The organism is Nocardioides caeni (assembly GCF_004912195.1).
GTDB lineage: Bacteria > Actinomycetota > Actinomycetes > Propionibacteriales > Nocardioidaceae > Nocardioides > Nocardioides caeni.
In genome coordinates this window covers 300,251-341,157 of the sequence record NZ_STGW01000002.1, presented here as the reverse complement: position 1 = coordinate 341,157, position 40,907 = coordinate 300,251, and the positions used below count along the sequence as shown (strand labels likewise).

General features: G+C 72.1%; 41 protein-coding genes. 30 read left to right on the top strand and 11 right to left on the bottom strand.

The window, feature by feature from the left end; all coding sequences use genetic code 11:
- Positions 1–8 precede the first annotated feature (8 nt).
- From E9934_RS05385 to E9934_RS05370, 4 genes are read left to right on the top strand one after another with little or no spacing between them, the layout of a single operon-like run.
- The gene (locus tag E9934_RS05385) at positions 9–176 is read left to right on the top strand and encodes a winged helix-turn-helix domain-containing protein (protein ID WP_275106615.1); all 168 of its coding nucleotides are present in this window, start codon (positions 9–11) and stop codon (positions 174–176) included.
- 30 nt (positions 177–206) lie between these two features.
- The gene (locus tag E9934_RS05380; RefSeq protein ID WP_136561825.1) at positions 207–1,403 is read left to right on the top strand and encodes a 5-(carboxyamino)imidazole ribonucleotide synthase; all 1,197 of its coding nucleotides are present in this window, start codon (positions 207–209) and stop codon (positions 1,401–1,403) included.
- Positions 1,404–1,433: 30 nt separating this feature from the next.
- The gene (gene purE / locus E9934_RS05375) at positions 1,434–1,943 is read left to right on the top strand and encodes a 5-(carboxyamino)imidazole ribonucleotide mutase (protein WP_136561824.1); all 510 of its coding nucleotides are present in this window, start codon (positions 1,434–1,436) and stop codon (positions 1,941–1,943) included.
- Positions 1,944–1,958: 15 nt separating this feature from the next.
- A complete protein-coding gene (locus E9934_RS05370) occupies positions 1,959–3,122 on the top strand; it encodes a heparan-alpha-glucosaminide N-acetyltransferase domain-containing protein (RefSeq protein WP_136561823.1) in 1,164 nt (387 codons plus the stop codon).
- Here E9934_RS05370 and E9934_RS05365 read toward each other — a convergent pair.
- Positions 3,111–3,530, bottom strand: coding sequence for a CoA-binding protein (locus E9934_RS05365; RefSeq protein WP_136561822.1), 420 nt, complete (start codon positions 3,528–3,530; stop codon positions 3,111–3,113). The two genes, E9934_RS05370 and E9934_RS05365, sit on opposite strands and share 12 nt — an antisense overlap.
- A gap of 60 nt (positions 3,531–3,590) precedes the next feature.
- The gene (locus tag E9934_RS05360; protein ID WP_136561821.1) at positions 3,591–4,256 is read right to left on the bottom strand and encodes a TetR/AcrR family transcriptional regulator; all 666 of its coding nucleotides are present in this window, start codon (positions 4,254–4,256) and stop codon (positions 3,591–3,593) included.
- 118 nt (positions 4,257–4,374) lie between these two features.
- Between E9934_RS05360 and E9934_RS05355 the strand changes: the two genes are divergently transcribed.
- The 5 genes from E9934_RS05355 (at position 4,375) to E9934_RS05335 (ending at position 8,057) form a co-directional block, all read left to right on the top strand.
- Entirely contained in the window at positions 4,375–5,529 is a 1,155-nt protein-coding gene (locus E9934_RS05355; RefSeq protein WP_136561962.1) for an acyl-CoA dehydrogenase family protein, read from the top strand.
- A gap of 138 nt (positions 5,530–5,667) precedes the next feature.
- A complete protein-coding gene (locus tag E9934_RS05350) occupies positions 5,668–6,243 on the top strand; it encodes an LPXTG cell wall anchor domain-containing protein (RefSeq protein WP_136561820.1) in 576 nt (191 codons plus the stop codon).
- 97 nt (positions 6,244–6,340) lie between these two features.
- Positions 6,341–7,102: a class E sortase gene (locus E9934_RS05345; RefSeq protein WP_136561819.1), complete on the top strand. Its 762-nt coding sequence runs from the start codon at positions 6,341–6,343 to the stop codon at positions 7,100–7,102.
- A gap of 82 nt (positions 7,103–7,184) precedes the next feature.
- On the top strand, positions 7,185–7,751 hold the full coding sequence (locus E9934_RS05340) for an LPXTG cell wall anchor domain-containing protein (RefSeq protein ID WP_136561818.1): 567 nt from the start codon (positions 7,185–7,187) through the stop codon (positions 7,749–7,751).
- A 162-nt stretch (positions 7,752–7,913) separates the two neighbouring features.
- A complete protein-coding gene (locus E9934_RS05335; protein WP_136561817.1) occupies positions 7,914–8,057 on the top strand; it encodes a DUF1059 domain-containing protein in 144 nt (47 codons plus the stop codon).
- Positions 8,058–8,082: 25 nt separating this feature from the next.
- Here the strand turns inward: E9934_RS05335 and E9934_RS05330 are convergent, their stop codons facing one another.
- Positions 8,083–8,949, bottom strand: a complete 867-nt coding sequence (locus E9934_RS05330) for a crotonase/enoyl-CoA hydratase family protein (RefSeq protein ID WP_136561816.1) — start codon at positions 8,947–8,949, stop codon at positions 8,083–8,085.
- A 39-nt stretch (positions 8,950–8,988) separates the two neighbouring features.
- Positions 8,989–10,197: an LCP family protein gene (locus tag E9934_RS05325; protein ID WP_136561815.1), complete on the bottom strand. Its 1,209-nt coding sequence runs from the start codon at positions 10,195–10,197 to the stop codon at positions 8,989–8,991.
- A gap of 24 nt (positions 10,198–10,221) precedes the next feature.
- On the opposite strand from E9934_RS05325, the gene E9934_RS05320 reads away from it, so the two are divergent.
- Positions 10,222–10,728, top strand: coding sequence for an acyl-CoA thioesterase (locus E9934_RS05320; protein WP_136561814.1), 507 nt, complete (start codon positions 10,222–10,224; stop codon positions 10,726–10,728).
- Here E9934_RS05320 and E9934_RS05315 read toward each other — a convergent pair.
- Positions 10,718–11,602, bottom strand: a complete 885-nt coding sequence (locus E9934_RS05315; RefSeq protein WP_136561813.1) for a LysR family transcriptional regulator — start codon at positions 11,600–11,602, stop codon at positions 10,718–10,720. The genes E9934_RS05320 and E9934_RS05315 overlap by 11 nt on opposite strands.
- 93 nt (positions 11,603–11,695) lie before the next feature.
- Between E9934_RS05315 and E9934_RS05310 the strand changes: the two genes are divergently transcribed.
- Both E9934_RS05310 and E9934_RS05305 read left to right on the top strand, forming a co-directional pair.
- Positions 11,696–12,670 carry a threonine ammonia-lyase gene (locus tag E9934_RS05310; protein WP_202977200.1) on the top strand — a complete coding sequence of 325 codons (975 nt, stop codon included), beginning with the start codon at positions 11,696–11,698 and terminating at the stop codon, positions 12,668–12,670.
- Between the two features lie 104 nt (positions 12,671–12,774).
- Positions 12,775–14,196 (top strand): LCP family protein, encoded by a 1,422-nt coding sequence (locus E9934_RS05305; RefSeq protein WP_238694781.1) that lies wholly within the window; start codon positions 12,775–12,777, stop codon positions 14,194–14,196.
- Positions 14,197–14,230: 34 nt separating this feature from the next.
- Here E9934_RS05305 and E9934_RS05300 read toward each other — a convergent pair whose 3' ends face one another.
- The gene (locus E9934_RS05300; protein WP_136561811.1) at positions 14,231–15,085 is read right to left on the bottom strand and encodes an inositol monophosphatase family protein; all 855 of its coding nucleotides are present in this window, start codon (positions 15,083–15,085) and stop codon (positions 14,231–14,233) included.
- A gap of 86 nt (positions 15,086–15,171) precedes the next feature.
- Between E9934_RS05300 and E9934_RS05295 the strand changes: the two genes are divergently transcribed.
- From E9934_RS05295 to E9934_RS05260, 8 genes are all read left to right on the top strand, one after another.
- Positions 15,172–15,570 (top strand): hypothetical protein, encoded by a 399-nt coding sequence (locus tag E9934_RS05295; RefSeq protein WP_136561810.1) that lies wholly within the window; start codon positions 15,172–15,174, stop codon positions 15,568–15,570.
- A gap of 28 nt (positions 15,571–15,598) precedes the next feature.
- Positions 15,599–16,498, top strand: coding sequence for a glycosyltransferase family 2 protein (locus tag E9934_RS05290; RefSeq protein WP_238694780.1), 900 nt, complete (start codon positions 15,599–15,601; stop codon positions 16,496–16,498).
- Positions 16,495–17,397 carry a glycosyltransferase family 2 protein gene (locus E9934_RS05285; RefSeq protein WP_136561809.1) on the top strand — a complete coding sequence of 301 codons (903 nt, stop codon included), beginning with the start codon at positions 16,495–16,497 and terminating at the stop codon, positions 17,395–17,397. The genes E9934_RS05290 and E9934_RS05285 overlap by 4 nt, the downstream gene beginning before the upstream one ends.
- Before the next feature lie 6 nt (positions 17,398–17,403).
- Positions 17,404–18,609 (top strand): UDP-galactopyranose mutase, encoded by a 1,206-nt coding sequence (glf, locus tag E9934_RS05280; protein WP_136561808.1) that lies wholly within the window; start codon positions 17,404–17,406, stop codon positions 18,607–18,609.
- Positions 18,602–20,602: a glycosyltransferase gene (locus E9934_RS05275; protein WP_238694779.1), complete on the top strand. Its 2,001-nt coding sequence runs from the start codon at positions 18,602–18,604 to the stop codon at positions 20,600–20,602. Before glf ends, E9934_RS05275 begins: the two co-directional genes overlap by 8 nt.
- On the top strand, positions 20,595–21,500 hold the full coding sequence (locus tag E9934_RS05270) for an ABC transporter permease (RefSeq protein ID WP_136561807.1): 906 nt from the start codon (positions 20,595–20,597) through the stop codon (positions 21,498–21,500). The genes E9934_RS05275 and E9934_RS05270 overlap by 8 nt, the downstream gene beginning before the upstream one ends.
- A gap of 1 nt (position 21,501) precedes the next feature.
- Positions 21,502–22,278, top strand: a complete 777-nt coding sequence (locus tag E9934_RS05265; RefSeq protein ID WP_136561806.1) for an ABC transporter ATP-binding protein — start codon at positions 21,502–21,504, stop codon at positions 22,276–22,278.
- A 684-nt stretch (positions 22,279–22,962) separates the two neighbouring features.
- Positions 22,963–25,161 (top strand): N-acetylmuramoyl-L-alanine amidase, encoded by a 2,199-nt coding sequence (locus tag E9934_RS05260; protein ID WP_136561805.1) that lies wholly within the window; start codon positions 22,963–22,965, stop codon positions 25,159–25,161.
- Positions 25,162–25,190: 29 nt separating this feature from the next.
- Here the strand turns inward: E9934_RS05260 and E9934_RS05255 are convergent, their stop codons facing one another.
- A complete protein-coding gene (locus tag E9934_RS05255; RefSeq protein WP_136561804.1) occupies positions 25,191–25,940 on the bottom strand; it encodes a TIGR03089 family protein in 750 nt (249 codons plus the stop codon).
- Positions 25,941–25,964: 24 nt separating this feature from the next.
- Here E9934_RS05255 and E9934_RS05250 point away from each other — a divergent pair, with 24 nt between their 5' ends.
- Positions 25,965–27,074: a mannose-1-phosphate guanylyltransferase gene (locus tag E9934_RS05250; RefSeq protein WP_136561803.1), complete on the top strand. Its 1,110-nt coding sequence runs from the start codon at positions 25,965–25,967 to the stop codon at positions 27,072–27,074.
- A gap of 30 nt (positions 27,075–27,104) precedes the next feature.
- On the opposite strand, the gene E9934_RS05245 is transcribed toward E9934_RS05250, so the two are convergent.
- The 3 genes from E9934_RS05245 to cofD form a co-directional block, all read right to left on the bottom strand.
- On the bottom strand, positions 27,105–27,941 hold the full coding sequence (locus E9934_RS05245; protein ID WP_136561802.1) for a DUF3105 domain-containing protein: 837 nt from the start codon (positions 27,939–27,941) through the stop codon (positions 27,105–27,107).
- 76 nt (positions 27,942–28,017) lie between these two features.
- Entirely contained in the window at positions 28,018–28,962 is a 945-nt protein-coding gene (cofE, locus tag E9934_RS05240) for a coenzyme F420-0:L-glutamate ligase (protein ID WP_136561801.1), read from the bottom strand.
- Positions 28,962–30,044, bottom strand: coding sequence for a 2-phospho-L-lactate transferase (cofD, locus tag E9934_RS05235; protein WP_238694778.1), 1,083 nt, complete (start codon positions 30,042–30,044; stop codon positions 28,962–28,964). The genes cofE and cofD overlap by 1 nt, the downstream gene beginning before the upstream one ends.
- A 154-nt stretch (positions 30,045–30,198) precedes the next feature.
- On the opposite strand from cofD, the gene E9934_RS05230 reads away from it, so the two are divergent.
- The 3 genes from E9934_RS05230 (at position 30,199) to E9934_RS05220 (ending at position 35,018) form a co-directional block, all read left to right on the top strand.
- Complete coding sequence (locus E9934_RS05230; RefSeq protein WP_136561800.1) at positions 30,199–30,453, top strand: WhiB family transcriptional regulator; 255 nt, start codon at positions 30,199–30,201, stop codon at positions 30,451–30,453.
- Positions 30,454–30,658: 205 nt separating this feature from the next.
- Positions 30,659–33,559, top strand: a complete 2,901-nt coding sequence (locus E9934_RS05225; RefSeq protein ID WP_136561799.1) for a glycosyltransferase family 2 protein — start codon at positions 30,659–30,661, stop codon at positions 33,557–33,559.
- Complete coding sequence (locus E9934_RS05220) at positions 33,552–35,018, top strand: DUF5719 family protein (protein ID WP_136561798.1); 1,467 nt, start codon at positions 33,552–33,554, stop codon at positions 35,016–35,018. The genes E9934_RS05225 and E9934_RS05220 overlap by 8 nt, the downstream gene beginning before the upstream one ends.
- Positions 35,019–35,054: 36 nt before the next feature.
- On the opposite strand, the gene E9934_RS05215 is transcribed toward E9934_RS05220, so the two are convergent.
- Positions 35,055–35,528 (bottom strand): metallopeptidase family protein, encoded by a 474-nt coding sequence (locus E9934_RS05215; RefSeq protein WP_136561797.1) that lies wholly within the window; start codon positions 35,526–35,528, stop codon positions 35,055–35,057.
- A gap of 60 nt (positions 35,529–35,588) precedes the next feature.
- On the opposite strand from E9934_RS05215, the gene E9934_RS05210 reads away from it, so the two are divergent.
- From E9934_RS05210 to E9934_RS05185, 6 genes are all read left to right on the top strand, one after another.
- A complete protein-coding gene (locus E9934_RS05210) occupies positions 35,589–35,957 on the top strand; it encodes a DUF3499 domain-containing protein (RefSeq protein WP_338036685.1) in 369 nt (122 codons plus the stop codon).
- Positions 35,958–36,021: 64 nt separating this feature from the next.
- Positions 36,022–37,401 (top strand): phosphomannomutase/phosphoglucomutase, encoded by a 1,380-nt coding sequence (locus tag E9934_RS05205; RefSeq protein WP_136561795.1) that lies wholly within the window; start codon positions 36,022–36,024, stop codon positions 37,399–37,401.
- Complete coding sequence (locus tag E9934_RS05200; RefSeq protein WP_136561794.1) at positions 37,398–37,592, top strand: Trm112 family protein; 195 nt, start codon at positions 37,398–37,400, stop codon at positions 37,590–37,592. The genes E9934_RS05205 and E9934_RS05200 overlap by 4 nt, the downstream gene beginning before the upstream one ends.
- 9 nt (positions 37,593–37,601) lie before the next feature.
- A complete protein-coding gene (locus tag E9934_RS05195; protein ID WP_136561793.1) occupies positions 37,602–38,627 on the top strand; it encodes an SIS domain-containing protein in 1,026 nt (341 codons plus the stop codon).
- Positions 38,628–38,693: 66 nt separating this feature from the next.
- On the top strand, positions 38,694–39,773 hold the full coding sequence (locus tag E9934_RS05190; protein ID WP_136561792.1) for an acyltransferase family protein: 1,080 nt from the start codon (positions 38,694–38,696) through the stop codon (positions 39,771–39,773).
- Positions 39,774–39,829: 56 nt separating this feature from the next.
- On the top strand, positions 39,830–40,786 hold the full coding sequence (locus tag E9934_RS05185; RefSeq protein WP_136561791.1) for a DUF808 domain-containing protein: 957 nt from the start codon (positions 39,830–39,832) through the stop codon (positions 40,784–40,786).
- Positions 40,787–40,907 lie beyond the last annotated feature (121 nt).

The window sequence follows — 40,907 nt, the reverse complement described above, 5'->3', positions numbered from 1 at the left end:
TGCGCGACGTGTGGGGCGTCACCTTCTGGACGTCCTCCAAGACCATCGACGTGCACCTCGGGTGGGTCCGGCGCAAGCTGGGCGACGACACCCGGCATCCGCAACTGATCACGACGATCCGCGGTCAGGGGCTCCGGTTCGAGACCGGTCTCTCCATCGCCGACACCGGCAGCTGAACCCCGACGCGTTCCGCGTAGGGTTTCGCCGTGTCCACGAGCGAACCAGCGCCCGAGCGCGCGCCCCGCATCGCCGTCATCGGAGGCGGCCAGCTCGCCCGGATGATGGCGCAGCCGGCCATCGCGATGGGTGTCCCGTTGCGCTTGCTGGCCGAGGCCGAGGGCGTCAGCGCCGCGCAGGTGATCCCCGACCAGCAGGTCGGTGACTATCGCGACCTCGCGACGCTGCGCGCGGTGACGGCCGGATGCTCCGTCGTCACCTTCGACCACGAGCACGTGCCGACCGAGCACCTGCGGGCGCTGGCCGCCGACGGCGTCATCGCCCACCCGGGCCCGGAGGCGCTGGTCCATGCCCAGGACAAGATCGTGATGCGCGAGGCGATGGCGCGCCTGGAGGCCCCGCAGCCGCGCTGGGCCGTCGTCGAGTCGTTGGCCGACGTGGAGGCGTTCGGACTGCCCTGCGTCCTCAAGGTCAGCCGGGGCGGCTACGACGGCAAGGGCGTGTGGGTCGTGCGGACGTCCGCCGACGCGGCCGAGCCACTGGCGGCGGCCGAGCGCACCGGTGTGCGGCTGCTGGCCGAGGAGCTGGTCGAGTTCCGGCGCGAGCTCTCCGCGCTCGTCGCCCGTGCGCCGAGCGGTCAGGCGGCGGCGTACCCGGTCGTCGCGACGCTGCAGGTCGACGGGGTGTGCCGCGAGGTGATCGCGCCGGCGCCCGATCTCGACGAGTCGGTGGCCGCGGGCGCACAGCAGCTCGCGCTGCGGATCGCCGGCGAGCTCGGCGTCACCGGGATCCTCGCCGTCGAGCTGTTCGAGGCGACCACGCCCGACGGCGAGACCTGCGTGCTGATCAACGAGCTCGCGATGCGCCCCCACAACACCGGCCACTGGACCCAGGACGGCGCGGTCACCAGCCAGTTCGAGAACCACCTGCGCGCCGCGCTCGACCTGCCGCTCGGCTCGCCCGCACCGCGGGCCAGGTGGTCGGTCATGGTCAACATCCTCGGCGGGGACGACGACCTCGGTGAGGTCGCACGGCTCTACGACGGCTATCCGCACGCCCTGGCGCGCGACCCGCAACTGCGCGTCCACCTCTATGGCAAGGACCTGCGCCCGGGCCGCAAGGTCGGCCACGTCAACGTCTTCGGCGACGACCTCGAGGACTGCCTTGAGCGTGGCCGCCACGCCGCGGCCTGGTTCCGGGGGGACCTCGGCAACCACAGCGAATGACCAGCAGGTGCCGCCAGTAGGGTCATGCCCATGACGGCACGCGTGGGCATCGTGATGGGCTCGGACTCCGACTGGCCGGTGATGCAGCTGGCGGCCGAGGCGCTCGAGGAGTTCGGGATCGCCTTCGAGGCCGATGTCGTCTCGGCGCACCGGATGCCCCACGAGATGCTGCAGTACGGCGCCGACGCCGCCGGGCGCGGGCTGTCGGTGATCATCGCCGGTGCCGGGGGAGCCGCCCACCTGCCAGGGATGCTGGCCTCCGTCACCCCGCTGCCCGTGATCGGGGTTCCGGTGCCATTGAAGTATCTCGACGGCATGGACTCCCTGCTGTCCATCGTGCAGATGCCGGCGGGCGTGCCGGTCGCGACCGTCGCGGTCGGCGGAGCCCGCAATGCGGGCCTGCTGGCGGTGCGGATCCTGGCTGCGACCGATCCGGCACTGCAGCAGCGGATGACCGCCTTCCAGGCCGAGCTCAAGGACGCGGCGCACGCCAAGGGCGCGGTCGTGCGCGAGCGCAGCGCCGGCGGGCCCCCCGCGTGAGTCTGGCCTGAACCGGTGTCCGCTTGGGCGAGGATCGCCCGCCCCGGCCGCCTGATCGGCGTCGACCTGGCGCGCACGGTCGCGCTGGTCGGGATGATCGCCACGCACGTGCTCGACGGCCGCACCGCCTCGGGCGAGCTCACCGTCGTCCAGGAGCTGGCCGGCGGTCGGGCCTCCGCACTCTTCGCCGTCCTCGCCGGCCTCAGCATGGCGCTGCTGTCGGGAGGATCGACCCCGTTGCGCGGCGTGCCGCTGGGACGTGCGACCGGCGGCCTGGCGGCGCGCGCGGTCCTCATCGGCGCCCTCGGCCTGCTGCTCGGCGAGCTCGACACCGGCCTCGCCATCATCCTGACCTACTACGCCGTGCTGTTCTGCCTGGGTCTGCCGTTCCTCGCGCTGCGGGCCTCGCACCTGGCGGCACTGGCGGCCGGGTGGGTCGTCGCGGCTCCCGTCCTGTCGCACCTCGTGCGGCCCGATCTGCCGGAGCGGGGCTGGGAGAGTCCGGACCTCGGTGCGCTCACCGAGCCGGGCCAGCTCGTCAGCGAGCTCCTGCTCACCGGCTACTACCCGGCCGTCCCGTGGCTGGCCTACCTGCTCGCCGGGATGGCGCTGGGCCGGATCGACCTGCGTCGGCGTGAGGTGCCGCGGCAGCTGATCGGCGGCGGCGCGGTGCTCGTGGTCCTCGCCATCGCCGTCTCCCAGCTGTGCCTGTCCACCGGCTCGGTCCGCGCCGCCCTGATTCCGGGCCGGGTGCTGACCGGTGACGAGGTGCGGCGGCTCCTGCAGGACAGCCAGCACGGGACCACGCCCACCGGGGCGGCCTGGCAGTGGCTGCTGACGGCGGCGCCCCACTCGGCCACCCCGTTCGACCTGGCCCAGACGATCGGCAGCGCGCTCATCGCGATCGGGCTCTGCCTGGCGGTCGTCGCGGTGCTGCCGGGTGCCCTGCGTCCTGCGGCGGCCCTGGTCGCGGGGGCCGGCGCCATGCCGCTGTCCCTCTACTCGCTGCACGTGGCGATGCGCTCACCGGACGTCTGGCCCGCCGAGCAGACCGGGACCTTCGGGTGGCACGTCGCTGTCGTGCTCGGCATCGGCGCGGCGTTCACGCTGTTCGGCCGGCGCGGCCCGCTGGAGTGGGTCGTCGGCTGGCCGGGGCGCAGGCTGACGTCAGCTCGATGACCGCCTGCGCCACTCGATCGCCGGGCAGGTGTCCATGACCATGGGCACCCCCGCCGCACGAGTGCGCTCGAAGGCGGCCTCGTCGATGACCCCGAGCTGGAACCACACGCCGCGGGCGCCGATCGCGACCGCCTCGTCGGCGAACCGGCCGGCGTCCTCGGAGCGGCGGAACACGTCGACCACGTCGACGGGGAAGGGGATGTCGGCGAGCGTGGCATAGCCCTGCTCGCCGAGCACGGTCGGCGCCGAGGGATGCACCGGCACGATCCGCTTGCCCTGCTGCTGCAACAGGGCCGCGATCCGGTAGGCGGTGCGGCTCGGGTCCCCGGAGAGCCCCACGACCGCCCAGGTCTCGAGGTCATCGAGCATCAGGTCGATCGCGGCCGGGTCGAGGTGTGCAGGGGTCATGCCGCTCCAACATCCCGCGGTGCCCGGCTCTTCCCGGTCCGCCGCATGTTCAGCGCATCCTCAGCGCGGCGCGTTGAGCGCCGCGCGCACCTGCTCGAGCACCTGCTCGACGTCCGGGTCCGGACCGGAGATGACGATCGTCGCGCCGCCGGCGCTGGGGTCGGCGCGCAGGGCCAGCAGCGCGCGGTCGAGGGCGCGGTCGAGGCCGGCGCGGGTCGTGGGCTCGTCCTGCTCGCCGCGCAGCCAGCGGCGCAGCACGTGGTTGTGCGCGATCACGATCGAGGAGGCGACCAGCTCCGCCCGCAGCGGACCGTCGGTGTCGTCCTCGAGCCAGCCGTGCACGTGCTGGGCGAAGAGCCGGACGTAGCGCTGCACGCTGGCGATCTCGCGGTCGCGGATCGAGGGGATGGTGCTGGCGAGGCGATAGCGCGCCATCGCCGTGGGCCCCTCGGCGAGGTAGTGGTCGAGGGGCACCCGGGCGCCCTCGCGCAGCGCGATGGCGCGGCTGCCCGGTGCCGACATCGACAGCCGCTCGCCCACCCGCGCCAGCAACGCGTCGTGGTCGGGCAGCACCACGTCGTCCTTGCCCCGGAAGTGGCGGAAGAACGTGCTGCGACTCGTGTCGGCCCGGGCGGCGATGTCGTCGATGGTCGTGGCGTCGTACCCCTGCTGCTCGAAGAGCTCGAAGGCGGCGTCGACGAGGCGGTCGCGAACGGTGGTGGGCACGTGCCTAGGCTAACTGGACGAAACTCAGTCTCGACTTTAAGATACTGAGTACCGATTCGAACGTCGCCGGTCCACCACAGCCGGCCCTGAGGGAGGAAACGCCGTGAGCGAGAGCCCGATGTATGCCCTGACCGAGGAGCAGCAGGCGATCCGCGAGGCCGTCCGCGCCGTGTGCGACAACAAGATCGCGCCCTACGCCGCCGAGGTCGACGAGCAGGCCCGCTATCCGCGGGAGGCGCACGACGCCCTCGTCGCCTCCGACTTCCACGCGCCCCACGTCCCCGAGGCCTACGGCGGCGCGGGAGCCGACGCCCTCGCGACGGTGATCGTGATCGAGGAGATCGCCCGGGCCGACGTCTCCGCGTCCCTCATCCCCGCGGTCAACAAGCTCGGGTCGTTGCCGGTGATGATCGCTGGCAGCGACGCGCTCAAGCAGAAGTACCTGCCGCGCCTCGCCAGCGGGGAGGGCGGCTTCTCCTACTGCCTGTCCGAGCCCGACGCCGGCTCCGACGCCGCGAACCAGCGCACCCGTGCGGTCCGCGACGGCGACCACTGGGTGCTCGACGGCACCAAGCGCTGGATCTCCAACGCGGGGGAGTCGGAGTTCTACACCGTCCTCGCGACCACCGACCCTGACGCGCGGTCGAGGGGCATCTCGGCCTTCGTCGTCGAGAAGTCGGACCCGGGCGTCTCGTTCGGCGCACCCGAGAAGAAGCTCGGCATCAAGGGCTCACCGACGCGCGAGGTCTACCTGGACAACGTCACGATCCCCGCCGACCGGATCATCGGCGAGGAGGGCCTCGGATTCGAGTACGCCATGCGCACCCTCGACCACACCCGCGTCACCATCGCGGCCCAGGCAGTCGGCGTCGCCCAGGGCGCGCTCGACTACGCCCTGGACTACGCCCGTGAGCGCCAGCAGTTCGGCAAGTCGATCGCGGACTTCCAGGGTCTGCAGTTCCTCCTCGCCGACATGGGGATGAAGATCGAGGCCGCCCGTCAGCTGACCTACGCCGCCGCAGGTCGCTCCGAGCGCGGCGACAGCGACCTCACGTTCTTCGGGGCTGCCGCGAAGTGCTTCGCCTCGGACGTGGCCATGGAGGTGACGACCAACGCGGTGCAGGTCCTCGGCGGCTACGGCTACACCCGCGACTACCCCGTCGAGCGGATGATGCGCGACGCCAAGATCACGCAGATCTACGAGGGCACCAACCAGGTCCAGCGCATCGTGATGGCTCGCCAGCTGCTCGCCGGCGTCCAGAGCGAGCTCTGATCCTCGGATCGGGCTCGGGCGGCGGAAGGGGCCGGCGGACGACGTTTCGGGCGAACGTAACGAAGATCACATCCGCCCGTTGGTCCGGGTGGGTGGCTTCCTTTGGGAGGAGGCCAACGTCCGCTGGAGTTGGTGCCAATGCGTCAATCCGTCATTCGTCTGGGAGTGCTCGCGAGCCTCCTCGTCCCCAGCCTGCTGCTCGCGTCGCCGAGCAGGGCCGACGACCTCAACTACTCACCCACCGTGCCGACCTCGTGCACCGTCGACGCGCCGCGGATCAAGGTGGGTGAGCGGCCCCGCATCGAGATCGAGGTCGCAGCCAACACGACGACCCTGCTCACCGGCTCGGTCGACCTGGCGATTGCGACGCGTGCGGGGGCCGGTCGTGCCCTCGCCGGGGTGGTCTGGACCCGCACCGTGCGCTACGAGGGCGAGCCGCGCACCGTCCTCGGCCCGCGCCTGCCGCGCGGCAGCTACCTCGTCACGATGGCCTTCACCCCTGACGACAGCGCCTTCGTCGGCTGCCGCAACGCCGGCGTCTTCAACGTCGGCGGGGGCGAGACCGGTGGCGAGGAGGATCCCGTCCCGGGCAACCTCCCCGACACCGGTGGTCCGTCGGTGCTGTTCCTGCTCGTCGGTGGTGCCCTGTGCGCGAGCGGCGCCGGCGTCCTCGGGTGGGGGCGCCGGCGGGGGGACGCCCGCGACGGCGGCTGAGCGGCGGGATCGCGGGCTTCGGTGCCCGTGACGCCCGTGACGGCGTAGCGTTGACCCGGGTGTGCGGTCGAGGAGCGGCCGCACAGGAGGGAATGCCATGTCGGACACCGACCTCGACGCACCGGACCCGGAGACCCCGGGGGGCACTGCGACGACCGAGCGCGTACGACGACGCCGCTCCCGACCCGAGCAGGAGACCGAGCAGAAGTCGACCGGGCGCCGGGTCACCTTCTGGACCGGATGCGGCCTCATCGCGGCCGGCATCGCCGTCCTGTGCTGGGTCGCCTGGCAGTTCTGGGGCACCAACTGGCAGTCGGAGCGGCGCCAGAACGAGGTGCGCGACGCGATCGGCGAGGGCTGGGAGAGCGGCCAGGACGTCGTCCGCACCGAGTTCGGCAACGCGACCGCGATCGTGCGGATCCCGCGCTTCGGGCCCGACTACGCGATGCCCGTGCTCGAGGGGTCCAGCGACGAGGTCCTCGCGGCCGGCATCGGTCACATGGAGGACACCGCGGATGCCGGGATGGAGGGCAACTACGTGCTGGCGGCCCACCGCGTCACGCATGGCGAGCCGTTCGCCGAGTTCCCCTCGCTCGAGCCGGGCGACGAGGTCATCGTGCAGACCCGCGCCGCCACCTACACCTATGTCCTGGACAGCGGCGGGGAGGACCTGATCATCCCCTTCACCGAGACCTGGGTGCTCGACGAGCAGCCCGTCAACCCGGACGCCGGGGAGATCAACCCGCCCGAGGGCGTCAGTTCATTGATCACGCTCCTGACCTGTTCGGAGATCTTCCACACCGACAACAGATCAGTCGTTTTCGGCCACCTGGTGGAGACCACTCCCACGTCAGGGTGAGGACCCGCTAGGCTTCACACAAAGCACACCCGTCACCTTGAACGAGCCGGGTCGTTGCATGGGGTAGTTCAAGGAGGATGTCGTGCTCAAGAAGCTCGTGGCACTCGGTGCCCTGTCCGCTGCGCTCGTGGCCGTGCCGGCCACGTCGGCCAGCGCAGATGACAATTACGCCGGGGGTCCGCTCCCGACTGAGACCATCATCGAGGTCCAGTCCGACGGTCCCGGCAAGCCGGTCACGCTGTTCGTCAGCGCCACCGCCAACTTCCCGACGCCGCCCGAGGGTGACATCGCGGTCGAGCTCCTGCCGGCGGGCAGCGCTGCCCGCACGGCGCGCGCCGTCGCCGCCGCGCCGCTGCTCTCGACCACCGTCCACTTCGTGGATGAGCCGGTGGCCATCGCGGGCCCGAGCCTTCCCGAAGGTCGCTACCTCGTCACCGCGGAGTTCACGCCCGACGACCCGAACCAGTTCCTCCCCTCGGACGCCTCGCTGGTGTTCCGCCTCGCCGAGGACGGCGACACCGACGACGGCGAGGACCTGCCCAACTCCGGTGGCCCCAACATGATGTGGCTGCTGCTCGGCGGTGGCCTGCTGGCCGCTGGCGCCGGCGGCGTGACCTACGGTCGGCGCCGCGAGGACGCCACCGTCTGACACCCCAGCCTCGACACTCCGGCCGCCCCATCAGGGGCGGCCGGAGTTGTTTTTTCACCGCCCCGCCGCGCGCCGAGGAACGAGGCGGCGTATCGAGACGAGCGACAGGGGCCAACGCCCTAGAGTGGAGCCTCCGAGATCCCTCACCCTCCGGGAGGAACCATGCCGAGCCTGCGTTGTCCCTGCGACGTCACCCTGCGGGGCGACACCGACGACGAGCTGGTCGAGAGGGTGCAGGCGCACCTGGCCGAGGAGCACCCAGGACGCGAGTACTCGCGCGAGGAGATCCTGTTCATGGCCATGTGAGCCATGTGAGCCAGGCCGGCCGCCGTCACTCGATGGCGGGCAGCTCCGAGGCCCTGCCGGTGAAGCGGGGTGCCCGCTTCTCGCGGAAGGCGGCGACGCCCTCCTTGCCGTCGCCGACCGAGGTCCAGTACATCGCCAGCGAGTCGGTGAGGTGGGCCTCGAGCGGATGGGCTGCGGCGCCGTTGCGATGGATGAGCCGTTTGGCCAGGCCCAGTGCCACGAGCGAGCGGTCCACGACGAACGTGCGGGCCAGCTCCTGGGCGGCGGCGACGAGTTCGTCGGGGGCGTGGACACTGCGGACCAGCCGGCCGGCGAGTGCCTGCTCGGCGGTCAGGATCTCGGCGGAGTAGACCCACTCCAGCGCCTGCTGGATGCCGACGATCCGTGGGAGGAACCAGCTCGAGCACGCTTCCGGGACGATGCCGAGGCGGCCGAAGACGAAGCCGATCCGGGCCTTCTCCGAGGCCATCCGGATGTCCATGGCGAGCGTCATCGTCGCGCCGATGCCGACGGCCGGGCCGTTGATGGCGGCGATGACGGGCTTGGGCAGCGCGTGGATCGCCAGCGTGACCTTGCCGCCGGTGTCGCGGATCCCGTCGTCGTAGGGCGCCTGGTCGTAGGACGCCCGGAACTCCTCCGGCGTCGGGGAGAGACTCTCGTCCAGCCCGAACACGTTGCCTTCGGCGGAGAGGTCCATGCCGGCGCAGAAGGCGCGTCCCTCGCCCGTCACCACGATGGCGCGGATCGCGTCGTCGTGGGCGTCGACCGCGAAGAACTGCTCGAGCTCACGGGCCATGGTGAGGTCGAAGGCATTGAGGGCGTCGGGGCGGCTGAGCGTGAGCGTGGCGACGCCGTCGTCGTCGATCTCGCAGGACAGGGTCTCGTAGGTCATGTCGTCTTCCTCGGGATCGATGGGGTGCCGGCCGGCGCGTCAGTCGGCGAGGCCGGTGGCGGTGCAGAGGTCCTCGGTGATGTCACCGGTGCGGTCCTCGGCGAGGGTGTCGAACAGCTGGGCTGCTCTCTCCTCGTCCCAATCGCCCGCCACCGCCGCCAGCGGTACGGTGCAGGACCGGGCCGGGTCGCCCATCGCCAGCGCCCACTGGGCCGCGTCGACGGGACCCATGCCGTCGCCGAAGCGGAAGAAGTCGGGCACCGCGGCGTTGAGCTGCCAGTAGCGGACCGGATTGACGACCGACCATGGCGACAGCACCTTCTCGCCGACGGCCGCGACGACCTCCCGCTGCTGCTGCACGCGGGCCAGGTCGGACAGGTTGCGGTCGTGCTTGCGGGCGCGGGCGTAGGCCAGCGCAGTGATGCCATCGACGTCCTGGCAGCCCTTCTTCACGTTGAGGCCGGAGTCGCGGTCCCGGATCCGCTTCTTGGGGCAGATCTCGATGCCGCCGACCGCGTCGACGACGCCGACGAGACCGCCGAAGCCGATCTCGACGTAGCCGTCGATACGCAGACCCGTGGCCTGCTCGAGCGTCTGCACCAGCAGGGGAGTGCCACCCTTGGCGAAGGCGGAGTTGACCTTGCTGACGCCGAACCCGGGGATCTCCAGGGGAGAGTCGCGGGGGATGGACACCAGCGTCGTCGGGCCGTCGCCGGTGTGCAGCAGCATGATCGTGTCGGTGAGCTCGCTCTCCGCGTCGCCGGTGTGCAGCGCCTTGCGCTCCTCGGCCGACAGGCCGGCGCGCGAGTCACTCCCGACGAGCAGGTACGTCGTGCCGGGCTGCTCGCCCGGACGGTCGCCGTCGGGCTCGTAGTCGACCTTGTCGACCTTGCTCCACGTGAAGAACGGGACCGCGATGAGGAAGGCGAGCCACACCACGAGCAGGCCGATCACGAGCCGGACATAGGTCCGCGGGCGCTTCCACGGGTTGCGGCGGGGTGTCCACGACGGTGGGGTCGGGGAGGCGTAGGGCTCGCGGGTCGCGCCGTGCTGGCGCACTGGGGGGAGCGGCTGCTGCCGCTGGACGGGGATGCGGCGGGTCGGCTCGGGATCGTTCCGCTCCCCGCCGGGCTGTCCTCCGGCCGGACCGGCCGGTCCACCCGAACCTCCGCTGCCGTAGATCCAGTCGAAGTCGTCGCCGCCGGATCGATTGCCGGATCCGGTGCCGCCGCTGTCACGCCCTGCCATGCCTGCTGACGCTACCGTCAGGGGGTGAGCGAAATCGTGGCGGCTCGCACGCCGTCGTACTCCCGGATCGAGCTGGCCTCGGTCACCTCCCGCGCGCAGACCAACCTGCTGGGCAACATCCACGGTGGTGAGGTGCTCAAGCTCGCCGACTCGGCGGCCGGGGTGGTCGCCCAGCGGCACAGCGGCGGACCGGCGGTCACCGCGGCGCTCGACGAGATGGCCTTCCTCGAGCCAGTACGGGTCGGCGACATCGTGCGGACCTTCGCGCAGATCAACTGGGCCGGCCGCTCGTCCATGGAGATCGGCGTCCGGATCGAGGCCCAGCCGTGGGACCTGGCGACCGAGGTGCGCCACGTCGGGTCGGCCTACTTCGTGTTCGTCGCCATCGACGCGGCGGGGCGGGCGCGACCGGTGCCGGACCTGGAGGCCGAGACCGACCACGACCGGCGCCGGCTGCGGGAGGCGGAGATCCGCCGCGCCCACCGCCTCGCGCGGCGGCAGGAGATCGAGGCCGGCCGCCTCAGTCCTTGAGGCCGGCAGCGGCCGCGGTCGCCAGGGCCGCGGCGACCGCGTCCACGGCCGGCGGCCGCGGTGGCGCGCCGTACGTCGACAGCTGGACCCGGCGCAAGGCCGCCAGTGGCTGCGTGGCGATCCCCGGGTGCCGGTGGGCGCGCAGCGCCAGGCCGGGGAGCACGGTGACGCCCATCCCTCCGGCGACGAGAGCCTGCACCGCGACGTAGTCGTCGCTCGCGAAGGCGATCGCGGGGGCGAAGCCTGCGTCCTCGCACAGGGCGAGCAGCTCGCGACGACAGCGCTCGCACCCGGTGATCCATGCGTGACCGGACAGGCCGGCGAGGTCGTCCGGCGCCGGCCCGTCGTCGGCAGCGACGACGAGGTGCAACGGGTCGTCGAGCAGGGGGACCGAAGTGATCTGCTCCGGCTCGGGCTGGTCGGGGTAGGCGAAGGTCAGTCCCAGGTCGACCGCGCCCGACCGGAGCAGCTCGAACGCCTCCGGCGGCTCCGCCTCGACCAGGTCGAGCTCGATGCCGGGGTGGCGCTCGGCGAGCACCACCAGCGCCTCCGGCACGACGGTCGCGGCGCCGGAGGGGAACGCGGCCAGGCGCACCCGGCCGGCCTGCAGGCTGGTCGACGCGGCGAGCTCGCCCTCGGCCCGCGCGAGGAGACCGAGGATCTCCTCGCCGCGGCGGGCCAGCCGCTCCCCGTCGGGGGTCAACCGGACCCCGCGGCCGACACGCTGCAGCAGCACACTGCCCGTCTCGGCCTCCAGGCGCCGCAGGTGGTGGGAGACGGTCGGCTGGCCGTAGTGCAGCTCCGCGGCGGCGGCCGACACCGATCCGGTGCGGTGCAGCGCGACGAGGGCCTCGAGGCGGCGCAGGTCGATCACGAGACGATCCTACCGTTCATATCGGCATTGTCGATGAATCACTGCGATCACAACTATTGGACCGATAGGTGTCCGGTCGGCGACCATGGACCGGTGAACACCGACCCGACCTTCGCCGACGTCCTGCGGGCCGCCGAGGCGGTGCGGGCCGAGCTGCCGGCGACACCGCTGCAGGCCCACCCCCTGCTGGACGGCGCGGTGGGCGCGGAGGTCCTGGTCAAGCACGAGCACGTGCTGCCGACGGGCTCGTTCAAGGTGCGGGGCGGGGTCCACCTCGCCTCGACGCTGAACGCCGTCGAGCGACGCCGCGGCCTGATCACGTGCTCGACGGGCAACCATGCGCAGTCGGTCGCCTACGCCGCCCGCCTGGCCGGCGTCGATGCGACCGTGGTGATGCCCGCGAGCGCTCCGGCGGTCAAGCGCGACGCGGTCGCCGCGCTCGGTGCCCACGTCGTGGTCAGCGGTACGACGCTCGGCGAGGCGGCCGCGGATGCGCGCCGCCGGGCGGGGGAGTCGGGCGCCTCGTTCGTGTGCCCGACCGACCCGCGGATCGTGCTCGGCCACGCGACGGCCTACCTGGAGCTCTTCGGTCAGGCGCGGGAGACCGGGGCGGACCTTGCCCTGCTCGTCGTGCCCATCGGCAGCGGCACGGGGGCGGCGGGGGCGTGCCTGGTGCGCGACGAGCTCTCGCCCGGCACCCGCGTGGTCGGCGTGCAGTCCGCGGCGGCCCCGGCCGGCTGGCGGTCGTGGCGCTCCGGCGAGATCGTCGAGGCCGCAGCGACGACCCGGGCAGCGGGCCTGGCGACGACCACGGGCTACCCGCTCCCGCAGCGGCTGCTGCACGGGCGTCTCGACGACTTCGTGCTGGTCTCCGACGACGACATCGACGCCGCGGCGCGGCTGCTCGCGGCCCGCGCCCACACGCTGGCCGAGGGCGCGGGGGCGGCCTCGCTCGCCGGACTCCGCGCCGTCCTCGCTGACGGCGGCGCGCCGAGCGGACCGGCGGCGGTGGTGTGCACGGGCGCCAATGCCTCGGCGGACGAGATCGCCCGGCTCGCTGCTGCCTGAGCTGCTGCCCGAGCTGTTGTCGGGCACGGTGATCGGCCCGGCCGCGGTCCCGGCCCCGGCGCGTCGTGGCCCGTGGGACCTGTGTGGCTGGTGATACTGGGCGGGTGTCGGAGACGGGTGCGCGCACGCAGGCGCCGGACGCGGTGGCGGAGCGCGCCGCACGAGTCCGCTTCCGCCGCGCCCTCACCCTGATGGGCTTCACCCTGCTCGTGCCCGGGTCCGCCCAGCTCATCGCGGGCAACCGGAGGGTCGGGCGGATCGCGGTGCGGATCTGGCTGGTCACCCTGGTCGTCGTACTCTCCGGCGTCGCGGTGGTGGCCATCCACCGGCCCTTCGCCTACTGGCTGGCCTTCAACGCCACGTTCATGGGCTGGGCCCGCGTGCTGCTGCTCGTCGGCGCGATCGCCTGGGCGGCACTGTTCGTCGACGCCTGGCGCATCGGCCAGCCGCTCAGCCTGCGGCTCCCGCATCGCCGCGCCGTCGTCGGCGTCAACGGCATCCTGTGCTTCTCCGTCGCCGGCACGATGCTCTTCGGCGCCCACCTCGCCGCCGCCCAGCACGCCTGGCTCACCCAGTTCGTCGGCGGCGACATCGGCGAGGCCCACAACGGTCGCTACAACATCCTGCTGATGGGCGGAGACTCCGGCGCCGACCGCTGGGGGCTGCGCCCGGACTCGATGACCGTCGCCTCGATCGACGCCGTCACCGGCCGCACCGTGATGATCGGCCTCCCGCGCAATATGGAGAACTTCCCGTTCCGGGAGGGATCCGTCATGGACGAGCAGTTCCCCGACGGCTTCGACTGCGACGGCTGCTACCTCAACGGGGTCAGCACCTGGGCCGAGGACCACACCGACCTCTTCGCCTCCGACACCCCGGGCATCGACGCGACGATCATGGCGATCGAGGGCATCACCGACCTCGACATCAACTACTGGATGATGGTCAACATGGCCGGCTTCCGACGGCTGGTCGACGCCTTCGGTGGCGTCACCCTCAACGTCCGCGACCGGATCCCCGTCGGCGGTCTCGGCAGCGACGTCACCGGCTACATCGAGCCCGGCGAGCGCACGCTCAACGGGCACGACGCGCTGTGGTTCGCCCGCGCTCGCGAGGGCAGCGACGACTACTCCCGCATGGCCCGCCAGAAGTGCGTGATGACCGCGCTACTGACCCAGGTCGACCCGCGCCGTGCGCTCACCAACTTCCAGGAGATCGCCGAGGCGTCGAGCGCCATGCTCCAGACCGACATCCCCGGCGGCGCGCTCAACGACTTCGTCGAGCTCGCCCTGCGCGCACGCGGCGAGAAGGTCTCGACGGTGTCGCTCGTGCCGCCCCGGGTCAACACCGCCGACCCCGACATCGATCTCGTCCGCCAGATGGTGTCCGACGCGATCGACCGCGCCGAGGGCACGAAGAAGGCAACGAAGCGCAAGGGGTCGGGCAAGGTCACCGGCGGCTCCCTCGGGTCCCGCAACGACGGCTACGCCGCCAACGAGACCGAGGACGTCGCCGCGGCCTGCTAGATCGAGGTCATCGAGGAGCGAGCGCCAGCGAGCGTCACGAGATGTCTGTGGTCACCTCAACGAGGTCCGCACAGGGGTCTCGAGACGCCCGCTCGTCCCTCGCGGGCTCCTCGACCACCAGGGGGCAGGCAGTCAGCGCTGCGCGCACGGCGTCGTAGGTGTCGCGGTCGGGCGCGGCGATCAGGCCCGACGACGGCGCCTGGGGGCGGTAGGGCCCGCCCTCGTGGTCGCCGATCACGCCGCCAGCCTCGGTGAGGATCAGGCTGCCGGGCAGGTGGTCCCACGGCATGCTGCGGCTGTAGACCAGCGCGGCCGCGTCGCCGGCGATGAGTCGGGGGTAGTCCACGCCGCAGCAGGCCCAGGTCAGCTCCAGGGTGCCGAGGCAGGGCAGGTCGCGGCCCACCCACGCCCTCCGGGCGGTGCGGTACGGCGCAGTGACACTCGTCGTGACGGTCAGCCGCTCGCCGTTCAACCAGGCGCCCGCGCCGCGCTCGGCGACGTACGACGCCTCGTGCTGGGGCTGCCAGATCCAGCCGCGCGTCACCTCGCCGCCGCGGACCTCGGCCACCATCACCGCGTGATCGGGGGAGCCGTGCACGAAGTTCTTGGTGCCGTCGACGGGATCGACGGTGAAGGCGTGCTCGGCGGAGGCGAACTGCTCGATCAGGCTCGGGTCGGAGGCCATCGCCTCCTCGCCGAGGACGAGCGCCCGGGGATGGGCGTCGCGGAGCGCGGCGGTGATGAGCGCCTCGGACTCGTGGTCGGCGACCGTGACGAGGTCGCCGGGGTTCTTCTCCGAGACCTCACCGGACCCGAGGGCCCGGAAGCGTGGGGTGATCACCTGGGCGGCGACGTCCTGCAACAGCGAGAGCACGGCAGCGGTGTCCACGGGATCACGCTATCGGGCTGTCAGTCGGGCTGCCCGGCGGGCCTTCGGGCGGGCCTTCGGGCGGGCCATCGGCCATGCTGGGACCCATGCGATTCACCGAGCACGAGCTGACGGCCGCGTTGGCCGGGGCGGCGAAGACGGTGCTGGCTGCCGACCGCAAGGTCCGCCGCAGCGGCGTCCCGGTCGACGAGTTCTGGGACTCGATGGACCGCTATCAGCGGTTCAAACTGCTCGACTCCCTGGGCAGCCAGGTGCTGCCGGTCCTGGTGGCCCTGCCCGACGTCGACGTCGAGCCGGGCACCCGTCCGGCGTACTCCGACAAGGAGGTCGCCGACGTCATCGCGGGCCTGCCGGGGCAGGAGGGCGGCGGGCGGATCCGCCGGGCGGCCCTGCTCAAGGTCCGCACGGCGCTGGTGCAGGCGGCGCTCGCCGCCGTGCCGCCCCGACTCGACCCGGACGCGCTGATCGTTCCCGATCACCTCTAGACCTTCCGGACTCAGTAGGGTCGGGGCCGTGCGTGTGCAGGCGGTCGTCGTGACCTTCAACCGGTTGGCGATGCTGCAGCGTCTCGTCCCGCGGCTGCGCCAGGAGGCCGGCCTGGAGCGGATCCTCGTCGTCGACAACGCCTCGACCGACGGCACGGGGGAGTGGTTGCGTGCCGAGGGCGTCGAGCACCGCACCCTGCCGACCAACACCGGCGGCGCCGGCGGCTTCCACACCGGACTGGGCTGGGCGATCGACGAGGGCGCGGACCTGGTCTGGCTGATGGACGACGACGGACTGCCGGACGCCGACTGCCTGCCCCTGCTGCTGGAGCGGGTCGAGCGCGACGGCCTGGAGTTCTGCGGGCCGGCCGTGCTCGCCGAGCAGGATCCCGGCCGGCTCTGCTTCCCGATCCGCCTCCCCGGCGGCACGAAGGTCGTGCACGAGATGAGCGCGGTCGAGGCGGCCGCCCGCGACGGACTCATCGACGACGTCGTCATCCCGTTCAACGGCGTCCTCGTCACCCGCGACCTGGTCGAGCGCATCGGCCTGCCGCGTGAGGAGTTCTTCATCTGGGGCGACGACGTCGAGTACCTCTGGCGCGCCGAGCGGGCCGGTGCCCGCATCGCGACGGTCGTCGACGCGCACTTCCTGCACCCGGCCACCGACGACCTCGGCACGCCGATGATGTTCGGCCGCACGACCTACAACCACACGGCGAGCGACCTCAAGCACTACTGCATGGCCCGCAACAACACCCTCAACCTGCGGGCCTACCGCGGGTGGATCCACGTGCTGCTCTTCTGGGCCAAGACGATCTGGTTCTACCTGTTCACCAGGCCGCAGCCGGGCCGGATCCCGCTCAGCGCACGCGCGGCCGCGGCCGGTCTGCGCGGCGACTTCACCGGCCACCGGAGGTTCCTGCGATGAGCGCCGAGAGCGTCGCCGTCGTGGTGGTGACCTTCAACCGCGCCGACCTGCTCGAGGGCATGCTGGCCGGCCTGGGCCGGCTCGAGCGCGCACCCGACGCCGTCTACGTCGTCGACAACGCGAGCACCGACCACACCGCCGACGTGCTCGCCCGCTCCACGCTCCCGGGCCTGGTCCCGATCCGCAGCGCCGACAACCTCGGCGGCGCCGGCGGCTTCCACCTCGGCCTGCAGCGCGCCCACGCCGACGGCCACGACGCCATGTGGCTGATGGACGACGACGTGGTCCCGGCGCCCGACTGCCTCACCCGTCTCCTCGAGGTCGACGGTCCCTGTCTCATCGCCGTGCGCGAGGACCGCCGCGGGCAGCTCGTCGAGAAGGCTGCTGTGCGCTTCGATCTCGCCAACCCGCTCGCGATCCGCCCCAAGACGGCGAGCGTCGACTCGACGTACTCCCGGAGGTCGCAGATGCCGGCCACCGTCCCCGTCGAGAATGTCGCCTTCGAGGGCTTCTTCGTCCGCCGGGCCGTGATCGACGCGATCGGCCTGCCCGACCCGTCCTACTTCATCTTCTACGACGACGTGGACTTCGCGATCCGGGCGCGGCGCGCGGGCTTCCCGATCCTCGCCGTCCGCGACGCGGTGCTGGTGCGCCAGCTCGACTTCGACCAGCAGCACGACCTGGCGGGCTGGAAGGGGTACTACATGTATCGCAACCTGTTCGCCGTCCACTTCCGTTACGGCGAGAACCTCCTGGTCCGGCTCAAGCCGTGGCTGATCGCCCTGACGGTGGTCCTCCTCAGCCCGCTGCGCGGCGGACAGGCCGAGGTGCGCAATGTCACCCGCGCCGTGCGGGACGCGCGTCGGATGCGGAAGGTGCCGTCGGCATCCGTAGACTGACCGACCGTGTCTGTCTCCACTGAGCTCCCCGACCTGGTCGTCGTCGGCTCCGGCTTCTTCGGCCTGACCGTCGCCGAGCGCTGCGCGGCCGACCTCGGCCTCAAGGTCCTCGTCCTCGAGCGCCGCCACCACCTCGGCGGCAACGCCTACAGCGAGTTCGAGCCCGAGACCGGCATCGAGGTGCACAAGTACGGCACCCACCTGTTCCACACGAGCAACGAGCGGGTGTGGGAGTACGTCAACCGGTTCACCGACTTCACGAACTACCAGCACCGCGTGTTCGGCAAGTACCAGGGGCAGGTCTACTCCCTGCCGATGAACCTCGCCCTCATCAACAGCTTCTTCGGCAAGAGCCACACGCCCGACGAGGCCCGCGCGCTCATCGCCGAGCAGTCCAGCGAGATCGACACCAAGGACGCCACGAACCTCGAGGAGAAGGCGATCAGCCTGATCGGGCGCCCGCTCTACGAGGCGTTCATCAAGGGCTACACCGCCAAGCAGTGGCAGACCGATCCCACCGAGCTGAGCGCCGACATCATCACCCGGCTCCCGGTCCGCTACAACTTCGACAACCGCTACTTCAACGACAAGTACGAGGGTCTGCCGGTCGACGGCTACACCGCGTGGCTCGAGCGGATGGCGGACCACCCCAACATCGAGGTGCGTCTCAACACCGACTTCCTCTCTGCTGATGGCGTCGCCGACGAGTTCAAGGGCAAGGTCCCGATCGTCTACACCGGCCCGGTCGACGAGTACTTCGACAACTCCGAGGGGCGCCTGTCCTGGCGCACCGTCGACCTGAGGACCGAGATCCTCGACGTCGACGACTACCAGGGCACCGGTGTCGTCAACGCCAACGACGCGGACGTCCCGTTCACCCGGGAGCTGGAGTTCAAGCACCTGCACCCGGAGCGGGCGGCGTCGTACACGCCGGGCCGGACGGTCGTGGTCCGCGAGTTCAGCCGCTTCGCGGAGGAGGGCGACGAGCCCTACTACCCGATCAACACCGCCGAGGACCGCGCCAAGCTGCTGAAGTACCGCGACCTCGCCGCGAAGGAGCCGATGGTCCTCTTCGGCGGCCGCCTCGGCACCTACAAGTACCTCGACATGCACATGGCCATCGCCGCCGCGCTGTCGATGTACGACAACAAGCTCCGCCCGCACTTCGCGGACGGCGCCGAGCTCAAGAGCGGGGGCGTCGACGGTGAGTGACACGGTGCGCCGCCTGCTGCAGCGGCAGATCATGCCGACCGACGGCGACGTCGACGTGCTGCCGCTCTACCTCGACCCCGAGGAGGCCAACCTCGACGAGGACAAGTACGTCGTCGGCGGCTCGCGCGCGGCCAAGGAGCTCAACAACGCCTCCATCCGCCAGAAGGTCGCCACCGGCCGGGTGGTGCGCCCCGACCAGATCCTGACCCGCACCTCGGTGCGCGTCCCGTCGGGCGAGAACCTGTCGTTCGGCACCTACTTCAACGCCTTCCCCGCGAGCTACTGGCGCCGCTGGACCGTCGTCTCCGAGGTCCGCCTCGCCGTCACCGTCCACGGGGCCGGCGCCACCGTCATCGTCAACAAGTCGATGGCCAACGGCCGGCAGCAGAAGGTCGAGAGCCAGACCACCAACGGCGACGGGCCGACCACGCTGACCTTCGACCTGAGCCTCGGGCCGTTCGTGGACGGCGGCTGGTACTGGTACGACGTCGTCGCCGGCCACGGCGACGTGGTCGTCGAGGGCGCCGAGTGGAGCGCCGAGGTGCCGGCCGACCGCGCCGAGCCCGGCACCGTCGACCTCGCGATCACCACGATGAACCGTCCCGACTTCTGTGCCGAGCTGCTCGCCCAGCTGGGCGTGGCCGAGCTGGCGCCCTACCTCGACACCGTGTTCGTCATGGAGCAGGGCACCCAGAAGGTCACCGACAGCGAGCGCTTCCCGGCGGCCCGCGCCGCGCTGGGCGACAAGCTCCGCGTCCTCGAGCAGGGCAACCTCGGTGGCTCCGGCGGCTACGCCCGCGGCCAGCTCGAGTCGGTCCGCAAGGGCACCGCGACCTACACGATGATGATGGACGACGACGTCGTCTGCGAGCCCGAGGGCATCATCCGCTCGGTCACCTTCGGTGACCTGGCCCGCCGCCCCACGATCGTCGGCGGCCACATGTTCAGCCTCTATGCCAAGAGCCGGCTGCACAGCTTCGGCGAGATCATCCAGCCGTGGCGCTTCTGGTGGATGTCGCCGCTCGACACGTTCAACGACTGGGACTTCGGCTCGCGCAACCTGCGCTCGGCCCGCTGGCTCCACAAGCGTCTCGACGTCGACTTCAACGGCTGGTTCATGTGCCTGGTCCCGCGCCAGGTCATCGAGGAGATCGGCCTCTCACTGCCGCTCTTCATCAAGTGGGACGACTCCGAGTACGGCCTGCGCGCCAAGGCAGCCGGCTACCCGACGGTGACCTTCCCCGGCGCCGCCGTGTGGCACGTGCCGTGGACGGACAAGAACGACGCCGTCGACTGGCAGGCCTACTTCCACCTGCGCAACCGCCTGGTCGCGGCGCTGCTGCACTCGACCTATCCCAAGGGCGGCCGCCTGATCCGGGAGAGCCTCAACCACCAGGTCGCGCACCTGGTCTCGATGCAGTACTCGACCGCCGAGCTGCGGCTCATGGCGATGGAGGACGTCCTCGCCGGCCCGCACGGCCTCCACGACATGCTCGCGACCCGCCTGCCGGAGGTCAACGCCTTCCGCAAGCAGTTCACCGACGCCCAGCTGCAGGCCGACCCGGACGCGTTCCCGTCGATCCGGCGGGAGAAGCCGGCCCGCAAGGGCAAGGACCTCAGCGACGTCCCGAGCCGCAGGTCCCAGCTGATCACCGCCGGACTGGCGCCGCTGCGGCAGATGAAGAAGCCCCGCGAGCTGTCGGCCAGCCACCCCGAGGTCGAGATCCGCGCCATGGACGCCAAGTGGTATCGCCTGGCCTCGTTCGACTCCGCCGTCGTGTCGATGAACGACGGCACGTCGGCCGCGCTCTACGTCCGCGACCGCGACCGCTTCCGCGACCTGATGAAGCGCACCGCCGACCTGCACCTGCGCTTCCGCAAGGACTGGGACTCCCTGGCGGCCGACTACCGCGCCGCGCTGGGCGACATCACCTCGCCCGAGACCTGGGAGAGGACCTTCGCGCCCTGGCTGGACGGGACCGCGGATGAGTGAGGCCACCGCGGCGCCCGCCGCGGACCGGCCGCCGCTGTCGCCGCCGTCGGCGGGCAACGGCCTGCTCGCGGTCTTCCAGCAGCGCTACCTGCTCAGGCTCCTGGTGGAGCGCGAGATCAGCGCCCGCTACCAAGGCTCGTTCCTCGGCCTGATCTGGTCCTACATCAACCCGCTCAGCCAGTTCTTCATCTACTGGTTCGTCATGGGCTTCCTGCTGCAGCTGCACCAGGAGATCCCGAACTTCGCGATCCACATCTTCGCGGCCCTCATCGTCGTCCACTTCTTCAACGAGACCTTCGCGGCCGGCACCCGGTCGATCGTGCGCAACAAGGCCCTCGTGGCGAAGATGTCGATGCCGCGCGAGATGTTCCCCGTCGCCACGATGCTGGTCTCGCTCTATCACGTCGGGCCGCAGCTGATCATCCTGCTCGTCGCCTGCCTGTTCGCCGGCTGGAGCCCCGATCCCGTCGGCCTCGCCTGCCTCGTCCTCGGCGTGCTGATCATCGCCGCGATCGGGCTCTCGGGAGCGCTGCTCTTCAGCGCCGCCAACGTCTTCTTCCGCGACTTCGGCAACATCGTCAACGTCATGACGAACTTCGTCCGCTTCGGCGTCCCGATGATCTACCCCTACGCGATCGTCGAGGAGCGCTTCGGCGACTTCGCCCCCTACTACCTCCTCAACCCCCTCGCCGACGCCGTGCTCCTCGTCCAGCGGGCCTTCTGGATCGGCACGATCAGCGACGAGAAGCAGGCGGAGGTCGCCGCCGACGGCCAGGTGCTGATGCCCGACCACCTGGTGACCAACGGCGTCCTCGCCCTGCTCGGATGCCTCGTCATCCTCGGCATCTCCCAGTGGGTCTTCACCCGCCTGGAGAACAAGATCCCGGAGCGTCTCTGACATGGCCGAAGCAATCGTCCTGCAGAACGTGGTCAAGGAGTTCACGCTCCGCTACCACCGCACCTTCCGCGAGATCACCGTCGCCAAGGCCAAGGGCCAGAAGACCAGCGAGAAGTTCAATGCCATCGACGACGTCTCCTTCACCGTCGAGGAGGGCGAGTCGATCGGCCTGATGGGGCTCAACGGCTCCGGCAAGAGCACCCTGCTCAAGGTCATCAACGGCGTCATGCGCCCCGACTCCGGCACCGCCCTCACCCGCGGCCGGATCGCCGGACTCATCGCCACCGGCGCCGGCTTCCACCCCCAGCTCAGCGGCACCGAGAATCTCGTCCTCAACGCCGCCATCCTCGGGATGTCCGAGCGCGAGCTGAAGCGCAAGTACGACGACATCGTCGAGTTCGCCGATCTCGGCCGCACCCTCGACGCCCCCGTCGGCCACTACTCGTCCGGCCAGAAGGCCCGCCTCGGCTTCGCCGTCGCCGTCCACGTCGACTCCGACATCTTCCTCGCCGACGAGGTCCTCGCCGTCGGTGACAAGCCCTTCAAGGTCAAGTGCATGCGCAAGATGCGCGAGATCCGCGACAGCGGTCGCACCCTCGTCTTCGTCAGCCACTCACCCGGCGCCGTGGCCAAGATGTGCACCCGCGGCATCGTGCTCGAGAAGGGCCGCCTCGGTTTCGACGGCGACGTCGCCGACGCCATCCACTACCTCCAGTACGACCGCACCGACGACGAGGACGAGCTCGAGACCGACGACGAGATCGGCAACGACATTTGATGGCGCGAGCGCGTCGCCGCTGATCGACGCCTGCGGGGAGGTCAGCACCGGCCTCGCTCCGGTCGCTCGTTCCTCGCTCTCTGCGCTCACCCGACGCCGGCCTCCCCGTGCGGCGTCGGCGGCGCCGCGCTGCCGCGCCGCGGTTGTCTTCCGTAGGTCCAACCCTGGTCTGGCGGCAAGCCGACTCTGCAGGGCGAGAGTGCTGTGGCGCCGGACGGGCAACCCACTCGCCGGCGCCTGCGGCGCCGGAGGGGCGAAACCCAACCGTCGGCGCCTGCGTCGCCGGAAGGATCCCCTCCGTGCGCGCTTCGGGGTGCCCTCGACGTGGCAGCCAGAATCAGGTCGCGAAGCAGGGTGCGTCGAGGGCGGGGTCCCCGCTCCTAAGCGCACGGAGGGGAGCCCTGGAGGCGCCGCAGGCGCCGCCGACCCCAGAGCCGGCACGGGAGGCGCCGGAGGCGCCGACACCAAGGGAAGCCCGGGAGGCGCCGCAGGCGCCGACCCACCCACCCCGGACCCCTCAGGCGGCCGCGACCAACGCCGATTCGGAAATTCGGGAACGCGCGGCGTGTCGAGTGGAAACTACACGTTTGTAGTTACTCACGAGCCCTTCCCTGACGGGTGTGACGCATGTGAAAGTTGCTACTCGTGTGACAACTTCCCCGCACACACGTCTGGAGCAGCACCATGTCGTCGTACCTTCCGGAGCACCCGGACACGGCCGCCGTGAGCGGCCCCGGCCACCACGATCGGCCGGGGCGCCTGCGGTTCGTGACCGTGTGCCAGCACCTGCTGGCGCTCGCGGTCGTGGTCGCCGTGCTGACGCCGGCCGCGCGCACGGTCACCATGGACGTCCAGCCGGCGCAGCCGGTGCAGGTGCAGCCCACTGACGTCGCGTTGCGGGCCGCGGACTTCCCGTCGAAGGTTCCGACCGGGCCGGTGGCCGCCGACGTGGACGAATACGCGCTGACCGCGCCTGCCGGGAAGGGGCAGGCCCGGGCGAGCACGCGCGCCACCGCGAAGGTGGCAGCCGGCGGCGAGGAGCAGGTCCTCAGCGACGTCGTCCCGGTCGACGGCTACGGCGCGGTGGGGGTGACCTGGGCGCACGACGAGGTCGTCGGGCACGACGCGATCGGCGTCCAGGTGCGCACCCGCACGGACGGTGCATGGTCGGGCTGGGAGGACGCCGAGTACCACGACGAGCACGGGCCCGACCCGGCCAGCGCCGAGGGGAAGAACGCTCGCCCGGGGACGGATGCGCTGCTCGTGGGTGACGTCGACGCGGTGCAGGTGAAGGTCGCGACGGAGGACGCCGCGCCGGCCGACATGAAGCTGGCCGTGATCGACCCGGGCACGAGCGCGACGACGACGGTGCAGGCGCCGGCCATCGACACGGCGAAGCTGGGCGCGACCGACGGCACGGCGCCGTCGGGCGACGACACGACCGATGGCGGGACGGACGGCGGGACCGAGGGCACGGACAGTGGCGATGACTCCCTCGAGCTCCAGGCGGGGGTTTTCACGCCGAAGCCGAAGATCTACTCGCGGGCCCAGTGGGGCGCCAACGAGCGGCTGCGCGACAAGGGGTCGCTGACCTACTACGAGGTGCACGGCGGCTTCGTCCACCACACGGTGAACGCCAACGACTACACGGCCAGCGAGGTGCCGGGGATCCTCCGGGCGATCTATGCCTACCACGTCAACACCCGCGGCTGGAGCGACATCGGCTACAACTTCCTCGTCGACCGTTTCGGCCGGATCTGGGAGGGTCGGGCCGGCGGTGTGGACCGCGCGGTGGTGGGTGCCCACACGCTGGGCTACAACAACTACGCGTTCGCGATGTCGGCGATCGGCAACTTCGACACGGCGCGGCCGAGCGCCAGGATGGTGTCGGCCTATGGCGCGCTGTTCGCCTGGAAGCTGTCGTTGCACGGTGTCGACGCGGGCTCGACGCGCCAGCGGATCGGCTCCAAGGTGTTCCAGGCGATCAACGGCCACCGTGACGCGGGCTCGACGGCCTGCCCGGGGCGCTACCTCTACGCGAAGCTGCCACAGATCCGTGAGCTCGCGAGTGCGGCGCAACGCGGGTGGTCGGGTCGGGAGGTGGCCGGCCAGTACGTCAGCACGGGTACGCCGGACCTGCTGACCCGGCGCACGAGTGACGGCACGCTCTTCGTGTTCGCGGTCAACCAGCGCGCGGACGGCACGTGGGCGGTGACGGCGAAGAAGAACACCGGCATCGACATCTCGTGGGCCTCGCGGATCCTGCGGGCCGGCGACTGGGACCGCGACGGCAACAACGACGTCCTCGCGGTGCGCCGGTCGGACAAGGCGCTGCTCCTGTTGCGTGGCCAGGGGCGGGGTAGGTTCGCGGCCCCCGTGCTGCTGAGCAACAGGTTCTCGACGGTCGCGCTGCTGTCGGCTCCGGGCGACGTGACCGGTGACGGCTTCCCCGACCTGATGGGCCAGCGCTCGGGCCGCATGTACATCTTCCCGGGCAAGGGCGGCGCCGGGCTGGGCACGTCGACGCACAACGTGGCGCCCGGCTATCCGGCGTACGGCGCCGTGTCGGGCAGCGCGGTCGTCCCGGCGGGTCTCGTGGACACCAACGGCGCTCCTGATGCGCTGGTGCGCAACGGGCGGACGATCGTTCGTTACCTCGGCAACGGTCCGGGAGGTTGGACGTCGGGCAAGACCCTCGAGGTCTCGGCGGCGGGCTACGACTGGCTGATCGGGGCGGGCCGGATCAACAACAACCGGTATTCCGACTACTTCGCACGCACGTCGTCGACCAAGGAGGTCTTCATCCTCTCGGGCGCCGGCGGCGGCTGGCAGAAGACGCGCTTCTCGTTGGGACGGTTCCCACAGGTCGACCTGGGGGCGTGACGGGGAAGAGGAGAGCTGGTCCTGGTCGCTCAGGCGGGGAAGCGGGCGGTGGCGTGCTCGGCGACGTAGGTCGCCTCGAGCGTGTCCTGTCCGGTCTGGGCGACCAGGACGAGTGAGCCGCCGAGGGCGAGCGGCTCGCTCAGCGTCACGGGCTCCTGCACGGGGTTCGCGACGGTGAGGAGGCGGCCGCTGCCGACGATCCGGCCTGCGGCCGCCTCCGCCCAGAGCTCGCCCTGGGTGACAGGGCGCCCGCCCACCGTGATCGCAGTGTCGTCCGCCGTCGGCGGGTCCCACGGCGTGAAGGCGTCGGGCTGCGACCAGATCTCGACGCCGACGTCGTGGACGCCCGCGGGGACCGGCTCGGCGAAGCGGACGCCGAGGGGGAGCAGCGAGCAGGCGAGGACGTGCGGGCCGGCCGCGTGCGGCGCCCAGCGGTCCAGGGTGTCCGGCCCGCACACCACGGCGTCGAGGTCGTGGGGGTCCTCGGAGGTTGACACGGCGAGGCCGGCATTCCACGCGGCGCCGAGGAACACGGTGCCCAGCCAGTGGGGCGGCAGGTCGATCCGGATCTCCTGGCCGCGCTCGAGACCGAGCTCGTCGACGAGCAGCGAGCTGGCCTTGGCGACCCAGTTGGCCCACGTGGTGGTGGACAGCTCGACCCGCTCGCCGGTGGCGTGGTCGTAGTAGGTCACCAGCGGCCGGCCGGGCTCGGCGCGCAGTCGCGCGGCGAGGACGTCGGGGAAGGTCGATGCGGAGCTGGAGCCGGCAACAGTCGTCACGCCAGCGAGGATAGGGTGCCGCGCATGGCCAGTGACCAGCCGGACGGCGCAACCCCCGCAGTGACCGACATCCCGGGCTTCTGGGCGGTGGTGCCGGCCGGTGGGGCGGGCACCCGCCTGTGGCCGCTGTCGCGGTCGGGCTCGCCGAAGTTCCTGCACGACCTGACGGGCTCGGGGCGCACGCTGCTGGAGGAGACCCACGACCGCCTGGCGCCGATCGTGGGTGACCGCTTCATGGTCGTGACCGGTGCTGCGCACCTCGAGGCGGTGCGCGGCCAGCTGGCAGCGCTGGCGGACGACGTGGTCCTGGCGGAGCCATCGGCCCGCGACTCGATGGCGGCGATCGGGCTGGCCGCCGCCGTGCTGGAGCGGCGCGGCGCCGAGGTGATGGGCTCGTTTGCGGCCGACCACGTGATCGCGGATCCCGAGCGCTTCCGCTCCGCCGTGGCCGCCGCGGTCGCCGCGGCCCGCGACGGCTGGCTGGTGACGATCGGCATCGAGCCGACGTTCCCGTCCTCGGCGTTCGGCTACATCCACCAGGGCGCCGTGCTCGACGGTCACCCCGATGCCCGTGCGGTCGTCGAGTTCGTCGAGAAGCCGTCGGTCCCGGTCGCGGAGGAGTACGTCGCCAGCGGCAACTACCGCTGGAACGCCGGCATGTTCGTGGTCTGTCCGACGGTGCTGCTGGACCTGCTGGCCGAGCAGGACCCCGGCTTCGCGGCGACCCTGCGGGCGATCGCGGCCGCGCCGGAGCGTCTGCCCGAGCTGTGGCAGAAGCTGCCGAAGATCGCGATCGACCACGCGATCGCCGAGCCCGCCGCGGCCGCCGGCAAGGTGGCGACGGTGCCCGGCGGCTTCGGCTGGGACGACATCGGCGACTTCGACTCCCTGGCCACGCTGCTCGGCGACCAGGAGGAGTGTGTGGTCCTCGGCGCGAGCGACCAGGTGCAGACCGCCGGTGTCACGGGCCTCGTGGTCCCGGGCTCGGGGCGCATGGTCGCGGTCATCGGCCTCGACGACGTGGTCGTGGTCGACACGCCCGACGCGCTGCTCGTCACCACCCGCGAGCGTGCCCAGGACGTCAAGGCGATCGTCGCCGCCCTCAAGGAGCAGGGCCGCGCCGACCTGACCTGACCCGGACGAGCGAGGGGGCGCCCACCGGACTCAGTAGATGAAGGGCTCGGGGGAGTCGGTGAACGGGTAGTCCGTCATGAACTGCTTGAGCGCGGCGCCGCTGGTCTTGGAGCAGTATTGCCACACGCCGTACTGCGTCTGGGTGGCGCTGTCGAGGCGCCAGTGGGTGAAGGCGATGTGCTGGCCCTCCGGGAACTCCTTGGGCGGGACCGGCTCGGTGGGCTCCTCGCCCTCCGGGGCCGCCTCCGGGGTCTCGGCCTCGGCGGCGGCGGCCTCGGCGGACTCCTTGGCGTCCTCCTCGGTCCACGGCACGGCCTTGAACTTCAGGCGCTGGTTGGTGTCGTTGGCGTCGAGGCTCGCGGCGATCGCCTTGATGGCGCCCAGCTCACTGGAGGAGTCGGCGATCGTCTCGTCGTACCAGAGGATCGTGTAGCCGTGCTCGATGTTGTGGACCAGTGACTCGAGCTCGGGGCGCGAGTCCTTGGTGTAGAACCGGTCGTTGATCGGCGCCGGAGCGATGTTGGCCTCGTTCCAGTGCGGACCGAAGGCGGGGGGCGAGTCCGGGTAGGTCACCTGCTGCTCGAACGGGACGTGCTCGCCGGTGCCCGTGGCGTCCTTCTCGGTCACCTCTCCGCAGACGTCGGCACCGGCGCCGATGTCCTCGAGGTCGGTGCCGGCCCACCGGGCCTTCTGGATGGCCGTGGTGATCGGTCCCCACGCAGCGATGCCGATGATGCCGAGCGCGACGACGACGCAGACGCCGACGATGGCGAGACCCTGGCGCTTCTCGGCGCCCTTCTGCTTGCGCCGGATGTCATCGATGACTTTCTGGCGGTCCGACTTGTCGGACTTGCTGGTCTTGGCCACGGTGGCGAGTACCTCGGGGTGCTGGTGGGTTGGTGCTGGTGGGTGACCCGGCTGGTCGGCGCGGATCGCGGTGAGTCTACGGACTGACTGGGCGCAGGCGCAGGTCGGTGTCCGATCCGTCGACCTCCCAGCCGTGGGCGAAGGCGACGATGCGGACGGCGTCCGCCCGGCTGCCGTCCGCGGTCACGCCGTCGGCGTGGGTCACCCGCGCGGCGAGACCGGCGTCGTGGAGGGCGTCGGCGAGCTCCTCGGCGCTGACCGGGCTGCCGAAGGGCCCGCGGTCGGCCGCGGCGCCCGCGACGGCGCGGATGACGGCTTCCCGGGCGCCCCAGCCGAAGAGGTCGGCGCCGTCGGGCCGGATGAGGGCGGCCGCCCCGGTGCCGTGCTCGCCCGTCGGGAGGACGAGGTCCGCGCGGCCGCGCACGACGGCGCACGGCCGGCCGCCCAGCTTGCCCTGCGCCAGCTCGGCGGCGGAGGCGAGCTCGTCGGCGACGGCGGGCGCGGTGACCGCGAGCTCGTTGCCGTGGGCGTCGACGCGGCCGGCGAACGACTCGGCGACCACGAGCCCGGCGGCCCCGATCGCGATGTCGGTCTGGCCGTCGCGCCAGGCGCGGCCGGCGGTGTCGGTGACGACGACGCCCACGTTGACGTCGCGACGCCCGGCGACCGCCTCGCGCAGCTCGCGCGCCGAGCGGTCGGGGTCCTCGGGAAGCAGGACCACGCTGCCCGCCTCGACGTTGGAGTTGTCGATGCCGGCGGCGGCCATGGTCAGCCCGAGGCGGTTGCGCACGATCCGGGTGGGGCCGCGGCGCGCCACGAGACGTGTGGTCTCGCCGGCGAGCCAGTCGTCGCGCGTGCCCGGCCGGACCCGGCCCTCGGCCTTGCTGACCGCCTTGCTGGTGACGACGAGGACGTCGCCGTCGCGCAGGTCGTCGATGGCGGCGAGCAGCACGGCGGCCAGGTCGTCGCCCTCCGTGATCTCGCCGACGCCCTCGGGCGCCCAGACGTGCAGGTCGCCCATCAGGCAGGCCCGGCGCCGTCCACGACCAGGGAGACGGCCGCAGCGGCCATCGCCGCGGTGGCGTCGTGGTCGGTCATCATCAGCGGTACGGCGGCGCAGCGCAGCCCCTCGGCCTCCAGCCGGGACACCTGGTCGGCGTCGCGCTCGTCGATCAGCCAGCCGTCGAGCACGCCGCCGTTGGCGCGCGCGCCGTAGTTGAGGCCCACGCCCGCTGCGCTCACCTCGACGCCGATCGAGGTGAGCATCTGCTCGGCCATGCCGCGCACGTGCGAGGCGCCGACGATGGGGGAGAGGCCGACGACCCGCGCGGTGGTGGCGCGTACGGCATCGCGCACACCCGGCACGCCGAGGATGGTGCCGACCGACACGACCGGGTTCGACGGGGGGAGGACGAGGAGGTCGGTGGTGGCGATCGTCTCCAGCACGCCGGGGGCGGGTGTCGCGGCGTCGAGTCCGACGAACACGACCTGCTCGGCCGGCACCTCGGCGCGCAGGCGCACCCAGTACTCCTGGAAGTGCACGGCCCGCCTGCCACTGGGGGCCTCGGGGTCGGCGATCGCCACGTGCGTCTCGACGCGGTCGTCCGTCATCGGCAACAGGGTCAGGCGCTCGCCGTACGTCGGAGCGAGCCAGCGCTGGCAGAGGGCCTGCGTGACCCGGGACAGCGGATAGCCGGAGTCGAGCAGCTGGGTGCGCACGAGGTGGGTGGCGATGTCGCGGTCCCCGAGGCCGAACCAGGTGGGCTCGACACCGTAGGCGGCCAGCTCCTCCTTGGCGCTCCAGGTCTCCGCGCGGCGCCCCCACCCGCGCTCGGGGTCGATCCCGTCGCCGAGCGTGTACATCACCGTGTCGAGGTCGGGGCAGACCTTGAGGCCGTGGATCCACCAGTCGTCGGCGGTGTTGGCGATGACGGTCACCGTTGCGTCCGGCGCGACACCGGGCAGGGTGCCGGCGGCGATGCCGTGGAGGAGGCCCTGCAGGAACTTCGCCCCGCCCATGCCGCCGGAGAGGACGGTGAGGTGCCTCAGCGGCTCGCGCCGGCCGGGGGGTGTTGCAGCACTGCTCGTCGGTGTCGTGTCCACGGGGGTCAACTGTGCCTTGTGGTCGAGACGAAGGTCCCGTTGGGCTGCGTATAGCAGATTCGGCCTTGACTCCTTGGGTATGACACGTATGTAATTCCACGTGTGTCGTTCGGGCACCGGGTCGAGGCGCAACATGTCAGCAAGGGGATGAATCGTGAGGGAATTGTTCCTGGTCGAAGCCGAATCCGAGGACCTGGGGTGGCAGGAGCGCGCGTTGTGCGCGCAGACCGACCCCGAGGCCTTCTTCCCCGAGAAGGGGGGTTCGACGAGAGAGGCCAAGAAGGTCTGCCAGACGTGCGACGTCCGGCTGGAGTGCCTGGAGGCAGCGCTCGGCAACGACGAGCGCTTCGGGATCTGGGGTGGACTGTCGGAGCGCGAGCGCCGCAAGCTCAAGAAACGCGCGGTCTGAGGGGCGCGAGGCACGAGCGCACCTCAGGTCGACCGCGGGTTGAGCAAGCGCGCGACCGAGGAACGAGGTCGCGACCGCGCGTCGAAACCAGCTGAGTATCTGCGAAGCAGCAGGTCCGCAGCAGCAGTTCCGCAGCAGCGATCGCCGAAGTGAGCAGGCGCCGGGGTTCGCCCCCTTCGAACCCCGGCGCGTAGGCTCCTTCGCCGTGTCGCAGCAACCGCGGGTCGCCGTCGTCCTGGTGAGTCACGACGGTGCCGGATGGCTGCCGACGGTGCTCGACGGCCTACGTGCCCAGACCGCTCCGGTCGACCGTGTCGTCGCGGTCGACACGGGCAGCGTCGACGGCAGCCTCGAGCTGGTCGTCGACGGCCTCGAGGGGCACCTCCCGGTCACGTCCCGGCGCCTGCCGGCCAGTGCCGGCTTCCCCGATGCGGTCGCCGACGCGCTCGTGACCCTGGACGGGCCCGGCGCCCCCGAGTGGCTGTGGCTGCTCCACGATGACTCGACCCCCGCGCCCGGCGCCCTCGCGGAGCTCCTGGCGGCGGCCCGGACGCATCCGGAGGCCGCGATCCTCGGGCCCAAGCTCCGGGAGTGGCCCTCGCTGCGGCGCCTGCTCGAGGTCGGGGTGACGCTCAGCGGCACCGGTCGGCGCGAGACCGGCCTCGAGCGCGGCGAGTACGACCAGGGGCAGCACGACGCGGTCCATGAGGTCTTCGCGGTCAACAGCGCGGGCATGCTGGTGCGACGCGAGGTGCTCGCCCAGCTCGGTGGTTTCGACCGGGCGCTGCCGATCTTCGGCAACGACCTCGACCTCGGCTGGCGGGCTGCGGCCGCGGGCCTGACCACGATCGTGGTCCCGTCCGCCGTCGTGTTCCACGCCGAGGCGGCGCACCGCGGCGTCCGTCGGACGCCGCTGACCGGACGGCACACCCACTTCCAGGAGCGCCGGGCAGCGCTCTTCACGCTACTGGCGAACTCCCGCGGCGTGACGCTGCCGCTCCAGGCCGTCCGGCTGCTGCTGGGCTCGCTGGTCCGGATGGTCGGGCTGCTGTGCGTCCGCGCCGTCGGTGAGGCTCTCGACGAGCTGGCTGCCGCGGTCTCGGTGCTGCGGCACCCCGGCCAGATCCGTGAGGCGCGCCGGCGTCGCGCCGTGACGCTGCGCGGCCTCCGCGGCGACGAGGGACCCGACCGCTCCAGGGTCCGGCGGCTGCTGGCGCCATGGTGGCTGCCCTATCGTCACGGTCTCGACTTCCTCGGCGACCTCGTCGCCGCGGCGACCAACCAGGCGGCCGACGTGGCCGAGCGTCGACGGGCCGCAGCGGCCGAGCGCGACGCCGACACGGCCCCACCCGCTGCCCGCCATCGCGACGAGGACGAGGAGTTCGCCGACTCGGGCTGGGTGGTGCGCTTCCTCACCAACCCGGCGGCGGTCGCCACCGCCCTCGTGGTCCTCGCCCTGCTGGTCGGCGTGCGCGACGTCGTCGGCGGGATCAGCGGGGGCGCGCTGTCGCCGGCACCCGAGGGCGTCGGCGACTGGTGGGCGCTGGTCACCGAGGCCCGTCACGCGGTCGGCTTCGGCAGCGACCTGCCGGCCCCGGCGTACGTCCTCCCGCTCGCCCTGCTCGGCATCCCGGTCGGGCCGTCGCTCCTCATGTCGCTGCTGATGGCGCTCGCCGCGCCGGTCGCACTGTGGGGGGCGTGGCGGTTCCTGAGCGTCGTCGCCCGCTTCCTGACGCCCCACGGCGCCCCGCGGTGGCTGCTCTTCTGGGGGTCGGTGACGTGGGCCCTGGTGCCGCTCGTGTCGGGTGCCTGGGGCGGCGGACGCTGGGGGATCGTCGTCGCTGCGGCGGTGCTGCCCTGGCTGGCCCACGCCGCTCTCGGCTTCGCCGACCCCGACGCCGATCACCGCTGGCGCGCCGGCTGGCGCACCGGACTCGGCCTGGCGTTGATGACGGCCGTCGCGCCCACCTCGTGGCTGGTCCTCGCGGCGCTCATCGGCGTCCTGCTCGCCGTGGCCGTGCGGCTGCTGCCCACCGAGGCCAAGGAGCGCTCGGTGTGGGGTCCGCCGGTCGCGGCGCTCGCCGTACCGCTGCTCGTGCTCGTCCCGTGGTGGTTGCCCTCGCTCTTCGAGGGCGGCTTCGCGGCGACCGTGCTCGACATCGGCCGGTGGCCCACGGCGGCCACCTCGGGCTGGGACCTGCTCGCCGGCCGGCTCGCGGACCTCGGCGCCCCCGGCTGGGTGGGCCTGGTGCTTCCCGTGCTCGCCGTGGCCGCGTTGGTGCCGGCCTCCAGCCGGGTCGCTGTCGTCGTGTGCTGGGTGGTGGCCGCCGTCACCGCCGTGGTCGGCGTCCCGCTCGCCATGACCAGCGTCGATCTCCCGGGCGTCGCCTCCCAGCAGCCCGGTGTGGGTGCCGTGCTGCTGGTCCTGCACGGCGCCTGGCTCACCGCCGCCGTGATCGGAGGGCTGTCCCTCCACCACCTGGGGCAGCGCCCCGTGCCGGTCCAGGCCGGTCTCGCGCTGGTCGCACTGACCGGCCTGGCCGCCACGGCCGTGGGCCTCGTCTGGTTCGCGGGCTGGGGTGGCGAGGACGGCAACGACGAGGCCGACCAGCCTCCGTCCGACGTGCCGGTCTACATGGCCCAGCGCGCCGAGCGGGCGCCGGACGAGAACGGTGTGCTCGTGCTGCGCGGCAACGTCGACGACGGGGTGCGCTACGAGGTGCACCGCGGCGACGGACCGACGGTCGGCGAGGACGAGATCGCCGCCCTCACCCCCGAGGACCCGGCGGTGACCGAGGTGATCAGCGCACTGGTCACCGCCCCCGACTCCGACGCCGTCGCCGACCTGTCCCGTCGCGGCATCCTCTACGTCGTCCTGGCGCCGCCCTCCGACGGCGAGATCGCCGCCGGACTCGACGCCACCAGTGGTCTGGAGCAGGCCAGCGCCCCGCGGGGGACCCGCGCCTGGCAGGTGAGCACCGCCCCCGAGCCGCTGCCGGACCCGACGCCGTGGCTGCGTTGGCTGCTGCTGCTCGTCCAGCTCGCCGCGATCCCGACCCTGGTCGTCCTCGCCCTCCCGCCGCTGCGAAGGAACCGTGATGACTGAGCCCACCCCGACCCCCAGCTCGACCCCGGGCCCGGGCCGACGCGCCGGGGTCCCGACGCGCCGGATCGACCTGCTGGTCGGGCTCGCCGTCGCCCTGCCCGCCGTCGTGGCCGTGGCCGTGATGCTCATCGGCGACGAGCAGAACACCCTGGCCGGCCCGCAGGCGCCCACGGTCTCCCCGCTCACCTCCGCCACCGTCGTGTGCCCCTCCGGCACCGGCCCGCGGAGCACGGTGACCCTGGGCCGCGTGCCCGGCGTCGCGGGAGGCGACGTCGACGCGAGCTCGACTCCGCTGATCGACCCGGGCGATCGGGCCGGGGACGCCGCGGGCCCGAGCCAGCTGGTGGAGGGACAGAGCGTCGAGGTCGTCGACGCACCGGCCGCCGTCGCCGGCTCGTCCGGCGCCACCGTGCTCCAGGCGCGTGGCGGCGCTGCTCCGGGGCTGGTCGCGGGTCGCGGCGACGCCCTCGCGGTCGGCGAGTGCCGCGCCCCGTCGTACGACGAATGGCTGGTGAGCGTCGGCGCGTCGGCCCGCTATGCGACGGTCGTCGAGCTGGTCAACCCCGACGACGGGGAGGCCGTGGTCGACCTCGCGATCCACGGAGGCTCCGGCATGGTCGAGGAGCCGGCGCTGCGCGGGCTCCAGGTGCCGCCGCACAGCGTCCGCCGCGTCGACCTGTCGCAGGTCGCACCGCGCGGGGGCACGTTCACCGCGCACCTGACGGTCGTCCGGGGACGGGTGAGCGCGACCGCGATCAACCGGATCGACTCGCTCGGCCGGGGCCGGGTCACGGCCGACTACCTGCCCGCGGTCGCGGAGCCGTCGGAGGACGGTGTCATCCTCGGACTGCCGCAGCAGCGCACCGGTGCGCTGCTCACGCTCGCCAACCCGGGCGACGACGAGGTCCGGGTGACGACGCGACTCGTCACCGAGGACGCGGTCTTCACGCCGACCGGCGCGCCCGAGATCACCCTCGCTCCGCAGGGTTCACGCTCGGTGTCGCTGCAGCGACTGCTGTCGCAGGAGAAGGCGCAGGGCGTCGTCGGCGTGCAGCTCGTGGCGTCGGCGCCGATCGTGTCCTCGCTGCGGCTCCAGTCGGCCGGTGACATCGTGCTGCTGGCGCCGGTCCCGGACTTCCGGGACCCGACGGCGGTCGTGCTGCCCACGGGGGACAAGACCCTGGTTCTGGGCCGCGCGCTGCGCACGGGCGTCGTCCACGTGGTCTCCCATGGCGCCGACGGCACGGTGCTCGCCGACGAGCGGGTCGAGGTCGGCCCCGGACGCGCCTCGCGGCTCGCGCTGCCGGCAGCCGGCGTCCTGGTGACCGTCGAGCCCCGCAACACCTCCGTCGGCGGCGTCGTCACGCTGCCGCGATCCGGGTCCGCGCCGGGGCTGGCGACGCTGCGCCTGCTCCCGGCGAACCTCAGCGCCCGGATCCCGGTCGTCGCCCCTCAGTAGGGCAGTCGGGCAGTCGGGCCGTCGGGTCAGTCGGGGTCAGTCGGGGTCGGCGGGATAGCGGGGGTCGACCTCGTGCGGCTCGATGCCGAGCAGCTCGGCGACCTGCTCGACGACGATGGTCAGCACGCTCGCCTCGAGGTCGGCGCGATCGGCCGCCCGGTGCTCGAGGGGGCGGCGGAAGACCACGAGCCGGGTCGGCGTGGTGCCCGACCCTCGCACGAGGGAGGAGAGGGGGACCCGCCCCGAGTCCCAGTCGTCGGGCAGCTGCGGGGTGTCCTCGACGGCGTACTCCACCAGCCCGAGCCGGTCGGACCAGCGCACGTCGATGTCGTTGACGACGTCGAGCAGGATCCGGTCGAAGCGCTCTCGGCGCGACCACGGGCGGGGCGGACGGTGGTCCGCGGTCAGCGGTTGCACGGCGGGCCCACGCTGCCCGCGCCCGCGCCGGTCGCGTCGCCGCGGACCGGCCGCGGTGCTGCCGGCCGACGTCTCCGGACCTTCTGTCTCCACGATCCGCGAGCCTATCCAGCCTCGCGGCGCCCGGGCGGTAGCGTCGCGGTCGTGAGCGCGATTCCGGCCCGGCAGGGGCTCCGCACCTGCTCCCGCACTGCCTGTGCGCGGCGGGCCGTGGCGACGCTGACCTATGTCTACGCCGACTCGACCGCGGTCCTCGGCCCGCTCGCGACCTTCGCGGAGCCGCATGCCTACGACCTGTGCGACGTGCACAGCGAGCGGCTCTCCGCGCCCCGTGGCTGGGAGGTCGTGCGCCTGGCGCTCGGCAGCCCCCAACCCGGGCCCAGTGGCGACGACCTGCTCGCCCTGGCCGACGCCGTGCGCGAGGCCGCCCGCCCCATCCCGGCGCCGGTGGCCGAGCCCGTCCGCGAGAGCGGCCGGGAGGTGGCCCGCAAGGGTCATCTGCGGATGCTCACCTCCGAGTGATTGGAGTGCGATGCGAGGTCGATCCGGGGTCAGCCCGGTCGTCCGCGTGCACTAGGGTCGCGCCATGGCCAGCGCCACGACCTCCCCTGACAACCTGAGCAAGGTCTTCAAGGCCTACGACGTCCGTGGTCTGGTGGGAGAGCAGCTGGACGAGGAGCTCGCCCGCGCCACCGGCGTCGCCTACGTCGAGGTCCTCGGCGTCGACGCGGTCGTCGTCGGCTACGACATGCGGCCCAGCTCGCCGGAGCTCGCCGGGGCGTTCGCCGACGGTGCGACCAGCGCCGGTGCCGACGTGACGATGATCGGTCTGGCGTCCACCGACCAGCTCTACTTCGCCTCCGGCCACCTCGAGCTGCCCGGCGCGATGTTCACCGCGAGCCACAACCCGGCCGCCTACAACGGCATCAAGATGTGCCGCTCCCACGCGTCTCCGGTCGGCATGGAGAGCGGTCTCGCGGAGATCCGCGACCGCGTGGCGACGGGTGCCCCGGCTGCACCGTCGGGCCGGACCGGCTCGGTCACCTCCCACGACGTGCTCCAGGCCTACGCCGCCCACCTGCTCGCGCTCGCCCCCGTGCGGGGCCGCCGGCTCAAGGTCGTGGTCGATGCCGGCAACGGCATGGCCGGCCACACCGCTCCCGCGGTGTTCGACCGGCTGGCCGACCAGGTCGAGCTGGTCCCGATGTACTTCGAGCTGGACGGCACCTTCCCCAACCACGAGGCCAATCCGATCGAGGCGGAGAACCTCGTCGACCTGCAGAAGCGGGTCATCGCGGAGCGGGCCGACATCGGTCTCGCCTTCGACGGCGACGCCGACCGTTGCTTCCTGGTCGACGAGCGCGGCGAGCTGGTCTCGCCGTCCACGCTCACCGCGCTCATCGCCGCGCGCGAGCTGGCCAAGGAGCCCGGGGCGACGGTGATCCACAACCTGATCACCTCCCGTGCCGTCCCGGAGATCGTCACCGAGCTCGGCGGCACCCCCGTGCGCACCCGGGTCGGCCACTCGTTCATCAAGGCGACGATGGCCGAGACCGACGCGATCTTCGGCGGCGAGCACAGCGGGCACTTCTACTTCCGCGACTTCTGGCGCGCCGACTCGGGCATGCTCGCGGCGCTGCACGCCATGGCGGCACTCGCCGAGGCCGACGCCCCGCTCTCGGAGCTGCTGGAGTCCTATGCCCGCTATCCACTCAGCGGCGAGATCAACAACACGGTCGAGGACCAGGGTGCCGTGCTGGCCGCCCTCGAGGCGACCTACGGCGCCCGCGACGGCGTCACCCTGGACCGGCTCGACGGGCTCACCATCGCCCACGCCGACTGGGCGCTCAACGTGCGCGCCTCCAACACCGAGCCGCTGTTGCGGCTCAACGTCGAAGGGAAGGACGAGGCGACCATGACCGAGATCCGCGACGAGGCCCTCGCACTCATCCGGGGCACTCGATGAGCGCCGCCGAGCAGGCAGGGATCTCGCCCGAGCTGCTCGCGATCGTCGTCTGCCCGGCCTGCCACGGCGAGCTCGTCGTGACCCCGCAGGGCGAGGCGACCGAGCTGGTCTGCGGCGGTTGTGGACTGGCCTACCCGGTCCGCGACGGGATCCCGGTGCTGCTGGTCGACGAGGCCCGGAAGCCGGCCTGACCCGCCGCCATGGCCTGGTTCGACGAGTCCCGGCTGGACGACGAGGCGGCGCTCGGCACCGCTGACCTGCGGCTGCGCACACTGGCCGAGTCAGGTGCGCGCGTACGACGCGAGGTCGGTGACGCCGCCGACGCGATCGCCGAGGCGGTGGGCCGCTCCCTGGAGTCCCGGCCGCGGGCGGTGATCGCGGCAGGCCCCGACTCGCGCCTCCTGCGCGCCGTGCTGGAGCCCTTCTGCCCGGTCCCGTTCGTGGCATGGCCCTCGCCGGCGCTGCCCGGTTGGGCCGGCAGCCTCGACCTGGTCGTCGTGCTCGCCCCCGAGGGGTCGGACGCCGGCACCGCATCGGCCGTGGCGGAGGCCGCACGTCGCGGCTGTCAGCTCGTCGTCGCCACGCCCCGCGACTCGCTGGTCGCCGAGCACGCGACCGGCCGCTGGACCACGATCCTGCCGACCAGCACCGGTGACCAGCTCGCGACCGCTGTCGCCATGCTCTCGTTCCTCGCGCAGGTGCAGCTCGGCCCCAGCACGCAGCCCGACACCGTGGCGGACGCGCTCGACGCGATCGCCATCGCGTGCTCCCCCCACCGCGACATCTCCATCAACCCCGCGAAGATGCTCGCCATCTCGCTGGCCGACGCCAACCCGCTGCTGTGGGGAGGCTCCGTGCTCGCCGCGCGCGCGGCGCGGCGGGTGGCCGAGTCGATCCGTCGTACCTCCGGGCGCGCGGCGCTGGCCGGCGACGCCGAGCACCTCCTGCCGGTGATCCGGGCGGCGCGGATCCGCAACGTCTTCGCCGACCCCTTCGCCGACGACGCGGGCGACCGGCGTCCGGTGCTGGTGATCCTCGACGACGGGGTCGACGACCCGGTCGCCCACGACGAGCGGATCCGTCTCGAGGAGGCGGCCGCGACCCACGACGTCCGCGTCGAGCGGGTCTCCTCCGAGGCGGTCGGCGAGGTCGGCCGCTATGCCTCCCTGCTGCTGCACGGCACCTACGCCGCGGAGTACCTGCGCCTGGGTCTCGTCGAGGACTGAGCACCGAGGGCGGGCTGAGAGACTCGTCACGGTCTGTCGTCGCCAGCGTCGGGTACGGCGCGGCGCATGCCCGCCTCCCGCGACCCCTGGCTCGACAACGCCAAGGCGACCCTGATCGTCCTCGTGGTGGTCGGTCATCTGTGGGAGCTGGTCCCGCCGAGCCGGATCCAGGGCGACGTCTACGACTTCCTCTACCTGTGGCACATGCCGGCGTTCGTGTTCCTCGCCGGCCACCTGTCCCGGGGCTTCGGCTACGAGCGCCGTCGACTGTGGGACCTGGTGACCACCCTCGCCACGCCGTACGTCGTCTTCGAGGCGTCGCTCGCCCTCTTCCGGATCCACGTCGGTGGGGAGGACCTGCAGTACGTCTTCGCCGACCCGCACTTCCCGCTGTGGTTCCTGCCGGCACTGATCGCCTGGCGGCTCCTGACGCCGCTCTTCCGTCCGATGCGGGGTGGCGTCGTCGTCGCGGTCGGGATCAGCCTCGTGGCGGGTCTGATCGACCACGAGACCTCGCGGCTGCTCGACCTCGCGCGGATCCTGGGCTTCCTGCCGTTCTTCGTGCTCGGCCTCAAGACGACACCTGCGCACCTGGCGTGGCTGCGCGGTCGCTTCCCCGCGGCGCTCGGAGTGGTCGCCTTCGCCGGGATCGCTGTGCTGGCGGCGACGTCCGACCGCTGGATCGACTCGGGCTTCCTGTACTTCCGTGCCTATGAGCTGACCGGCGAGGACGGCGGCCACTCGGTCAGTCTGCGCCTGCTCGTGCTCACCGTCGGCGCGGTCGGCACGATGGCGTTCCTCGCGCTCGTACCGTCGTGGGACGGCTGGTTCACCCGGGTCGGGGCGGCGACGATCGTGGTCTACCTCGCCCACGGCTTCGTGGTGAAGGCGCTGGTCTACGCCGGCATCGGCGACGCGCTGCCGTCCTCGGGCACGGCCGACGCAGTGGCCAGCGTGGCATCGGCCACGCTCCTGGGCGTCGCGATCGCACTCGCCCTGGCCTCGGCGCCCGTCCGACGCCTCCTCGACCCCGTGGTCGATCCTTTCCACGTGGCGCAGCGGCGCGTGGACGATGCGGTCGATCTGGCTCTGCTGAGCCTGGACGACGGCGAGGTCAGCACGGCGGGGGCCGGGGGCGGCCGGTAGCCTTCCGCCATGCCCAGCATCGCGCCCAGCGCCGCGCCCGAGAGCGGATCCCGCCGATGAGCGCCGGACTGTTCGGCCTCCTCGACGACGTCGCCGCGATCGCCAAGCTCGCCGCCGCCTCCATCGACGACGTCGGGGCCGCCGCCGGCAAGGCGACGGCCAAGGCCGCAGGCGTGGTCGTGGACGACACGGCGGTCACGCCGCAGTACGTGCACGGTGTCGCCGCCGAGCGCGAGCTCCCGATCGTCAAGCAGATCGCCATCGGCTCAATCCGCAACAAGCTGCTGCTGATCCTGCCCGCTGCCCTGCTGCTCAGCGAGTTCCTCCCGGACCTGCTGCCGATCATCTTGATGATCGGCGGCACCTTCCTCGCCTATGAGGGCGCGCACAAGGTCGTCCACCTGCTGACCCACCACGACGACCACGCGGCGCCGGCGACCACGATCGGCCCCGAGGCCGAGAAGACGATGATCGCCGGGGCCATCCGCACCGACCTCATCCTCTCCGCGGAGATCATGGTGATCGCGCTGGCCAGCGTGGAGGACGAGGGCTTCTGGTCGCGGCTCGCGATCCTCGTCGTGGTGGCCTTCGTCATCACGATCGCCGTCTATGGCGTCGTCGCCGCCATCGTGAAGATGGACGACGTGGGCCTCACCCTCGCCCAACGACAGTCAGCGCTCTCGAAGCGGGTCGGCATGGGCCTCGTCAACGCGATGCCGAGGCTGCTGTCGGTGATCTCGGTCGTCGGCACCGTCGCCATGCTCTGGGTCGGCGGCCACATTCTGCTGGTCAACCTCGACGACGCCGGCTGGTGGCACGCCCCCTATGAGTGGGTCCACGGCATCGAGCACGACATCGAGCACGCGATCCACGGCGTCCTCGGCAGCGTCCTCGCCTGGCTCGCCAACACCGGCATCTCCGCCGTCGTCGGTCTCGCCGTCGGCCTGGTCGTCGTCGGCATCATCGCGGCGTTGCCCTTCCGCAAGGACCCGGCGGAGGCCACCGGCCACTGACGCCCGCTCGTTCCTCGCGGGCTCGTCGGCCACCTGGGAGGGGCGGTGCCTGGGGCGCCGGACGGGGCGCCCCCCGCCGGCGCATCGGGGTGCCCTCGGCGGGAAGCACGAGTCAGCCACC

Bases quoted from the DNA above. Each gene is read 5' to 3' on its own strand.
- purE (WP_136561824.1), top strand. From the start codon at position 1,434: ATGACGGCACGCGTGGGCATCGTGATGGGCTCGGACTCCGACTGGCCG.
- E9934_RS05365 (WP_136561822.1), bottom strand. From the start codon at position 3,530: ATGACCCCTGCACACCTCGACCCGGCCGCGATCGACCTGATGCTCGAT.
- E9934_RS05355 (WP_136561962.1), top strand. From the start codon at position 4,375: ATGTATGCCCTGACCGAGGAGCAGCAGGCGATCCGCGAGGCCGTCCGC.
- E9934_RS05350 (WP_136561820.1), top strand. From the start codon at position 5,668: ATGCGTCAATCCGTCATTCGTCTGGGAGTGCTCGCGAGCCTCCTCGTC.
- E9934_RS05345 (WP_136561819.1), top strand. From the start codon at position 6,341: ATGTCGGACACCGACCTCGACGCACCGGACCCGGAGACCCCGGGGGGC.
- E9934_RS05335 (WP_136561817.1), top strand. From the start codon at position 7,914: ATGCCGAGCCTGCGTTGTCCCTGCGACGTCACCCTGCGGGGCGACACC.
- E9934_RS05330 (WP_136561816.1), bottom strand. From the start codon at position 8,949: ATGACCTACGAGACCCTGTCCTGCGAGATCGACGACGACGGCGTCGCC.
- E9934_RS05325 (WP_136561815.1), bottom strand. From the start codon at position 10,197: ATGGCAGGGCGTGACAGCGGCGGCACCGGATCCGGCAATCGATCCGGC.
- E9934_RS05295 (WP_136561810.1), top strand. From the start codon at position 15,172: ATGCGATTCACCGAGCACGAGCTGACGGCCGCGTTGGCCGGGGCGGCG.
- E9934_RS05285 (WP_136561809.1), top strand. From the start codon at position 16,495: ATGAGCGCCGAGAGCGTCGCCGTCGTGGTGGTGACCTTCAACCGCGCC.
- E9934_RS05270 (WP_136561807.1), top strand. From the start codon at position 20,595: ATGAGTGAGGCCACCGCGGCGCCCGCCGCGGACCGGCCGCCGCTGTCG.
- E9934_RS05265 (WP_136561806.1), top strand. From the start codon at position 21,502: ATGGCCGAAGCAATCGTCCTGCAGAACGTGGTCAAGGAGTTCACGCTC.
- E9934_RS05260 (WP_136561805.1), top strand. From the start codon at position 22,963: ATGTCGTCGTACCTTCCGGAGCACCCGGACACGGCCGCCGTGAGCGGC.
- E9934_RS05250 (WP_136561803.1), top strand. From the start codon at position 25,965: ATGGCCAGTGACCAGCCGGACGGCGCAACCCCCGCAGTGACCGACATC.
- cofE (WP_136561801.1), bottom strand. From the start codon at position 28,962: ATGGGCGACCTGCACGTCTGGGCGCCCGAGGGCGTCGGCGAGATCACG.
- E9934_RS05220 (WP_136561798.1), top strand. From the start codon at position 33,552: ATGACTGAGCCCACCCCGACCCCCAGCTCGACCCCGGGCCCGGGCCGA.
- E9934_RS05205 (WP_136561795.1), top strand. From the start codon at position 36,022: ATGGCCAGCGCCACGACCTCCCCTGACAACCTGAGCAAGGTCTTCAAG.
- E9934_RS05200 (WP_136561794.1), top strand. From the start codon at position 37,398: ATGAGCGCCGCCGAGCAGGCAGGGATCTCGCCCGAGCTGCTCGCGATC.
- E9934_RS05195 (WP_136561793.1), top strand. From the start codon at position 37,602: ATGGCCTGGTTCGACGAGTCCCGGCTGGACGACGAGGCGGCGCTCGGC.
- E9934_RS05190 (WP_136561792.1), top strand. From the start codon at position 38,694: ATGCCCGCCTCCCGCGACCCCTGGCTCGACAACGCCAAGGCGACCCTG.
- E9934_RS05185 (WP_136561791.1), top strand. From the start codon at position 39,830: ATGAGCGCCGGACTGTTCGGCCTCCTCGACGACGTCGCCGCGATCGCC.